Here is a 52,173-nt window from a genome sequence, read left to right on the forward strand (position 1 = left end):
GGTGCGGGCCGCCTTCCCCGGCACCGCCTTCCCCTGCACCGCCGGCCCGGCGTGCCTCACTCCGGCCGGCGCCGCTCCACGAGGAGATCGCCGATCACCTTGGCGACGGCGTCCGGCGAGGGCAGGGCGGGGTGATGGCTGACGGTGCCCGTGGACGGGTCGAAGCCGTCGTGCCACTCCGGCTCGTTGACGATCTGCCCGTCCTCGCGGATCTGCGCGATGTTGCGCTGGACGGCCGGCTTGTGCCACATCCGGGCGCCCATCACCGGGAAGTAGACGACGGGGTAGTCCACCGACAGCGCCACCGTCAGCAGACGGTTGGGCGCGGCGCCGGCGGCGGCCGAGGCGAGGGTGTGGGCGGTGGCCGGCAGGACGGCGAGGATGTCGTGGTCGGCGGCGAGCCGGGACGGCTTGTCGGTCGGCCAGTGGGCCGGGGACTCCCCGCTCACCACCCGCTCGGCGAAGAGCGCCAGGCTCTCGGGGGAGATGAACGAGGTCGCGGTGTGCGTCAGCAGGACCGTGAACGTGCTGCCCTCGATGTGCCGGCGCATCGCCTCGATGTACGACGGAAGCCGGGTCACCGCAATGGATCCGGTGGCACCGATGAGTATGCGTTTTCCAGCGGTGCGGGGAGAATTCTGAATTTCCATGGACCGATGATGTCGCCACCGTCCCGGCGCCGGTCAATCGCGGGCGCGGGAATGCCGGCGGGAGTCCACCGCCAGTCGAGCGGCGGTCCAGTTCGGGGAAAACTCTTCGGTCGTCCCTACGGTCGCACCGTATTGAGACGGTATGCCGCCGCTGCCTAACGTCCCGTTTCCGTAAAAGGATTCCTGGGCCCGCCAGGACACCTGACGAAAAGGGGCGGACATCTATGGAGGACCTGTTCGCTGAGCTGCGCGGCCGCGGTGGCCGCCCTCGCCCGGACGAGGACCGGCTGCCGGGGCTCGAGGCGCGGCCGGAGCGGCGTCACGAGCCGTTCCCGCTCACCGACATCCAGCAGGCGTATGTGATCGGCCGGCACAAGGGCCTGGAACTGGGCGGCATCTCCAGCCAGTACTACCTGGAGTGGGACTGTCCCGGTCTCGACGTGGACCGGCTGGCCGGGGCCCTGCGCAAGGTCGTCGCCCGGCACGAGGCGCTGCGCACGGTGGCCGGGACGGACCAGACGCAGCGGATCCTCACCGAGGACGAGGCCGAGCCGTGCCCGGTGCGCGTCACGGACCTGCGCGGCCGGCCCGCCGCGGAGCAGACGGCTCAAGTGGAGCGGATCCGCGCCGAGTTGACGGAGCAGGTGCTGCCGGTGGACCGGGCGCCGCTCCTCGACGTCCGTGCCACGCTGCTCGACGGCGGCCGCGTACGGCTCCACCTGGCCGTGGACCTGCTCTTCCTCGACATGCGCAGCCTCTTCCGGCTGCTGGAGGAGTGGCGCCGGTTCTACGACGACCCGGCGTGGCGGCCGGAGCCGCCGGCGCTGTCGTTCCGTGACTACGTGCTGGCGCAGGAGGAGTTGCGCGGCGACCGCGTGGGCCAGAAGGCCGCCGCGTACTGGGCGGACCGCCTGGATGCGCTGCCGCCCGCGCCGGAGCTGCCGCTGGCCGCGGCGCCCGAGCAGCTCGGCGTCCCGCGGTTCGTGCGGCACCGGGCGGTGCTCGCGCCCGAGCGCTGGAAAGCGCTGCGGGCGGCGGCCGACCGGCACGGGCTGACCCCGTCGGGGGTGCTGCTCGCGGCGTACGCGGAGGTGGTGCGGACCTGGTCGCGGCGGCAGGAGTTCACCCTGACCGTCACCCAGTTCCACCGGCTCGAGCTGCACCCGCAGGTCGAGGAGATCCTGGGCGACTTCCTCTCGCCGAGCCTGCTCGCCGTCGGCGGGCGGCCCGAGGAGACCTTCGAGCAGCGGGCGAAGGACCTGCAGCGGCGGCTCCTGGAGGACCTCGCGCACTCCGCGTACAGCGGCATCCGGGTGCTGCGCGACCTGGCCCGCCGCAGGGACGACGGCCGGGCGTCGGCGCCGGTGGTCTTCTCCAGCACGCTCGGCGGCGCGCAGGGCGTGCCCGGGGCCGGGGCGCTGGAGGCGTTCGGGGAGCTGGTGCACGACCACAGCCGGACGCCGCAGGTGTGGCTGGAGAACCAGATCCTGGAGGTGAACGGCCGCCTGCACGTCAACTGGAACGTGGTCGAGGGCCTGTTCCCCGAGGGGATGCCGGAGGCCATGTTCGACGCCTACCTGGCGTTGCTGGACCGGCTGGTGGACGACGAGCCGGTGTGGAGCGCGCCCCGCGGGATCGTGCCGTTGCCGGCCGCGCAGGCCGAGGAGCGGAGGCGGGCCAACGCCACGGCCGAGGACATCCCGCCGGCGCTGCTGCACGAGCTGGTCGCCGAGGCGGCCCGGCGCCGCCCCGACGCGCCGGCGGTGATCACGCCCGGCACGCAGACCACGTACCGTGAGCTGACCGAGACCGCGCACCGCGTCGCGCACCGGCTGCTGCGCGATCCCGGTGCCGGGCCGAACGAGATCGTCGCGGTGTCGATGCGTCCGGGCGCCGCCCAGATCTCCGCGCTGCTCGGGGTGCTGCACACCGGTGCCGCGTACGTGGCCGTCGACCCGGAGCTGCCCGAGGAGCGGCGGCTGAAGCTGCTGGCCCGCTGCGGCGCGCGGGCCGTGGTGACCGAGCCCGACCTGCGGGAGGCGCTGCGCTGGCCCGAGGACGTGGCGGTGGTGACCCCGTACGACGAGGCCACCCTGGAGTGTTCCGCCGAGGCGCCCGAGCGCCGGCAGGGGTACGACGACCTGGCGTACGTGATCTTCACCTCGGGCTCCACGGGCGAGCCGAAGGGCGTGATGATCAGCCACCGGAGCGCCGCCAACACCGTGCAGGACATCAACCGGCGCTTCGCGGTCGGCGAGAACGACCGGGTGCTGGCGCTCGCCCCCACCGGCTTCGACCTGTCGGTGTACGACATCTTCGGCGTCCTGGGCGCGGGCGGCACCGTCGTCGTGCCGGACCCGGCGCGCGGCAGCGACGTCGCGCACTGGTCGCAGCTCATCGGCCGCTACGGCGTGACCATCTGGAACAGCGTGCCCGCGCCGATGCGCATGTGGATCGACTCGCTCGGCGACGGGGGCGTCCCGCGCGGCTGCCGGCTGCGGCTGGCCCTGCTGAGCGGCGACTGGATCCCGGTGGACCTGCCCGGCCGGATCCGGGAGAAGATCCCCGCGATGCGGGTGATCAGCCTGGGCGGCGCCACGGAGGGCTCGATCTGGTCGATCCACTATCCGATCGGGACCGTGCGGCCGGAGTGGTCGAGCATCCCGTACGGCAAGCCGCTGGCCAACCAGACCATGCACGTGTACAACCAGTGGCTCGAGCCGTCCCCCGTCGGGGTCACCGGCGAGATCCACATCGGCGGCGTCGGCGTGGCCCAGGGGTACCTGGGCGACCCGGAGCGCACCGCCGAACGCTTCCTGGTCCACCCGGTCACCGGGGAGCGCATCTACCGCACCGGCGACCTCGGCCGGTACCTGCCCGGCGGCGACATCGAGATCCTGGGCCGCGAGGACTTCCAGGTGAAGATCAACGGCTACCGGGTCGAGCTGGGCGAGATCGAGGCCGCCCTCGTCCGCCGGCCCGGGGTGCGCACCGCGCTCGTCACCGCGCCCGCCCACGCCCGTACCGGGCAGCGGCAGATCGCGGCGTACGTGGTGCCCGAGCCCGGGGCGGACCCGGACCCGGCCGCGCTGCGCGAGGCGCTGGCGTCCCTGCTGCCCGGCTACATGGTGCCCAGCCGCTTCCTGACCCTGGACAGCCTGCCCCTGACGGCGAACGGGAAGATCGACCACAAGGCGCTTCCCACGCCGTGGAACGACGACTCCCCCGCCGGCGGCGGCCGGGTGGCGCCCCGCAGCAGGCTGGAGGAGCGGCTCTTCGCCCTGTGGTCGCAGCAGCTCGGCCACGACGACTTCGGCGTGGAGGAGGGCTTCTTCGACGTCGGCGGCGACTCCCTGCACGCCGTCGGCCTGCTCGCGCTGCTGCGCGCCGAGTTCCCCATCGGTGCCGACGCGGAGCAGGAGCTGGTCGAGGGGCTGTTCATGAACGCGTCGATCGCGTCGTTCGCCGAACTGATCGCGTCCGTCGAGGAGTCCGCAGCGTGACCACCACCCCTGATCCCGTCGCGGCGGTCCGCGCATGGGAGTACGTGATCGTCGGAGCGGGCTCGGCCGGAGCCGTCACCGCCGCCCGCCTCGCCGCCCGGGACTCCGGGAACGTCCTGCTGCTGGAAGCGGGCTGCGACCAGCCGCGCCCCCGGGACCGGGCCCACCCCCTGGCCGACGCGAGCCGGCTGGTGCTGGCCGGCTACAACTGGGACTACCGGGCCAACCTGCGCACCAGCGGCCGCCTGGAGGACCTCCTCGCCCGGGGCCGTGCCGGAGGGCCGGGCGCCGCGGGAGCCGCCGGGACCGGTGCGGGCGGCGGCCGGGCGGCGGCCCGGGCCCTGTGGGAACGCTTCCCCTACCAGCTCGGCAAGGTCGTCGGCGGCGGCTCCGCCGTCAACGGCGCCATCGCCCTGCGCGGACTGCCCCGCGACTTCGCCGCCTGGGAGGCGCACGGCAACCCGGACTGGTCGTGGGAGCGGGTGCTGCCGTTCTACAAGGACATCGAGAACGACGCCGACTTCCCCGGCCACCTCCACGGCGACAGCGGCCCGCTGCCGATCCGCCGCACCCCGCGCGAGAAGGTGCACGAGCTGGACGCGGCGTTCTGGGAGGAGTGCAACCGGCAGGGCGTCGCCGACCTGCCCGACCTCAACTCGGGCGAGGAGGCCGGAGTCGGCCCGATCCCCGGCAACTCGGTGGACGGCGAACGCGTGGACGCCGCCACCGCGTTCCTCGCCGACAGCCGCGGCCTGCCCAACCTCCGGCTGCGCACCGGGGCCCGGGTCACCCGGGTGCTGTTCGAGAAGAACCGGGCCGTCGGCGTGGAGGCCGAGCTGGACGGCCGGCTCACCACCATCCGGGCCCGGCACGTCGTGCTCAGCGCCGGGGCCGTCGGCACCCCCGTCGTCCTCCAGCGCTCCGGCGTCGGCGACGCCGGACTGCTGCGCGCGCTGGGCATCGCCCCCGTGGTGGACCTGCCCGGCGTGGGCCGGAACCTGGTGGACCACCCCTCGGTCGTCATCTGGTCCCGGCCGGCCGACGGCGTGTGCACGCCGGGCCTGCCCTGGCGGCAGGTCGCGGCCCGGATGAGCAGCGGCTACGACGGCGAGGTGGACGTGCAGGTGGGGCTGCTCAACAACGTGGAGAGCCACACCGTCCCCGGCTTCGTGGACCGCCTCGGCTGGCCGCTGGTGGTGGGCATCTCGGTGATGCTGATGCGCCCGCGCTCCCGGGGCCGGGTCTTCCTCGACAGCGCCGACCCGCACGCCGCACCCGTCATCGAACTGGGCCTGGGCACCGACGCCGAGGACGTGGAGCGGCTCTGCCACGGCGTGCGCCGGGCGTGGAGCTTCCTGCGCTCCCCCGGCCTGGCGAGCCGGCTGACCCGCACCCAGTTCTGGAGCGACCGGACGATCGCCAGCGAGGGAGTGGTGCGCAGCGGCGTGCGCCACATCATGAACCCCGGCTGGCACGCGGCCGGTTCGTGCCGGATGGGTCCGGGCACCGACCCGTGGGCGGTCGCCGACCAGGAGGGCCGGGTGCACGGCACGGAGAACCTGCGGATCGCCGACGCCTCGCTCTTCCCGGCGATCCCCAGCGCACCCACCAACCTGACCACCCTGATGCTGGCCGAGAAGCTGGCCCGGAGCATGAAGGAGTGACCGTGCAGCCTGCATCCGCACGCCCGGTGCTGCTCTACTGCTTTCCGCACGCCGGGGCGACCTCGCTGGTCTACCGGGGCTGGCAGCCGCTGGGCGAGCCGCACCTGCTGGTCCGGGGCGTGGACGCGCCGGGCCGCGGGACGCGCCGCCGGGAGCGGAAGGCCACCGGTTTCCACGCCCTGGTGCGGTCCATGGCCGAGCAGGTGGCGGCCGACCTGCTGGCCGAGCGGGAGCGGACACCCGGCCTGCGCTGGGCCACCTTCGGGCACAGCTTCGGCGCGACGACGAGCCTGGCGGTGGCCGCCGCGGTGGCCGACCGGGTGGGGGTGGCGCCGGTGCGGGCCGTGCTGTCCGGGGCGGTGCCGCCCCGGCTCCAGCCGCCCGGCGAGCGGCTCGCCTCCGTACCCGACGAGGAACTGCTCGCCCGGACCGCCGCCGACGGCGGGACACCGCCCGCGGTGCTGGCCGACCCGGCGATGAGCCGCCTGCTGCTGCGGATGCTCCGGGAGGACGACGCCGTGCGGGCCGAGTTCGCGCAGCAGGCCGCCGGACTGCGGGTGGACTTCCCGCTCACCCTGATCGCCGCCCGGCAGGACGTGCACGCCCCGCCGGAGAAGGTCTGGCTGTGGTCCGCGCACAGCTCGGCCCCCACCCGCCGGGTGGAGATCGAGGGCGGCCACTTCGCGGCCGTGCGGCACCCCAAGGAAACCCTGACGATCATCGCCGACGACACCGACCCCGGGGAGAGGTGACCGCATGGCGCGCAGAAGGTACGAGACGGCGCACGAGCAGTTCCGGGACGCGTGCCGGGAGTTCCTGACCCGGGAGGTGGTGCCCCACCACGCCCAGTGGGAGCGGGACGGCATCGTCGACCGCGAGGTGTGGCGCAAGGCCGGCAAGGCGGGGCTGCTCGGCATCGGCGTGGCCCCCGAGTACGGCGGGGGCGGCGAGCCCGACTTCCGCTACCCGGCGGTGTTCGCGCAGGAGATCATGTGGGCCCGGGCGACGGCACCGGGGTTCGTGGCGCACAACGACGTCATCGCCACCTACCTGGCCGAGCGGACCACCGAGGAGCAGCGCAGGCGGTGGCTGCCCGGGCTCTGCTCGGGCGAGCTGATCGCCGCGATCGCGATGAGCGAGCCCGACGCGGGCTCGAACGTCGCCGACATCCGCACCACCGCGGTCCGCGACGGGGACTGCTACGTCCTCAACGGGCAGAAGACGTTCATCACCAACGGCGAGAACGCCGACGTCGTCGTGGTCGCCGCCAAGACCGCCCCCGAGCGCGGCGCCCAGGGCATCAGCCTGCTGGTGGTGGAGCGCGGCACGCCGGGCTTCACCCGCGGTCCGCGGATGGAGAAGCTGGGCTGGCACGCCAGCGACACCTGCGAGCTGTTCTTCGACGACTGCCGGGTGCCGGCGGAGAACCTGATCGGCAAGGAGAACGCCGGGTTCGCCTACCTGATGGCCGCGCTGCCCCGGGAACGGCTGAGCATCGCGACCGTGGCGGTGGGCGCGGCCGAGCGGATGCTGGCGGACACCCTGGAGTACGCCCGGACCCGGGAGGCGTTCGGCCAAACCATCGGCAGCTTCCAGCACAACCGGTTCCAACTCGCGACCATGGACACCGAACTGACCGTCGCCCAGGTCTTCCTCGACCACTGCATCGCCGAACTCAACGCCGGGCGGCTGTCGGTGACGGACGCCGCGAAGGTGAAGTGGTGGACGACGGAGCTGCAGGTGGACATCGCCAACCGGTGTCTGCAGATCCACGGCGGCTACGGCTACCTGAAGGAGAGCCCGATCTCCCGGGAGTGGGCCAACAGCCGGGTGCAGACGATCTACGGCGGGACGACGGAGGTGATGAAGGAACTGATCGGCCGCTCTCTCGGCCTGTGATCCCCGGCCTGTGATCCCCGGCCTGTGATCCCCGGCCTGTGGCCCTGGCCTGTGCCCCCGGCCTGTGCCCCCGCAACCGCCCCGCCGGTGCGCGGCACCGCCCCGCCGCACCACGGCACCGCCCGCCGGTACCGCCCGCCGCGGACCGGCGGGCGGCGCCGGCGCGTGCGCGCCGGGGACGTCGCGCCCGGGCGCGGGCCGGTCCCGAACTCGGCACCCGCGGTTGCCGTTTCGGGAACCGCCCGGTGTAATGGCGCTGTGGAACGGTCCCCCACCATCGCCCAGGCCCTGTCCGAGGTCGGCCCCCGGCTCAGGAGGCTGCGCACCGCCCGCGGTGTCACCCTGGCCGCACTGTCGGAGGCCACCGGCATCTCCAAGAGCACGCTGTCACGCCTGGAGGCGGGCCAGCGCCGCCCCAGCCTGGAACTGCTGCTGCCCATCGCCCAGGCCCACCAGGTCCCCCTCGACGAGCTCGTCGGCGCGCCCGAGGTGGGCGATCCGCGCGTCCGGCTGAAACCGCACCGGGTGAACGGCAACACCGTGCTGCCGCTGACCCGCCAGCCCGGTCCGCTGCAGAGCTACAAGATGATCCTGCCCGCCAGCCGCGACACCCCGGAGCTGTGCACCCACGAGGGGTACGAGTGGCTGTACGTGCTCTCCGGGCGGCTGCGGCTGGTACTGGCCGACCACGACCTGGTGCTGGGGCCCGGCGAGGTGGCCGAGTTCGAGACCCGGCTGCCGCACTGGTTCGGCAGCACCGGCGAAGGCCCGGTCGAGGTCCTGAGCCTCTTCGGCCGCCAGGGCGAGCGGATGCACGTACGCGCCAGGCCGGCACGCCGCGCGCCCGCCTCCGGCAGCTGAGCCGGGGCGGGCGCGGAAAGCGAGGGCGGCGCGGGACGTGTCGTGTCTTCCCCCGCACCGGCGGACGGCCGTTGCGGTACCGCCCGTCGACGGCGGCCGGGCAGAGCCGCCGGAAGGACCGGCGGCACCATGGCCGCCCGGTGCTCCGCCGGCACGACACGGGGACGGCGACGGCACTGGCACGGCGACGACCGCGGAAGGCCGCGGCCACGACCGCGGCGCCGCGTCGGCGTGCCGGGCCCGGTGGCGGGGCGCCCCGGGCGTCCGCGGCCGCGACCGCGGCACCGCGCCGGCGTGCCGGACCCGGAGGGACACCCCGGGCGTCCGCGGCACCCAGCGGCGAGACGGTGTCGGGCGCCCGGGTCAGGACACGGGGGCGGGCGTCCCGGACGGGTTGCCGGCGGCGGCCCGGTGCGCGGCGAGATCCCGCTCGACCTCCTCGTCCACGAGGTCGTGGTTGAGGGCGAAGGCGGCCGCGGCCCCCATGCCCGCCGCGGTGACGGCCTGGGCCCGCGGGTCCACCACGTTGCCGACGGCCCACAGGCCGGGGCGGGTGGTGCGGCCGGCCCGGTCGGTGACGAGCCAGCCCTGCTCGTCCCGCTCGCAGCCGAGGCCGTCGAAGGCCGCGTCGTTGGGGGTCATCCGCGGGAAGAGGAACACCGCGGCGCACTCCAGCGTCCGCCCGCCGGCGAGTTCCACCGCGTGGAGCCGGCCGTCCTTGGTGAGCAGGGTGGACACGGGCCCCTCGGCCACCTTGATCCCGCGCGCGTCCAGGCGCTCCCGGTCCTCGTCGGTGAGCGGCAGGCTGTGCGGGACGTACACGATGTCGTGCGACCACTGGCGCAGCAGCAGCGCCTGTCCGGGGGAGGCCGGGTGGACGCCCAGCACGACGAGCGGCTGGTCGCGGACCTCGTATCCGTGGCAGTAGGGGCAGAAGAGCACGTCGTTGCCCCACAGCGCGCGCAGGCCCGGGATGTCGGGCAGCTCGTCGCGCAGCCCCGTCGCCAGGACGACGTGGCGGGCCCGAAGCGCCGCGCCGCCGGCCAGGTGGACGACGTATCCGCCCTTCTCGCCGGCCTCCACCTGGTCCACCCGTCCGTCGATCAGGACGGCGCCGTAGCGGGCGATCTCGGCGCGGCCGGTCTCCAGCACGGTGAGCGGGGGGACCCCGTCGCGGGAGAGGAAGCTGTGCATGTGGGCCGAGGGGGCGTTGCGGGGCTCCCCGGCGTCGACGACGGCGACGGTGCGACGGGCCCGGGCCAGGACGAGCGCGGCGTTCAGTCCGCCCGCTCCGCCGCCTATCACGACGACGTCGTACGAGGTTCGGTCGGTCGTGTCGTGGTATGCGCCGGTCATGGCGATCACCTCCGCGGCACAGGGTGCGGTGCGGGGTCCCCGCGGGCAATTTTTGTTGCCGTTTCCGGAACACGGGACCGCCGGGTCCGAGACGCCCTGCGTCGGCGGCGCCGGGGCGACGGAGAGGGGACCGGGGCCTTCGAAGGCACGCCGACCGGAGCGCCCCGCACGCCGGCGCCGCACGTCCGGCTCCGGCCGCGACTGCACCAGACGTGCCGAACCGGCCGGCATCCTGGCCGCCCTCGACGCGCTGACCGGCCCCGGTGCGGCGGAGGCGGAAGCGGGCTGACACGGGCCGCCGCGTGCGGTGCGGCGCGCACCGGGCGCGACAGGCGGTGGCGGGGGGCGGTGGCGGTGGCGTCCGGTCAGGGGCTTCGGCGGCCCACCTCCCGGGTGAGTTCCAGGCCGAGCACGCGGTCGAGGAGTGCGAACGTCTCGAACTTCGCCCCGTCCGGGAGCCCGTCCGCCGCCTCCACCTCGCTCAGCAGCCTCAGCACGCCGGGCGTGCCCAGATCGTCGGCGAGCGCGGCGTCCGCCCGCCGGGCGAGGTCGGCCGGCACCGGCTTCGACGGCGAGTCGGCCCAGTGCGCCACCCGCGCGCGCCACACCGCCAGGGTGCGTGCGGCGTCGGCGAGCACGTCCGTAGTCAACCCGACCGGGTCGCCGTAGGGCACCGCCAGCAGCGCCAGGCGGACGGCGAGCGGGTCCGTGCCACCCGCCGCCCCGGCCTCGGTGTCCCGCGGGGCCGGGATGTCGCGCCGTACGCGCCCCACCCGGAGCCATACGCCCGCGGTGGCGGCGTCGGGCGGCTCGGCGCACACGTGGGCGTCGGCCCCTGCGCCGGGTCCGGTCCCCTCGTCGAGGGGCGGGTGGATCCCGAGGTCGGCCATGGCCTGCCGCAGGGACGCGGCCCGGTCCGGGGGCGGCCCGGCGAGGGCGTGCAGCACCTGCACGCCCCACCGCTCCACGGTCCGCAGGAGCACGTCGCCGACGAGCAGGAGGCGCAGGTCCGTGGCGTCGGCCGGGTCCTGTGCGCAGGTCGGGTGGATCCGCAGGGTCAGCGTTCCGCGGCGGCCCCGGGCGGGGAGGTCGCTCGGACGGCCCGTCCGCCGGTCCATGACACGCAGCATGACCACGACGCTACCTGCCGGAAGGCACGCGAACACGTCGGGCGCGGCCCCGCTTCCGGGCCTGTGGCCGTCACGGCCGGCCCGGGGCCGTCCGATGCTCGCCCTCACCCCGGCCGAACGTGCGGCAAAAGGCCCGGTCGGCGCGCCTGTTGGCGTCCGGCCGCAACCACGGTGAGACATCCGCAGCCGGCACCGGCCGTCCGCCGCCCTCGGCGACGGCACCCCGACCAGGGCACGACGCCGCTTTGCGACCACCTCGCACCACACGTCGCCGCGCACGGTCGGGCACCCGTACGGCTCCCCCGGACCCCGGGCAGGCCGCTGCCCCACTACCGTTGCTCCGCATGACAGTCACCGGGGTGGACATCACAGAGGACCTGATCCGGGACCTGCTGCGCGAGCAGCACCCCGACCTGGCGGATCGCCCCCTGAAGCTCGGAGCGCTCGGCTGGGACAACCAGGTGTGGCGGCTCGGCGACGACCTCGCCGTCCGACTGCCCTGGGCGACGCAGTCCGCGGACGCGCTGCTGCGCAAGGAACACACCTGGCTGCCCCTCCTCGCCCCGCGCCTTCCTCTGCAGGTCCCCGTTCCGCAGCGTCTTGGTGAGCCCTCCGAACGGTTCCCGCGGCCCTGGCTCGTCACCACCTGGGTGCCGGGCGAGCCCGCCGACCGCGCCCCCGCGACGCGCCCCGCGGAGGCGGCCGCCGCCCTGGCCGCCTTCCTGACCGCGCTTCACCGCCCCGCCCCCGACGGGGCGCCGACCGGCCGGGACCGCGGGGGGCCGCTGGCCGACACCGCCGAACACTTCGCCCAAGCACTCGCCTCGGCCACCGAGTCGGGGCTGATTCGCGACCCGGACGCGGTCCGCGCGGTCTGGGAGGACGCCGCCGCCGCGCCGGAGTGGGCGGGCCCACGTCTCTGGCTCCACGGCGACCTGCATCCGGCCAACGTCCTGACCCGGAACGGCACCTTCTGCGGCGTGATCGACTTCGGCGACCTCTTCGCCGGCGACCCGGCCTGCGACCTCGCCGCCGCCTGGATCCTGCTGCCGGACGGCGCCGTCGACCGCTTCCACGAGGCCTGCCGGCCGAGCCCGGACACCGCGACCCTGCGCCGCGCCCGCGGCTGGGCGGTGCTGCGCGCCCTCGCCTGCCTCCACATCGGAGACGCCGGCGTCCACGGCCGCCCCGGCGGCAAGCCCACCTGGGGCCCACCCGCCCACGCCGCACTGCGACGCCTCACCGCATCGCTCCACCAGTGACCGAGCACCCCGGCGGGAGTCGGACAACAAGGAGCCGGACAACAAATCGAGAAGTCGCTTTCTCCCTATGGCTCATCCCGGAACAGGTGTGTGATCCCGTGATGTCGGGCGTCCGAGGGCGTCCGTGACGATGCGCCGCTCGCGGCCCACGATCTTCTGCGCCGCATCCGCGCCGTTGTCGCCGGGGCGGACGCCACCTGATCCCGCGTCAGGGGACCAGTGGCCCGGCCAGCACGCCCAACCCCGCCTCACGGTCACCGGTCCAGGTCACCGATCCGGCATCCCAGGGCTTGCGCCCCCACAGCGTCAGCAGCAGGTCCTCGGCGGTGCCCGAGACCTCCGCGACCGGCTCACCGGTCCCGTACGTCCAGCAACGGCCGGAGTCGGTGGCGGTGACCCGCACGGCCTGCTCGGGATGGGTGGCGGCCCCCTTGGAGATCATGCGGGGCGCCATGGTGTCGAAGACCTCGGCGACACCGTCGGCGGCGAGCGCCGGATCCATCGGCGTCGTCGAGCCGAGCGCGTGCTCGGCGTCCCACCGGTGCATCAGCGTCTCCTGGGTGCGGCGCCGACGCCAGAATCCGACCGTGTGAGGCGGGAAGAACGTCCACGCCCCGGTCGAGGGGTCGACCGACAGGGCCTGCACGAGCGCGTCCGCCGTCTCGGCGTACCAGGCCTTGAGGCCGGCCCGGTCGCGGGGTGCGGCATCCTCGTCGTAGCCGTCGCCGTGCCCCTCCTGCACCGCCGCGACGACCCACAGGTTCCCCGCTCCCATGTGTACGGCCAGATCCACCAGCCGCCAATCGCCGCAGTGCTCGACCGGAGCCGACACATCGCCGTCCAGCGCGGCGCCGAACGCGTCCAGTTCACGCCGGAGTTCGACCAGGTAATCCACGGCGCCAAGATACCGCCCGCCCATGACGCGGGACTTGTCGCACGAACCGGGCGAACGTTGCCTGATGCGGCAGTGGTTGCGGGGGTTGTGTTCGTGGCGTGGGCCGAGTCGGCGGCAGCCGGGCAGCCACGGCGTCGTGCGCTCGCTCACCCGCCTGCGGCGGCCCGACCGTTCGCCGGGCTCGACGCCTTCGCGGGCGATCCGGACTGCCCTGCGTCTGCCGCGTCGCCCTTTCCGCAGGCCCGGGCGGTCGTCAGCCTTGTCCGCGTGGAGACGCCGAGGCGTGAGGCAGCGGCCGCGGTGGGGATCGTGTTCCGTCCTTCGCATGGTCGTCCCGGGGCGCGGTCTCAGGCCAGCCACACCCGTACCGGGCCGCCCCGCGGGTCCACCCGGGCGGTCCAGTCGGCCGGGAGGCGCAGGGTGCGGTGCGGGACGGCGGTGCCCGGCCGCAGGCGCCGCCGGTGCAGGAGCCGGCCGTCCTGGGCGATGTGCAGGGCCGCGCGGCCGGTCACCGGGGACGCGGTGCGCAGCAGGTGGGGCAGGGTGTCGCCGGGGGCGACCCGGTTGGGCGTGATCCGGCGCAGGGGCGGCTCGACCGTGACGGGCACCCCGTCCGGCCATCCGGCCGCCCCGGCGAGCAGGTCCCGTACGGCCGCCGCCGCGTGCGCGCCCTCCCGGACGGCCGTGGCCGCGCTCTCCACGGCGTGCAGCACGCTGCCCACCGCGAACACCCCGGGGCGCGAGGTGCGCAGCCGGCCGTCCACGGCGGGGCCGCGGGTGGCGGCGTCGAGGGCGATGCCGCCGCGGCGGGCGAGTTCCGGCTCCGGCACGAAGTCTCCGGTGAACACGACGGTGTCGCACGGCAGGACGGCGGTGCGGCCGTCGTCGCGGCGGACGCGGACGCCGGTCGGCCGGCCGTGGCCGAGGAGTTCGGTGACCGTGGTGCGGGTCAGCAGCGGGATGCCGCGGCGCAGGCGGGCGTCGGCGGCGCGCAGCGGTGCCATCGGGGCGCGCGGCCGGTCGGTGACGAGGGCGACGACGTCGGTCCCGGCGGCGCGCAGGGTTTCGACGGCGGCGTGGGCGACGTCCTCGGCGCCGACGACGACCGCGCGGGCGCCGACCGGCTGCCGGTACAGGTGCACCGCCTGCTGGAGTTCGCCGGTGGTGTACACGCCGGCGGGCCGGGTGCCGGGCACGAGGCGGGCGGCGCGCGGGCGTTCGCGGGCGCCGGTGGCCAGGACGACGGCGCGGGCACGGAGCGTCTCGTGGCCGTGCGGGCCCACGGTGGCCAGGGCGAGCGGGCCCGCCCAGTCCAGGGCGGTCACCCCGGTCCGTACCGCGGCCCCGGCGCGCACGGCGGCGTCGGTGAGCAGACGGGCCAGGGCGGGACCGGTCAGCGGGCGGGCCGGGGTGGGACCGGTCAACGGGCGTGCCAGGGTGCCGAAGCCGCCGTGCGCGCAGTGCCGGGGCACTCCCCCGGCCCGCCGCTCCCGTTCCAGCACCTCGATCCGGCCCGCGCCGGCGGCGGCCAGCCGGGCGGCGGCCGCGAGCCCGGCGGGCCCGGCGCCGACGACGAGCACGTCCACGTCCCGTACGGCCGTCACGCCGTGGCCTCCCGCCGGTGCACGTTGGCCGGTTCGCGGGACGCGGCGGCCTCCTCGAACAGCGCCCGCACCGCCGCCCCGCAGTGGAAGCCCTGGCAGCGGCCCGCCCGGGCGCGGGTGCGGCGGCGCAGCCCGTCCGGGCTGCGCGGCGGGATCGTGGCGGCCAGCGCGTCGCGGATCTCGCCGCGCGAGACGCGTTCGCAGTGGCAGACCAGGGTGCCGTACTCGGGGTCGGCGGCGATCAGGTCGGGGCGCTGGTGGGGGCGGGGGAAGGCCTCGCCGAGGTTCGGCATCCGCACCGGCTCCACCTCCCGTACGGGGCCCGGCTCCAGGCCGATCTCCGCGAGCAGGCCGGTGACGTGCGCGGCGAGGGCGAGGGAGGCGGTCAGGCCGGTGGAGCGGATGCCGCCGACGGTGACGTACGCCTGCCCGGGGTGGGCCGTGACGCGGTAGTCGTCGTGCTCGGTGGCGGCGCGCAGCCCGGCGTAGACGGCGGTGACCTCCTCCTGGAGCAGCGCGGGCAGGATGCGGCGGCCCTGGGCGCGCAGCAGGGCCAGGCCCTCGGCGCTGGAGCCGGTGGCCCGCTTGTCGGGCAGGTCCTCGGCGGTGGGGCCGAGCAGCACGTTGCCGTACACGGTGGGCGCGACCAGGACGCCCTTGCCGAGGGCCGTCGGCACGGGCAGCAGGATGTGCCGCACCAGGTCGCGGGCGAACTTGTCGAAGACGATGAGCTGGCCGCGGCGCGGGGTGACGGTGAAGTCGCGGTGGCCCAGCTCGCGGTCGAGGGTGTCGGCGTGCAGGCCGGCCGCGTTGACCAGGAACCGGGCGCGCAGCTCCCCGCGGGTGGTGCCGAGGACGTGCTCGCCCTGCCCACCGTGCTCACCGCGCTCTCCGCCGTGCCGGCGGACGCGTGTGACGCGGCAGTCAAGGTGCAGGTCGACGCCGTTGCGGACCGCCTGGGTGGCGTAGGCGAGGGTGGTCGTCCAGGGGCAGACGATGCTCTCGCCGGGCACGTGCAGCGCGCCCAGGGCGCCGGGTCCCAGGTGGGGTTCACGCGCGTACAGCTCGCCGGGCCCGATCAGCCGGGTGTCGTGGCAGCCGTTGCGCCCGGCCTTCTTCGCGAGGCGGGGCAGGGCGGCGCGCTGTTCTTCGTTCCAGGCGACGAGCAGCGCGCCGACCGGTTCGACGGGGATGCCGGACTCGGCGGCGTACACGGCCAGCCGGCGCGCGCCCTCGCGGACGAGGCGGGCCTCCAGGGAGCCCGGCGCGGCGTCGAAACCGGTGTGCAGGATCGCGGTGTTGGCCTTGGAGGTGCCCTGCCCCACGTCGTCGGTCGCCTCGACGAGGGCGACGCGCAGGTCCGGGTGGCGGGCGAGTTCGCGGGCGACGGCGCAGCCGACGACGCCGGCGCCGACGACCGCCACGTCGTACGGCGCCCGCGGCAGCGGCCCCCGCGCGGTGACCGTCATGCGGGCGCCCGCTCCAGGAGGGCGGCCACGGCGGAGCGGAACGCGGCGCGGCGGGCGGCCGCCTCGTCGGGCGGGAGGCGAGGTTCGTAGACGGTGGCCGGCCGCCACCGCGGGAGGGCGTCGGCGAGGGTCAGGGCGGGGTCGGCGCCCAGGCGGGCGAGGGCGGCGGCGCCGAGGGCGGTCGCGTCGGGCAGGGCGGACACCTCCACGGGGCGCTGCAGCAGGTCGGCCTGGGTCTGCATAAGCAGGGCGGAGCGGGTCAGGCCGCCGTCGACGCGCAGCACCTCCAGGGGCGCGCCGAGGTCGCCGGCGGCGGCGTCGGCGAGTTCGGCGACCTGGGCGGCCAGTCCCTCGCACAGGGCGCGCACCACGTGGCCCGGGGTGGTGTCCAGGCCGAGTCCGGTGAGCGAGCCGCGCAGGTCGCCGCGCCACCAGGGGGCGGCGAGCCCGGCCAGCGCGGGCACGAAGGTGACGCCGCCGGTGCCGGACACGGTGCCGCCCACGGTGTCGAGGTCGGCGGCGCCCCGGATGACGCCGAGGCCGGTGAGCCAGTCGACGGCGGAGGCGGCCGTGTAGACCTGCCCGTCGAGGCAGTAGGCGGTGCGGCCGGCCAGTCGCCAGGCGACGCAGCCGGCCAGCCCCGAGGGGGAGCGCAGCGGCCGGTCGCCGGTGTGGGCGAGGAGGAACGCGCCGGTGCCGTAGGTGCACTTGGCGCCGCCGGGTGCGGTGACGTGCTGGGCGAGCAGGGCGGCCTGCTGGTCGACGATCAGCCCGGTGACCGGGATCTCGGGGCCGAACGCGCGGGTGGTGCCGACCGGTCGGGCGGTGTCGGTGACCTCGGGCAGGGCCTCGCCGGACAGGCCGTACAGCTCCAGGGCGCGCGGTGACCAGGCGGCCCGGTCGAGGTCGAGGAGCTGGGTGCGGCCGGCGGTCGCGGCGTCGGTGACGAAGGCGCCGGTGAGCCGGTGCAGCAGCCAGGCGTCGGAGGTGGTGACCACGCCGTCGCGGGTGAGGTGGCGGCGGATCCAGGCCATCTTGGGCGCGGCGAAGTACGGGTCGAGGGGCAGCCCGGTCAGTTGCCGCAACTCCTCTGCCTGTTCGGCGAGTTCGTCGCACACGGAGGCGGCGCGCCGGTCCTGCCAGACCAGGGCGTCGGTGAGCGGGCGGCCGGTGGCCGGGTCCCAGGCGAGTACGGTCTCGCCCTGGTTGGCCAGCCCCATCGCCACCACGCCGGTACCGGCGGCGGCCAGTGCCTGCCGGCCGGCGTCGACGACCGAGCCGTACAGCTCCCACGGGTCCGCCTCCACCCGGCCGCCGGGCAGGGCGCGGGGCCGCACGGCGGCGAACCCGGTACCGAGGACGCCGCGTTCGGGGCAGACGACCAGGGCCTTGGTGCCGGAGGTGCCCTGGTCGACGGCGAGCACCGCGCCCGTCGTCCCGTCGGGTGAGCCGATCACGGCCAGCAGCCTGCCGTCGCCGCGCACACCGCGTCAAGGGTATCTGACCAGCCATCATGACTGGTCTGCCATACGGGAGTTGGAGAAGATCGTGAATCGGGGGGTGGGGGGCGGGGTCCGCCTCTATAGTGTGCGCCGACTCGTGGGTTCCCCGGATCGCCGCCCGGAGGAGGGTTCTTGTTACTCCAGCCTGCCGTCCTCTCCCGCTCCCGGACCCCGGCGTGCGGCTGATGGCCAGGGAGGGCGCACGCCCCGTCCTCGACCCCGCCGGCCACGACGAGGAGCTGCGCCTGGCGCTGCAGGAGCTGCACACCGGCCGGTGGCTGGCGATGCGGGAGCTGCTGGCGCGGACGACGGCCCGGTGGCAGTGGACGCGGCGCACCCAGATCCTCGCGGCGGCCGCCGCCGGCACCGACGTGGTGCGGGCCTGGCTCGCCGAGGAGCCGGCCGGGCGGACGGCCCGGGTGATGCACGCCCGGGTGGCGGTGGAGCGCGCGCTGCGGGCCCGCCGCGGCCGGCACCGCCGTACCCACGAGCTGTGGATCGAGGCCTGGGACGCGAGCCGGACCGCCACGCGGGCCGCGCCCGCGGACCCGGTGCCGTGGATCTGCCTGCTCGCGCTGGCGCAGCTGGACACCGGGCAGCGCTGGGAGGAGCACCGGGCGCCCGCACCCGATCCGGCGCTGCCGCCCGGGCCGTGGGAGCTGCTGGCCGAGGCCACGGCGCGCGACCCGCACAACCGGGAGGCGCACCACCGGATGCTGCAGTTCCTGTACATGCGGGCCGACGCGGGCCGGCCCGTGGAGGCGGCCCGGTACGCGCGCCGGGTGGCCGAGGGCGCGCCGTCCGGTTCGCCGCTGCACCTGCTGCCGCTGTACGTGCGGGCCGAGCACCCCTGTCGTGACGCGGCCCGGCAGTGGGCGGAGCCGGAGGCGGTGGAGGAGGCGGAGCGGGCGTGGCGCGGCTGGTTCGTGCCCGGCCGGCCCGAGGAGCGATCGCTGCCGGACCTCAACCACCTGGCCCACGCCCTGTGGCGGACCGGGCGGCCCGGGCGGGCGGTCCGGGTCTTCGACGCGCTCGGCCCGTACTACACGCCCCGGCCGTGGGTGCACCGCGCCGCCGCCCCGGCCGGGCGGGCGCGGGCCGTGGAGGTGTTCCTGCGGGCCCGCGCCGACTGCCGGTCCGCCGGGCACGACGCCGACGCCGGCCGGTCCTGAACCCACCCGCCCCCACACATCGACCCGCCCGTCCTGCACGCCAACCCACTCGCCCCGCACGCCAACCCACCCGTCCCGCACGCCAACCCACCCGTCCCGTAAGCCGTTCCCCCCACCCCGCACACCGACCCGCCGGAGGTTCCCGCCATGTCCCCCGCCCCTCCCCCCTCGGCCGAAGAGCAGCGCGACGAGGAGCAGCGCCTGCGCGAACTCGGCTACCGGCCGGTGCTGGCCCGCCGCATGGGCGGTTTCGGCAACTTCGCGATCAGCTTCTCGGTCATCTCCATCCTGTCCGGCTGCATGACGCTGTACGGCTTCGGCCTGAACACCGGCGGCCCCGCCGTGATGCTGTGGGGCTGGGCGGGCGTCGGCCTGTTCGTGCTGTGCGTCGGCCTCGCGCTGGCGGAGGTCACCAGCGCCTACCCCACCTCCGGCGCCCTGTACTACATGGCCGACCGGCTCGGCGGCCGCCGCTGGGGCTGGTACACCGGCTGGCTCAACCTGCTCGGCCTGCTCGGCGCGATCGCCGGCATCGACTACGGCGCCGCCCTGTTCATCGGCGCGTTCGCCCATCTCCGGTGGGGTTTCGAGCCGACGCCCGGCACCACGATGCTCGTCTTCGTCGGGATCCTGCTGCTGCACGCCGTGCTCAACCTCTTCGGCGTCCGCCTGGTCGGCCTGCTCAACTCGGTGAGCGTGTGGTGGCACCTGGCCGGCGTCGCCCTCATCGTCGGCGCGCTCGCGATCGTGCCCGACCACCACGCGTCGCCGTCGTTCGTCTTCACCACGTTCGTCAACGACACCGGCTGGTCCAGCCCCGTCTACGTGGCCGCGATCGGGCTCCTGCTCGCCCAGTACACCTTCTCCGGCTACGACGCCTCCGCCCACCTGTCGGAGGAGACCGCCAACGCCTCGGTGTCGGCGGCGCGCGGCATCGTGCGTTCCATCTGGGTGTCGTGGATCGCGGGTTTCGTGCTGCTGACGGGCCTGACCTTCGCCATCCGGGACTACGACGCCACCCGCACCAGCGCGACCGGCGTGCCGCCCGCGCAGATCCTGCTCGACGGGCTGGGCACGGACGGGGCGAGCGCCCTGCTGCTGGTGGTGATCGTCGCCCAGTTGTTCTGCGGCAACGCCGAGGTCGCCGCCGCCAGCCGCATGGTGTTCGCCTTCAGCCGCGACCGCGCCCTGCCCTTCTCCGCCCTGTGGCGCCGTGTCGGCGTCCGCTCCCAGACGCCGGTGGCCGCGGTGTGGCTGTCGGTCGCGGTGGCGTGCCTGCTCGCGCTGCCCTCGCTGTGGTCGGCGACCGCCTACGGCGCCGTCACCGCCATCAACGTCATCGGCATCACCCCCGCTTACGCCATCCCCGTGCTGCTGCGGCTGCGGGCCGGCGACCGCTTCCGGCCGGGCCCCTGGAGCCTGGGCCGGTGGAGCAGGCCGGTGGGCTGGACCGCGGTGGTGTGGGTGGCCTGCGTCACGGTGCTGTTCTGCCTGCCGCAGTCCGCGCCGGTGACGGCCGCCACCATGAACTACGCCGCCCTCGCCCTGCTTGCGGTGCTGGTGCTGGCCAGTGTGTGGTGGTACGTCGCCCGCCGGTCGTACGGCACGCCCGGCACCGCGGCGTACGGCACCGGACGCGACCAGGCCGAACTCGCCGAGGGCATCGTGTGACGGTGGGCCCGGGCACGCCTCCCGGGTACGAACGGCCTTACGGATACGGCAGGATGGACGAGCGCGCCGACCGGCGTCCTTCGTCCCGGCCGGCGCGCTCGCACATCCCGGAACCGAGCAGGTGACAACGTGACACGACTTCACATCCGGCCGCCGGCGGCGCCGTACGCCGCCCCGTTCCTGACCGGAGGTGACCGGTGAACCGCGCGCTGACCCTGGACGACCTGATCCTGGCCGGCATCGCGCTGGCCGCGGGCCTGGCGACGGCCTTCTGCTCGCGGGCCCTGCTGCGCTGGCTGGCCAAGCACGCCAAGCGCACCCGGTGGAGCGGCGACGACGTCCTCGTGGACGCCCTGCGCGGCGTGGTGCCGTGGGCGGCGATCGCGGGCGGCGCGGCGGCGGCCGCGGCCGTGCTGCCGCTGACCCGGACGGTGCAGCGGACCGTCAACCAGTGCCTGACGGTGCTGCTCATCGTCGTGGTGACGCTGTCCGCGGCCCGGGTGATCGCCGGCCTGGTGCGCACGGTCACCCAGTCCCGCTCCGGCGTCGCCGGGTCCGCCACGATCTTCGTCAACATCACCCGGGCGCTGGTCTGGGCGATCGGCTTCCTGGTGGTGCTGCAGACCCTGGGCATCTCCATCGCGCCGCTGCTCACCGCCCTGGGCGTCGGCGGTCTGGCCGTCGCCCTCGCCCTGCAGGACACCCTGGCCAACCTGTTCGCCGGCGTGCACATCCTGGCCTCCAGGACCGTCCAGGTCGGCGACTACATCCGGCTCAGCAGCGGTGAGGAGGGGTACGTCGAGGACATCAACTGGCGCCAGACGACGGTGCGGGCGCTGTCCAACAACCTCGTCGTCATCCCCAACGGCCAGTTGGCGAAGACCAACATGACCAACTTCACCCGGCCCGAGCAGCAACTGACGATCCTGGTCCAGGTGGGCGTCGCCTACGACAGCGACCTCGACCACGTCGAGCGGGTCACCAACGAGGTGATCGCCGAGGTGATGACCGAGGTCACCGGCGCGCTGCCGGAGCATGAGCCGACGATCCGCTTCCACACCTTCGGCGACTCGCGCATCGACTTCACCGTCATCCTCGGCGTCGCCGAGTTCAGCGACCAGTACCGGATCAAGCACGAGTTCATCAAGCGCCTGCACCGCCGCTACCGCGAGGAGGGCATCCGCATTCCGGCGCCCACGCGGACGGTGGCGCTGCAGCCGGCGCCGCAGCACGACACGGTGCCCATCCCGCAGCAGCGGCGGCCCGAGAAGGCCGCCGGGGAGACCTCCGCCCGCTCCAGCTGACGCACGTCCCGCCCCGCCCCGGCCGACGGCGCTCCGGTGCCCGACGGCCGGGGCGGGGCGGGTGCCGGGGCGCCGGTGCGCACCGGAACGCGGACCCCTGTCGAGCCGGGGGCGATCACGAGATATCTTGATGTCGAGCAATGTTGCAGACGTGGAGCGGAGCACCCGGTGACTGACTCGACCATCATCTACACGCACACTGACGAGGCCCCGGCCCTGGCGACGTATTCCTTCCTGCCGGTCGTCCAGGCCTACGCCTCGAAGGCGGGTGTCGCTGTGGAGACCCGCGACATCTCGCTGGCCGGGCGCATCCTCGCGGTGTTCCCCGAGTACCTGACCGAGGAGCAGCGGATCAGCGACGACCTCGCCTACCTGGGCGAGCTCGCCAAGACCCCCGCCGCGAACATCATCAAGCTGCCGAACATCTCGGCCTCCGTGCCGCAGCTGAAGGCCGCCATCGCCGAGCTGCAGGAGAAGGGCTACGCGCTGCCGGACTACCCGGACGAGCCGAAGACCGACGAGGAGCGGGAGATCCGCGCCCGCTACGACAAGGTCAAGGGCTCCGCGGTCAACCCGGTGCTGCGCGAGGGCAACTCCGACCGCCGCGCCCCGGCCTCGGTGAAGAACTACGCCAAGACCCACCCGCACCGCATGGGCGCCTGGACCGCCGAGTCCAAGACCGACGTGGCGACCATGGGCGAGAACGACTTCCGCTCCACCGAGAAGTCCGTCGTCGTCGCCAAGGACGGCACGCTGCGCATCGAGCTGGTCGGCGACGACGGCTCCACCACCGTGCTGCGCGAGTCGGTGCCGGTCACCGAGGGCGAGGTCGTCGACGCCGCCGTCATGCGCGTCGCCGCGCTGCGCGAGTTCCTGGCCACCCAGGTCGCCCGCGCCAAGCAGGAGGGCGTGCTGTTCTCCGTGCACCTGAAGGCCACGATGATGAAGGTCTCCGACCCGATCATCTTCGGCCACGTGGTGCGCGCCTTCTTCCCGAAGACGTTCGCGAAGTACGGCGAGGTCCTCGCCAAGGCCGGCCTGACCCCGAACGACGGCCTCGGCGGCATCCTCAAGGGCCTGGAGAACCTGCCGGAGGGCGCCGAGATCAAGGCCTCCTTCGACGCCGAGCTCACCGAGGGCCCGGACCTGGCCATGGTCGACTCCGACAAGGGCATCACCAACCTGCACGTCCCCTCGGACGTCATCATCGACGCCTCCATGCCGGCCATGATCCGCACCTCCGGCCACATGTGGGGCCCGGACGGCCAGGAGCACGACACCCTCGCGGTGATCCCGGACTCCTCCTACGCCGGCGTCTACCGGGCCGTGATCGAGGACTGCAAGGCCCACGGCGCCTTCGACCCGGCCACCATGGGCTCGGTGCCCAACGTCGGCCTGATGGCGCAGAAGGCCGAGGAGTACGGCAGCCACGACAAGACCTTCGAGATCCCGACCACGGGCACGGTCCGCCTCGTCGACCAGGACGGCACCGTCCTGATCGAGCAGACCGTCTCCGCCGGCGACATCTTCCGCGCCTGCCAGACCAAGGACGCCGCGATCCGCGACTGGGTGAAGCTGGCCGTCACCCGCGCCCGCGCCACCGGCGACCCGGCCGTGTTCTGGCTGGACGCCACCCGCGCCCACGACGCCAACCTGATCGCCAAGGTCGAGCAGTACCTGCCCGAGCACGACACCGAGGGCCTGGACATCCGCATCCTGTCCCCGGTGGAGGCCACCAAGCTGTCCGTGGAGCGCATCCGCCGCGGCGAGAACACCATCTCCGTCACCGGCAACGTGCTGCGCGACTACCTCACCGACCTGTTCCCCATCCTGGAGCTGGGCACCAGCGCCAAGATGCTGTCGGTGGTGCCGCTGATGGCGGGCGGCGGCCTGTTCGAGACCGGCGCCGGCGGCTCCGCCCCGAAGCACGTGCAGCAGCTCGTCAAGGAGAACTACCTGCGCTGGGACTCCCTGGGTGAGTTCTTCGCCCTGGTGCCGTCCTTCGAGCAGTACGCCAAGGTCACCGGCAACCGGCGCGCCCAGGTCCTGGCCGACACCCTCGACCGGGCCACGGCGACCTTCCTCAACGAGGACAAGTCGCCGACCCGCCGCCTGGGCGGCATCGACAACCGCGGCAGCCACTTCTACCTGTCGCTGTACTGGGCGCAGGAGCTGGCCCGGCAGACCGACGACCCGGAGCTCGCCGAGGCGTTCGCCCCGCTCGCCGAGAAGCTCACCGCCAACGAGCAGAAGATCGTCGAGGAGCTGATCGCCGTCCAGGGCAAGCCCGCCGACATCGGCGGCTACTACCAGCCCGACCCCGCCAAGGCCGCCGCGGTCATGCGCCCCTCGGCCACCTGGAACGAGGCGCTGGCGTCCCTGAACAACTGACGCGAGCGGCCCGGAACCCCGTTCCGGGACCCGTCCCCCTTCCCTCCGCCCCGGCCGGCGCTCCGCCCGGCCGGGGCGGAGCCGTGTCCGGGGACGGCTCCGCTCCCCGCCCGTCGGCCCCCGGGGCCCGCCGGGACGCCGACAGCGGTACGGAGCGCGGCGACCGCCACGGCCGGAGACGGGCGGTCGACTCCCGGATGCGCGGCCGGCATCCGGGACGCGGGGTGGCTCGTACCGGACCGGGCCGGCGCTCCGCCGGTGCCGTGCCGGTGCCGCACGCGCTCGCCGGAAACGGTCGCGCCGTCGGACGTCCGCGCCGGGCCGTCCCGCCCAGCCGGGCCGTCCGGTGCCCGGCCGGCGGGACGGGCCACCGGCGGGGCGGCCGGCCGGGCCCGTCCGGGCGCCGGGCGGTGGTGCGCGGCCGCGTCGAACGCAGCGAACACGGCGAACGCGGCGAACGCCGCGGGTGGCTGCCGGGGCGGTACGGGGCCGGGAGCGTGCGGCCTCCGGCGGCGGTGTGGCACGGTGATCACCTGCCGCGTCCCCGACCCACGGAGCAGCCATGCCGTCCTTCGCGCCGCCGTCCTTCGCGCTCGTGCCGGGTGCCGCCGACTCGCCCGTGATCCTGCACGTGCCGCACTCGGCGCGGGAGGTGCCCGAGGACGTCCGCCGGGGCATCGTGCTGGACGACGCGGACCTGGCGCGGGAGCTGGACCACATCACCGACGCGCACACCGCGGAACTGGCCGAGGCGGCGGCCGCGTTGTGCGCCGTGCCGCCCTGGCGGTTCGTCAACCGGCTGTCGCGGCTGGTCGTCGACCCGGAGCGGTTCCCGGACGAGCGGGAGGAGATGACGGCCGTCGGCATGGGGGCGGTGTACACGCGCACCACGCACCGGGAGGTGCTGCGGCCCGCGGACACCGACCCCGAGCCGCTGCTCGCGCGCTACTTCCGGCCGTACGCGCAGGCGATGACGCGGGCGGTGGCCGACCGGCTCGCCGTCACCGGCCGGGCCGTGATCGTCGACGTGCACTCCTATCCCACCGCCCCGCTCCCCTACGAGCTGCACGGCCGGGGCCCGCGCCCGCCGGTGTGTCTGGGCACGGACGCCTTCCACACGCCGCCCGGGCTGGTGGCGGCGGCCCGCGAGGCGTTCGCCGGGATCGGGGAGGTGGGGCTGGACAGCCCGTTCAGCGGGACGTACGTACCGCTGGCGTACTACGGCGGCGAGCCGCGCGTGACCGCGCTGATGGTGGAGATCCGCCGGGACACGTACATGACCGAGCCGGGCGGTCCCGCGGGCCCCGGCCTGCCGCGGCTGGCGGCCGCGCTGGCGACCCTGGTGGACGCCGTGACGCGCTGACGCCGTGACGCGCTGAGGCGCTGAGGCGCTGATACCAGGGCGCGCTGACGCCGTGACGCACTGAGACCAGAGCGTGCTGACGCCGTGGCCTGCGGCCCGCACGGCACCGCGGGTCCGCCCGGAGCGCCTGCCGGTCGCCTGGTGGCGGGCCGCCGCCCGGCCCGCCGGTGGGGGCCGGGCGGCGGCTCACACCCGCAGCCACTCGGTGACGATCACCTCTCCGCCGGTGCGCAGCCGCAGCGCGAACGGCCCGGCGGGCGGCGTGTCGCCGGTGAACCGCCCCCGGTCGTCGGCGGTGAGCGCGGCCACCGCGTGCGGGCCGCCGAGCACCTCGATGCGCGCCGGGCGCGGCGGCAGCACCTGGCCGATCAGCCCCTGTTCCGTCACCTCCACGTCGACCGTCACCTCGCCCGCGCGGAAGGTCAGCATCCGCGGGGTGTCGTCCGCGCCGCGGACCGGGCTGGCGTCCTGCAGCGAGTCGAACGCCAGCTCGGCGAGGCGGGCGTCGAGGTCGTGCAGGGCGTAGGCCTCCACGGCGATCCGGCGCAGCTCGGCCGGCACCGGGTCCAGGATGGCGGCCGCCTGCCGCAGCTCCGCCTCCAGCACTCCGGTGCCGGAGGCGTCGTCCGTCTCCTCGCCCGTGCCGTCGCCGTCCCGGTCGTCCCCATCGCCTGGATCGCCCCGGTCGTCCCAGCCGCCTCGACCGTCCCGGTCGTCCCAGTCGTCGAAGGGGACGCCGTGCCCCTCGCATCCGCCGCTCACAGCACCTCCCGGGTGTCGAGCCGGGCGCGCAGCCGGCGCAGGCAGCGCTGCCGCGTGGGTCCGATGCTGCCCACGGCGATGCCGAGGGCGGCGGACACCTCCTGGTAGCTGGGCGGCGGGGAGGCCATCAGCACGCGCAGCAGCCGGCGGCAGCGGTCGCCGAGCTTCTCGAACTCCTGCCACAGCCGGCGCACCCGCTCGCCGTGCGCCGCGGCCTCCTCGGAGTCCAGCAGCGACTCCTCGGGGGTGCGGTCCTCGCTCACCCGGTCCAGTACGGCCGGGTCGGCCGTCGGCGTCAGCCGCCGCAGGGTCCGCAGCACCTTCAGGCACTCGTTGCGCGCGGTGCTCGCCAGCCACGCGCCCGCCTTGTCCGGTTCCCGGATCCGGCCCAGGTGCTGGGCGAAACGGAACCACACCGTCTGGTACACCTCGTGCGCGTCGGCCTCGGAGAGCCGGTGCGCGCGCACGACCGACCACACCAGCGGGCTCAGCCCCTCCACCAGCGCCTTCCAGGCCGCCGCGTCACCGTCGACGGCGGACTGGACGAGCGCGCCGACATCTGCACGGTCCACGGCCCCACCCCTCGTGTACGGCACGCCATCGTACGCCGTGGAGGGGGCGGTTCCGCACCTCATGCGGTGCCCGCCGAACGGATCGGGACCGGGCGCCAGGTGGGCGGCAGCAGCGCCGGGACGTGCGCGCCGCGCACCTCGGCCCACGCGTCGTGGGACGCCAGTAGCTGCCGGCGCGCGGCGCGCGGGTCGCTCTCCTTGTGCGCCGTCATGTGCGCCGCCACCAGGCCCGCGGCCACCGGCGTGGCGAAGGAGGTGCCGCTCCAGGTGGCCAGCCCCTCGAACACCACCTGGTCCGGCTTGCCGCCGGTGTTCTCCCGCGCCTCGCTGAGCACCCCGGTGTGCCGGGGGAAGCAGCAGGTGCAGGCGTAGGTGAAGCCGTAGCGGCAGGAGTCGTACGTGGAGTGCTGGTACACGTACGGCACCGGCGTGTCGAAGCCGGTGAGGGCGCTGGTGAGGCGCTCGCCGGGGGCGTAGACGTTCACCCAGGGGCCGTGGTTGGTGAAGCAGGCGCCGAACTCGCCGTCGCCGCGCAGCGCGCCGACCGACAGCACGCTGTTCTCGTAGCCGGGCAGGGTGGCGTAGGCGGCGGGCCAGAAGGGCGTGGCGCTCGCGTTGTTGCCGGCGGCGGCCACGAGCAGGGTGCGCCGCTCGCGCAGTTCCCGCATGAAGGCGTCGATGCCGAGCAGGCCGTCGCTGCGGCCGTTGGCGGTGCCGGCCGACAGGCTGAGCAGGTCGGGCCAGCCGTGCCGGTCGACCGCCTCGAACAGCTTCTCGCCGAACTCGGACTCCAGGACCGCGCCCGCGTCGTTGAGGGTGTTGAGGACGGTGACGTCGGTGTTGGGCGCGACGGCGGCGACGACGCCGGCGATGAACGTGCCGTGGCCGGCGTACTGCCGCAGCACGCCGTCACCGTCGGTCTCCTCGAGCTGCGGGTCGCCGGTGACGTGGGCGAGCGGGGCGAAGGAGCGGTGGTCGCGGGTGAGGCCGGTGTCGACGACGAGGACGTCCACGGCGGTGTCCGGATCGTGGGGGGAGGTGTCCGGGGCCGGGTTGGTGCCGGCGGCGAGCGGGGCGGGCACGGGCTCGTCGCCGGGGCAGGCGTTGACCGCGATGTGCACCACGTGGTTGCGGCTCACCAGCCGACGCCCGGCCCGCTCCTCGTGCGGCCGCAGGGCGCGCAGCGCGTGCGCCACGGTGCGGTCCGCGTCGGGCCGGCCCTCCCCCGGGTCGCCGACCCGGAGCCGGGTGACTCCGCTGCGGCCCGCCGCGGGCCCGTCGCGGCGCACGCGGTCCTGGTCCAGCTCGGGCACCGCCGTGAAGTGGGCCCGCACGGCGTCCTCCGCGATCCGCGCGTCCTCCCCGTCGCGGACCAGGACGACGCCCTTCTCGTACAGGAACTCGGCGGAGTCGTCCGGGCCCATCGCCAGCGGGACGTCCGGCAGCGAGCGCCGGATGTGTGCGAACTGTTCGTGGAATCGCTGTGGCGCCATGGTGTGTCCTCCCCCTCTGGGCGGCCGCGACGGGACGCGGCCGCACGGCTGTCGACGGTACGACCCGCCGGGGCACCCGGTGATACAGCGCCGGCCACGCCCGGGTGATGCGCCCACGCACCGGTGTGGTGGACGCCACTCGCCCGTTACCATCCGACAGGTGACCGCGGGAAACGACTCGGTTCTCCACCTCCTGCCGATGGTGTTCGCCGCGCCGGGCGAGGCGCTGGCCCGGGCCCGGGAGGTGCTCGACGGCCGCCCGTCGCCGCTGCACGCCTGCGTCGCCCACCAGGTGATCGGCATCTGGCAGCGGGACTTCGGGGACCTGCGGCTCGCCCTGCACCACCTGCGCCGCGCCCGCGACCTGGCGGCGCGCGCGGACTCGGCCGACCGGGAGGCCGACGTGCTGGCCACCCTGGGGGTGGCGCTGGTGCACGCGGGCCGCACCCGGCAGGGCCTGGCGGCGTTCGAGCGGGGCGTGGCGCGCGGCACCGGGCACACCCGGGCGCGCGTGCTGTACCGGCGGGCGTACGTGTGGTGGGTACTGGGCCGCCACCGGGAGGCGCTGGAGGACGTGCGCCGGGCGGTACCGGTGCTGCGGCAGGCGGGCGACGTGATCTGGACGGCGCGCGCGCTGACGCTGCGCGCCACCGTGCACCTGGCGCTCGGCGCGGTGGAGCGGGCCGACGCCGACTTCACCGCGGCGGAGGCGCTGTGGGACACCACCGGCCAGGAGCACGACAAGGCGGACGCGGTGGAGAGCCGCGGCCTGGCCGCGTTCCGCGCCGGGGACATCCCGGCAGCGCTGCGGCTGCTGGACGAGGCCGCCGAGCGGTACGCCAAGCTCGGCACCCCGACGATCATGCTGAGCATCCGGCGCTGCGAGGTGCTGATGGCCGCGGGGCTGGCCGCGGAGGCGCTCGCCGAGGCGGACGCCGCGATCGCCGTGCTCGACGGCATCGGCGGGCAGCCCACCCGCAAGGCGGAGCTGCTGCTGGCCGCCGCCCGCGCCGCCGGCTCGGCCGGCGACGCGCACACCGCGATCGCGCGGGCCGACGCCGCCGTACGGCTGTTCGCCGGGCAGCGGCGCGCCTGGTGGGAAACGCACGCCCGGATGGTGCTGCTCGAGGCGCGGGTGGCGGCCGGGCGGCGCTCCGGGCGGATGGTCGCCGACGCGGCGGCGCTCGCCGAGCGGCTCGCCCGGTTCGGTTCACCGGCCGCGCCGGAGGCGTCCCTGCTGGCGGGCCGGATCGCGCTGTGGCTGGGCTGGACCGCGGACGCCGAGCGGCACCTGCGCACCGCCGCGCGCAGCCGCCGCGCCGGCACCCCGCCGGCGCGGCTGACCGGCTGGGCGGCGCAGGCGCTGCGCGCGCAGGCGGCCGGCTCCACGCGGGGCGTGCTGGAGGCCTGCCGGCGCGGCCTGGACGTCCTGGACGAGCACCGGATGACGCTGGGCGCCTCGGAGCTGCGGGCCCGTGCCACCGCGCAGGGCGCGGAGCTCGCGGCGCTCGCCCAGCAGGTCTCGCTGCGCTCCGGCGGCGCGCGGCGGCTGCTGGTGTGGAGCGAGCGCTGGCGGGCCACCGTGCTGTCCGCGCCGCCCGCCCGGCCGCCCGCGGACCCGGCGCTGCTGAGTGCCCTGACCGCGTTCCGGGAGATCGCCGCCCGCGCGGAGGACGCGCGGCGCGACGGCCACCCGGTGCCCGCGCTGGAGCGCGAACAGCGGCGCCTGGAACGGGAGGTGCGCTCCCGCACCCTGCACATGCGCGGCGACGCGCCCGGCACCGGGCACCGGTTCGCGCCGGAGCGGCTGCTGGCCCGGCTGGGCGAGCAGCGGCTGGTGGAACTGGTGGTGCTGGACGGCCGCGTGCACGTGCTGCTGTGCGGTCAGGGGCGGGTACGGCGCTTCACGGCCGGGCCGCTCGCCGAGGCGCTGGTGGAGGCCGAGCACGTGCAGGCGGGGCTGCGGCGCCTGGCCCACCCCGGGGCACAGGCCCGGCTGCCGCTGGTGGAGGAGGCCGGGCACCGGCTGGAGGAACTGCTGCTCGGCCCGGCCGCCCGGCACCTGGGCTCCGGGCCGCTCGTGGTGGTGCCGCCGGGCAGCCTGCACCGGGTGCCGTGGGCGCTGCTGCCGTCCCTGCGCGAGCGGGTGGTGAGCGTGTCGCCGTCGGCGAGCAGCTGGCTGCGCGCCCGGGAGACCGAGCCGCCGCCCGGCGGCCGGCACGTGCTGGTGCGCGGCCCCGGCCTGGCCACGGGCGGCGCGGAGGTGCCCGAACTCGCCGACCGGTACGGCGCGCCGACCGTCCTGGAGGACGAGGAGGCGCGCACGGCGCGGGTGCTGCGGGAGCTGGACGGGGCCGCGCTGGCGCACATCGCCGCGCACGGCACGTTCCGCGCGGACAGCCCGCTGTTCTCCTCGCTGCGGATGGCGGACGGACCGCTGACCGTGCACGACTTCGAACGCCTGGACCGCAGCCCGTACCGGATCATCCTGTCCTGCTGCGACACCGCCCGGTTCGCCTCGGTCGGCGCCGACGAGCTGCTCGGCCTGGTCACCGCGCTGCTGCCGCTGGGCACGGCCGGGGTGGTGGCGTGCAGCGCGCCGGTCAACGACGAGGCGGTGGTGCCGCTGATGCTGGCGCTGCACAAAGGGCTGGGCGCCGGGCTGTCGCTGGCCGAGGCGCTGCGCGACGCGCGGGCCGCGCTGCCCGGCGACGCGGTGCACCAGGCCACGGGGTGGGCGTTCTCGGCGTTCGGGGCTGCCTGACCCGCCCCCCGCACGGGTCAGGCAGCCCCTGTTCGGGCGCGGCCGGCCGGGCCGTCCGCGCGTCCGGGAGGCCGCGCCGGCCGGACGGGCCGGACGGGCCGGACGGGTGGAGCCGGTCGGGCGGGCCGGCGTCGTGCGGCCCGGGGCGTTCCGTTCGGGGTCCGGCACGTCCAACAGGCCCATCGCCTCCGCGTCCGTCACAACGACAAGAGCCCGCATGCTCCTTCCTGATACAGGGGACTTGCTTCTCCCTGATACAGGGGGATTTGAGCAGCCCTCGATGCACGCGCCCCGGGTGCCGCGCGGCAGGCGGGGCCAGGACGGCCCGCTCCTGCTTGCCACCGCAGCAGCAGACGGCCCCCGACCCGGCTTCGGAGCCGGCCGCCGGGTGCGGGTCGACGGAACGGTGCCGCACTCCTGCCTGTTCGACAGGGCCGCGGACGGTGCCTCCACGATCCCGGCGCCGGGGAAGGGCCGGGGACGCCATGTCCGGGGGTGGTGGCGTCCCGGCCGCGCCGTCCTTCCGGGGCGCGGCCGGGGAGGGCGGGGAGGGCGGGGCGCGGCCTGGATCAGTGGACGCGGCCCGGATCAGGGCTCCAGGTCGCGGGTGAACACCACCCTGGGCCGGCCGGGGCCGTTGTCGTCCTCCTCGACGCGCACGGCGAAGCCGAGGCTGCGGTGGAAGGCGACCGAGCCCTCGTTGCCGACCGACGTGATCGCCTTCAGGCGGACCGCGCCCTGGCCGCGGGCGGCCCTCGCGAACGCCTCGTACAGACGGCGGCCCAGGCCGGTGCCGCGGGCGTCGTCGCGGGTGGCGGCCAGGTGGACGTAGCCGGTGCCGTCCGGGGTGACGCAGCCCAGGACGTAGCCGCGGATGCCGTCCGCGGCGCGGGCGACGAGGCAGGTGGCGCTGAACTCGTGGACCAGGAAGGGCTGGTGGAGTGCGCGCAGGTCGCGCTCGCCCCAGTAGCGGGAGTGGTCCCGCAGCACCTGGTGGAGGTCGGTGATCCGGGCGGGGACGATGTCGGCCGGCATGCCGTCGATCCTCGCAGAGGCACGCGGCGGGCCGCCGCGCGGTCTCGTCGGCGCCCCGCGCGCGGAGTCGTTCGCGCGCGGAGCCGTTCGACGGCGGTGACGACGGCCTCGGCTGCCTCGGCGGCCTCGGGTGCGGCGACGGGCGGCCGTCGCCGAAGGGCCGGCCGGGGTCGCGCACGGTGTCCGGGGTGCGGGTGTTGACGACGCGTCCGGACCGGTCGTCGTCGAGCACCGGCGCGGGGACGAGGCGGGGGACGAGGTGAGGGCGGGGTGACCGGCCGGAGGCGTCCGCCGGACGGGCGCCGGGGCGTCCGCGCTGCGTCGTCCGTCACACCGCGCGGCCCCGCCGCCCTCCTTCCGTCGACGAAAGCGCACGTCAGCCGCGATCATGCCGCTGACGCATGGATCATGTGATTCCCAGGCATTGGACGCATACGTCGAGGGCCGCGGAGGCTGGTGGCACGGAAAGCGAACCTTCCCCACCCGGCACGCGAAAGGACACGGCCGTATGGCTTCCGCAGGCATCCGCTCGGGGCGCGCGCCCCGCACGGCCCTGCCGTCGGGGCTGCGCCCCGCCGCCCGCGCCCTGCCCGCCCGGCTCCCCCTCGCCGCGGCGGCCCGGGGCGCGCTCGCCCTCGCCCTGCCGCTGCTCGTCGGTCTGCGCACCGGATGGGTGGTGCCGTCGGTGGTCGCGGCGATCGGCGCCCTGTGGGGCATCAGCCAGGACGGCACGGACCCCTACCGGCTGCGCGTGCGGCGGCTGGCCTGCATGGGCGCCGCCAGTGCGGTCGGCCTGCTGGCCGGTGAACTCGCCCTGCGCAGCGGGCGGCCGGGCGCCATCACGCTGTGCCTGGCCGTGGCCGCCGCCGTCGCCGGCGCGATCGGCCTGCGCGGCCGGGTCGCGTCCGTGTCCGGCATGCACCTGCTGCTCGGCGTCACCCTCGGCGGCGGCATCCCGATGCCGGGCCCCTGGTGGCTGCCGCCGCTGGAACTGCTCGCCGGGGTGGCGCTGGTCCTGGTGCTGTCCACCGTCCCGTGGCTGTGGCGGCGGCACCACATCGAGCGGGCCGCCGTGCTCGCCGCGTACCGCGCCGCCGCCGGGGCGCTGGCCGCGGCGGGCACCGCACGGGCGGAGGAGGCGCGCCGGCGCATGACGCTGGCCCTCGACCACGCCCACGAGGTGCTCGGCCGGTCGCGGCGGCGGGAGCGGCCGGAGGTCCGCCGGCTGGTGCGGGCCTTCCACGTCGCGGTGCGGCTGGGCGAGGCCGTCACCACCCTGCTGTGGGAAGGCCGACGGCTACCCGCCGAGGTGGCCGGCCTGCCGCTGCACCTGGCCGCCCGCCTGCTGCCGGGCCGGGTCCCCGACGCGCCCGCGCACCCGGCCGCCCCGCCGGCCGGCGCCGGCTCCCCCGGCCTGCGCGCCCTCGCCGACCTGTGCGCGGACACCGGCCCGCACCCCGCCGCCGCGGACACCGGCCCGCACCCCGCCGCCGACGACGAGCTGCCGCGCCTGCCGGACCGGCCGGTGCCGCAGCGGGCCGCGCGGCTGCGCTACACCACGCTGCTGACGGTGTGCGTGCTGGCCGCCCACCTGCTCGCCGTGGTGCTGCACGGGCCGCGCGGCTACTGGCTGCCGATGACCGTGGCATTCGTCTACAAGCCCGACTTCGGCCCGGTGTTCGGGCGGGCCCTGCACCGCTGCCTCGGCACCGTCGCCGGCGTGGCCGCCATCGGCGCGGTGTCGCTGCTCGTGCCCGGCACCCCCGCCGTGATCGGCGCGGTCGTGGTGTTCGGCGCGCTGATGGCGGTGGGCGTACGGCACCACTACGCGCTGGCCACGCTGGGCCTGACCGCGGTCGTGTTCGTCCTGCTCGACCTGCTGGGCGACCACCGCCCGCTGTACGGCACGCGGATCGTGGACACCGCCGTCGCCTCGGCGATCGTGCTCGCCGCGCACTTCGCGGTGTGGCCCGACTCCGCGGCCGGCCGGGCCGCCGCCCACACCGAGGCCGCGCTCGCCGCCGCCCGCCGCTACCGCGACCTCGCCCCCGGCGTGAGCCCCGCGCACCGCCAGTTCCTGCGCCGCGCCGCCTACCACCAGCTCGCCGAGGCCCGCCGCGCCGTCGCCCACGCCCGCGCCGAGCCCGTCCGCCCCGGCCGCCCCCTGCCCGACTGGGAGAGCGCCATCAGCGAGGCCGAACGCCTCTGCGACACCGTCACGGCCCGGGCCGTCGCGGGCCGGCACCACGCCGCGGCCCGGCCCGGCGCCGCTTTCTCCACCGCTCCTGCCACCCCTCCTTCCACCGCCCCCTCTTCCGCCGTTCCTTCCGCCGCCCCCTCCGCCGTGTCCTGCCCGGAGGCCCGCCCCGCCCGCTGAGCGGCCTCCGCCCTTTCGCCACCGGCCACAATGGCGGCATGGATCTGCAGGTGCTGCGCTCCTTCCAGGCCGTGGCCGACGGGGCGACCGTGACCGAGGCGGCGGCGCGGGCGCGGCTCACGCAGCCGGCGTTGTCGCGGGCGCTGAACCGGCTGGAGGAGGAGGTCGGCGCGGAGCTGTTCCAGCGGGTGGGCCGGGTGCTGCGGCTGACACCGGCGGGGCGGGTGTTCAAGGAGCACGTGGACACGCTGCTGGACCACTACGACCGGGGCCGCCGCGCGGTGGCCGAGGTCGTCGACCCGGACGCCGGAGTGGTGTCGCTGGCGTTCCTGCACACGATGGGCACCTGGCTGGTGCCGCGGCTGGTCACCGGGTTCCGGCAGGCGTTCCCGCAGGTGCGGTTCGAGCTGCACCAGGACGGTGAGGCGGGCCTGACCCGGCATCTCCTGGACGCCACCGCGGACCTGATCATCACCAGCGACGACCCGGGCCACCCGCTGATCACCTGGCGCCGGCTGCTGGTGGAGCCGCTGTGGCTGGCCGTGCCGGCCCGGCACCGGCTGAGCGGGCGCCGCCGGGTGCGGCTGGCGGAGGCCGCCGAGGAGCCGTTCATCGTGCTGAAACCGGGCTACGGGCTGCGCGGCCTGACCGAGCACCTGTGCCACGAGGCCGGTTTCGCCCCGCGCGTCGGCTTCGAGGGCGAGGAGGTGCAGACACTGCGCGGCCTGGTCGCCGCCGGGCTCGGCGTGTCCCTGCTGCCGGCCTCGCCCGACGCCGCCCCGACGCCCGACTTCCCCATCCGCTACCTGGAGCTCACCGACGTGCGCGGCGCCCGCGACATCGGTGTGGCCTGGCTGCGGGGGCGCACCCTGCCACCGGTCACCCACCGGTTCCTCGACCACGCCCTGAGGACCGCCGCCGACGCCGCCCGGGTCGTCGTGGGGCCGGAGCCGGAGTGAGGGCACGGGCGCCGGCCGCCGAGAACGGCACCGGCCGGGTGGCACGGCCCCCGGCGGCGCGCGGGAAGCGGTGTCACCGGGCGGACGGCACGCCCGTCCCGTCCGCGTCCGTGTCCGCTCCTGTGTCCGCGTCGGCGCCGGGCCGCGCCGGGGTGGCGCCGGCGTAGCGGCGGGCGGACTCGTGCTCCTGGGCCATGCGGCGCAGCGCCAGCAGGGCCGGTTCCAGCAGCACCGTCAGCAGCACGGCCCGCTCGGCGAGTTCGAGCGGGTCCTCGGCGCCGTCGAGCCGGTCGAGGTCGAGGACGGCGGTGCGCTCGGCCAGCTCCGCGTACGGCAGCAGCGCCCGCCAGTCCGGCAGCGCGCCGAGCCGCAGCAGCGGGGCCAGGGTGCCGGCCAGGTCGGCCCGGGCCGGCGCGTCCCGGTGCACCTGCCAGCCCATCTCCGCCACCAGGGCGTCGACCTCGGCCTGTCCCGCGGAGTCCGGGGGCGGCTCGTCCCGCAGCCGGATGGCGCCCAGGGCGAGGCCGAGGACGCGGTGGACGTCCTCCGGGTGCTCGGACAGGGCGCCCAGCACCTCCCGCGTCGCGCCGACCGACAGGCCCCGTACGCCGATGAGGGCGCGGATCAGGCGCAGCCGGCGCAGGTGCTGCTCGTCGTACTCGGCCTGGGTGGCGGCGACCAGGCGGCCGGGGGGCAGCAGACCCTCGCGGATGTAGTACTTGATGCTGGCCACGGACACGCCGCTGCGGCGGCTCAGCTCTGCCAGACGCATCGGTGGGGCTCCCTCGGTCGCTTGCCGCCCGTCATGGGACGGCACCACTGTCCATTACAGGCGGCGCCGCTGCCAAAACCGGCGGCGGACGGCGACCGGGGACGTACGGGCCGGGCACGTGTGGATTCGCGTGGACAGGGGGCATGGGCCGGGGCGTGTGGATAGGGGACATGGGCCGGCGTGTGTGGCCGGCGTGTGTGGTCAGGGAGCATGGGCCGGAGCGCATGGTCAGGGGGCACGGGTCGGGGGCGCGTGGCCAGAGGGCACGGGTTGGGGGCGCGTGGCCAGAGGGCACGCGCGGGTCGGGGGCGCGTGGTCTCCGCCCCGCCCGCTCAGGACACCGTCGGCACCGATCCGGCCGTGGCGCTCACCCGCGCCCGCTGCCCGTGCCGGCAGTGCACCAGCCGCTCGGCGAGCCCGGCCTCCCCGGCCGCGGCGAGGAACGCCTCGAGGGGGGACTTCATCACCGTGTAGTCGCCGTAGTGGACGGGCAGCACGAACCGCGGGTCGAGGCGGCGGGCCAGTTCCGCGCCCTGCGCGCCGTCCATGGTCACCACGAAGCCGCCGGGCAGGCGGGTGCCGCCGAGGTGGAGGACGGCCAGGTCGGCGGCCGGGAACCGGCGGGCGACCTCGTCGAGCCCGTCGTGGAGGAGCGTGTCGCCCGAGACGTAGAGCCGCAGTCTGGTGAGCCCGCCCGCGGGGCCGAACTCCAGCATGCTGCCCATCACCGGCGGCAGCAGGGCGCGCAGCGCCGGCTGCCCGGCGTGCCGGCCCGGCATGGCCATGATCCGCACCTGCGACCGGCCCCGGCGGAAGGTGAACCCGCGCCAGGTGCGCAGTCCCGCCGTGCGGCGGAAGCCGTGCACCACGCGCAGGCGGCGCGCGGCGTGCGGGGTGGTGAGGATCGGCACGGTGCGGTCCAGGTGCCGGCGGGTCCGGCGGTCCCAGTGGTCGCCGTGCAGGTGGGACAGGACCACCGCGTCCAGCCGCGGCAGCTCGCAGACGTCCAGGGCCGGCTCGGTCAGCCGGCGGCTGACCAGCCCGTGCCCGAGGTAGGCATACTGGCCGCGGTGCAGGAAGTTGGGGTCGGTGAGCAGGGTGAGTTCGCCGTAGCGCAGCAGCACGGTCGCGTTGCCGATGAAGTGCAGGTCCACCGTGTCGTCCACGGTGTCGCCGGCGGTCGGTGACATGGCGGCGCCCCGTCCGACGAGGCCGGAGGCTCCCCGTCTTGCGACTGGCGTGTTCCTCGTCCTCCGGGAGGGCGGAGTACCCGCGGCGGGGGTGATCACTACAGACGAGGGATGATCACCACAGACGGACGGGACCGGGCCGGCACACCGCCGCCGGGCTGCCCTCACCCCGAGGTTTCCTCGCCCGGCGGTGGGCAACCGCGCCCGCAACCGGCTCCCGCGCCGCGTCCGCGTCCGCATCCGCATCCGCATCCGCATCCGCATCCGCATCCGCCGGAAACGCAGGGCCGGCTTCCACGAATTCCTCCTTTCCTCCTCGAACTCGCCTGCCGTCCGATCATCCCGCGTCAACTACGCTCATTGCGCGAGCATTTCTTACCGAAAACGGACGGGCGGGTCGCAGCACGCCGATCTTGGCCGGAATTCGGCAGCCGTGCCGGCCTGCCATTGCACGCGCCGAACCCCTTATCTAATCTGGGCGGACTTTTCGGCACACTGCGTACGGCCTGACGCGGCGGAGACCGGTCGTGCGGCCCGATTGAGGGGGAGCGAGCATGTCCCGTGTTCCGCTGGTGCATGCCAGGGCAGGCGCCCCGCCCGAATACGCCCTTCCCGAAGTCGCCGCCGCGGCCACCTCCTGCGTGCTCTGCGTGACGCCTCTGCCGGCCACCGCCCGCCGTCGCCGAAACCTGCCGCGAAACCGTCAAGGGCGCCTTCTGGTCCCGCTGGCGCGAACGCGACCGGATCATGCGCGAGGCCGCCGTCCTGCAGACCTCCGAAAGCTGACATGGACCACTCCCCCCGCCGGCTCGCCGGCCGCAGCCGATCTGCCCGTCACCCGCCTGCTCACCGCCCGCGGCATCGCCTTCACGGCCCACCGGCACGGCCGGATCCGCACGGTGGACGACATCCACGCCCGCACCAGGTTCAGCCTCCCCCACTCGGTGAAGACCATGGCGTTCACCGCGGGCGGGCACGTCCTGCTCGCGGCGGTCCCCGGTCCGGCGCGGATCCGCTACGGCCGGCTGGCCGCCGCCGTGCGGGTGCGCCGCGGCGACCTCGCCCCCGCCGACGAGGCGGTGCTGCGCGGGCTCGGCATGGAACCGGGCGGTGTCACTCCCCTGTGCCCGGATCCCGCGGTCACCGTGGCCTTCGACCAGGCCGTGCCGCACCTGGGCCGCGTCTTCTGCGGCAGCGGCCGCGCCGACCACACCCTGCAGCTGAGCGCCTCGGACCTGGTCCGTTTCCCCGCCCGTGCGGTGGTCGCGGCGATCGCCTCCGAGGAGTGACTCCCGGCGCGCCGCGCCGCAGGACGCCGCAGGAGGTTGTACCCCCGCCTCCGGGCGCCGGGCCGCGTCCGTGACGGTGACGGCCCAAGGCATGGATCAGGGGCGTCGTCGTCGCCCTGCGGGAACTCCCTTCCGGAAACGATCGGGGGCCCCGTCTCCCCGGAGGGGAACAAGGCCCTGACCCGGACTGCCGGCAGTCCTGCGATGTCGGGACGACAGGATTTGAACCTGCGACCCCCTGAGCCCCAGAAACCGACGTCCGGTCCGCACCGTCCTTCCAGTCCATACAGTCGGGTAAATGTCCAGATCAGGGTGTCGTGCTCCTGGGCACATGCTGGTGTGTGACACACCGAGTTGAGGGACTTCGGGTCTACGAGCTTGTTCCAGTCAAGAGTGGTCCGGAATGAAGCTCTCCTCTGAGCTGCAAGAATCCCCGTCTCCTCACCTCGACAGCATGTCTCCAGGACATTCCCACGCTTGCCGAGCACACTGTGCGCTATGTGGAACATCTTCTTCACCACGCTTGGAAGCCTGGTCGCTCTGGGACTTGGCGCCGCGATCGGCGCATTTTTCGAGCGTTCCCGTGCCCGGGTCGGCTACCTCTCCAAGCAGTACCTAGACCACGTCAGCCGGTTGTTGCAGTTGGCCCACGCGGCGCCCAGCAGTGATCACCCCAACGAAGGCGCGTGTGCAACCACAGAATTTGAGAAGATCCGCAAAGAGGTACTCGACAACCGTGCGTCAGTCGAGGCCGATGCTCGACTCTTCGGCCACAAGGCGTCGACGAAACTCCTCTGTGCCCTGCACAGCGACATCGAGGAGTCGGTCACCAAGCCTCTCACCAAGGATCACCTCAGTAAGCAGGTCAAAGAGCTCGCCCAGCAGCTTCGAGGGCCGTGGCACCGCAGGCTCACCCCCCAGAATCGTTGGTTCAAGCACTGACCACTTTCTCCTTTCCTCCCTTAATTGACGTGCTCTTACTTGTCTCTCTCGGGTCAAGTGCCAGCGGAGGTATGGAGTCGGCATGCGAAGCTTTTGACGCACAGGGAGACCGCGGCAGCATGACGGCAAAAGGAAGGAAGGGAAAGCCCATAAGGCTCAAGGGCTGTGCAAGCCCATGTCGCACAAGAATTGTTTCTCGACCACCTATCGGGGCTAGCGGCGCCCCACCGGACCGCAGTCGTCCTGTAGTTGAGGTGCCCGAAGCGCTCCAGCCTCAGCGCCGCCGGCGAGCGCGTCTCATACGGCTCGTTGTCAGCTACCTTACTGAAGCAGCTTATAACCCCGGCCATTCAGCGGAATGGGATGAACTGACGCCCTGACAGCAGAAAGGTGTCGCTGACTTGTGAGGATGCGAGTATCTGGCCTCGATCTTGCATGACCGGATCTTCGGGGTCATGCTCCTCACGCTCATCGCCGAGCATCCCGCCGAGGTCTGTGGCGCCCGGTGGAATGAGGACGTCGATTTGATCGGCTCGGGCACAGTCGCCGTTGGCAATACCCGCACCATCGTCTACGACCGGCGACAGCCGAAGGGGTTTCGCAACACCGTCGTTGAAAAGGAGCCCAAGACCCACAACGGCCGGCGCGTCCGTCTCTACGACACTCGTCACGCTTGCCTGTCCTGGATGGCCAACAACGGCGTGCCCGACACGGTCGTCCCGGCCTGGGCCGGACACAGCGACCTGTCTTTCACCAAGCGGGTCTACGTCCTTTCACCAAGCGGGTCTACGTCCACCCTGATCCTCAGAGCCTCAGGGCTGGCTCGGACAAGCTGGGTGAACTTCTCGGCTGATGGGACGTGACCCTGACGTGGGTGGTGTCGGTTATCAGTCAGTCTCGGCCTATCTGGTACCGAGCCACGCTCTGGGCTGCGACACTCTGTGACTGCGGCGGGCAGTCCGTCGTACGGATACACTCGGGGGTGTACGGGTGGCAGGGCGTCCCGGTCAGTACTACCGGGCCGGTCACTGGGTGAACCGGTCCACGGGCAAGGGGAAGTCGGCGAAGAAATCGGCCACGGGCATCATCGTGGTCGGACTGCTCATAGTGGGTGCCTGGCTGGGATTCTTCTCGCAAGGTTCGAACGCCCAGGGGACGACGCCGCATCCGTCGACGGTCTCGCCTTCTCCGAGTCGCTGACCCAGGTCATCTCACCGACTGTCTCGTTTCCTCCTGATCAATCTCGCTGGCCAGCTGCGGCGTGGGGAGGGAACGGGTGCTGGGTTTGGAGTGACAGACTGAGCTTGTTCGAGCGTTCGCAGTCGCTGCCAGGCGGCTTCCCACGCATCGACCTGCTCCTCAGGGAGGCCGCAGGCTCGCAGATAGAGGCTTATCGTCTTCCATGATCGGGGCATGGTCGTCCGATTGAGCAGCGCACTGATAGTCCCGGGTGAAACGGGTGCGGCGGCTCGCCGACTCACCTCCGGGATCGTCCAGCCGTTGACCGCCCTGACACGGGCCAGCGCTTCGATGAAGGCTCGAGGCGTATGGCAGTTGGCTGGCTCGGGCCACACTGCCTCGGTGGCGCGCTGGGCCCGGGCGGCAGCAGCAGGATCGAAGGCAATGTTGTCCGCCAAGATGATCCGCCCTGCGGTGTTGCGCGCACGTCGTTGCGGAATGGGCCGGCCTTGCGCGGCAAGTTCGCGCTTGAGGTGCTGGTAGACGGCGTCCAGGTCCAACTCACGAGCTGGACCAGGGATGCCTTCATTGACGAGGCGCAGCAGTTCTCCGGTGAAGGCTGTATGGGGTTCGCCCGGTGGGGCTAGGGCCAAGCCATTCTCCGGCGAGGCTGCCAGCAGGTAGCTCCCGTCGACCTCCGCCTGGTCGGCCAGGAGATCCTGCCCGCCCATCATTCCGAGGGCTCGTCCACTCATGCAGCAGTCGAGGATGATCACATGCCGTTGGGCACGAGAGTCCATGAGGATCTCGCGGAGTGCCTGGTACGGGACCCCTGTGTGGCTACGACCCTGGATCGAGCCCGGCAACCCTAAGAACAGTTCGCCTCGCCCATCGAGAAGGCCATGCCCCGCGAAGTACACCAGGAGTGTGTCCTCAGCCTCCTCGGCTGCGCTGCTTATCGGGTCGAGCAGGTCATGGGAGGTATCCGGTTCGGCCACGACCGTGCAGTGCTCGGCGGGCAACTCCCACGAGAGCGGGCTCATCAGGACAGTTGCAAGATCCGCGAGGTTGTTGGCGACAGCTGGCAGGGATTCAAGCTTCGAATAGCAGCTGACGCCTGCAAGCACAGCCCGTGAGAGAGCCGGGTCGGGCAGGGCGCTCATGACGGGGAGGAGGTCTCGTCCGCTTGCTCCAATGCGTCCACCAGCCGACGGACTTCTTCCTCGGTCGCGTCCGTCAGGCGGATCTCTACGTCGCCACGTCTAATAATGATCTTCGGAGGCCGTGGGCGGGTCTGCCGCCAGGTCACGAGGGAGAGAGCGAAAGACGCCGCACTCCACCCGTTACTGGTGATCAGGCCAAGGCTGTCGATGAGACCACCCATGGATCCGGGTGCCGCAGCCCGGGTGTGCAGCGAAACCGTAGCCGCTCGTCGAACAGTCGGCTCCTGACGCAACCACCCGTCCAGCGACCGGAGGTCTTCCTCCTGACGCTCGCTCTCGATCCGAACCACAACGTGCATTCGCCCCCCCGGCCGTGGTCGCGATGAACCTGACACAATGGCATCCTGCCCTCCGAGCGGCGCAGGCCACCTGCGCAATCGGACACTTTGGCTGACGCCTTACGGTGATGGCTGATCGCCATCAGGGCTTGTGACGAAATGTGACACGACAGGGCTCGGAAACGATCAAGGGCCCTGCCTCACCGTAGTGAAACAGGGCCCTCCTCTGCGGCTTCGGAGCGATGTTCCCGTCGGGACGACAGGATTTGAACCTGCGACCCCTTGACCCCCAGTCAAGTGCGCTACCAAGCTGCGCCACGTCCCGTTGCGTGCACCGCGGCGGGCCGCGGTGATCACGCGGATCAAGCCTACCGTACGGGTGCGGATGCCGGCGCCGGGCCCGGTGCGCGGTCGGTGTCGTCGTCGGCGGCGTAGGCGAGGAAGTCGTCGACCATGCGGTGGAAGAGGGTGGCGAGCTGCCGCAGGTCCTCGGGAGACCAGTGGGCCAGCGCCGCCTGCATGCCGCGGACGCCGGCGGCGCGGATGCGGCCGATGGCGTCCCGGCCGAGGTCGGTGAGCCGGATGCGCTGGGCGCGGCGGTCGTCGGGGTCGGGGACGCGGACGACGTGCCCGGTCCGCTCGAGCTGCTGCACGGTGCGGGTGACGTGGGAGGCCTCCACGCCGAGCCGGTGGGCCAGTTCGCCGGGGCGCAGCGGCTCGGAGTCGGCGATGTGCCGCAGCAGCGCCACCGCCGCCCGGTCCAGGGGCACGCCGGCCAGTTGCATCAGGCGTTCGTGCCGCCGGGCGCGGGTGCTGAGATACGTGATGCGCGTCAGCGCGCGCTCGATCTCGGCGATCTCCGGCGCGACGGGGGCGTCGGGTGCGCCGTCGGGCGGCTCGGGTGTCGGCATGTCGACGAGTCTAGCGCATAGTTGACTTACGCAAGCATTTCGGGCGGCGGCGATCCTGTCGCCGTCCAGGCGGATCCGCCCGGTGGGCCGGGCGCCGAGGACGTGCTGCTGGAAGTCGGCGTCGGCGGCGACGTCGGCCGCGAGGAAGTGGACGTGGTCCAGGCGGCGGACGCCCACGCCGTGGCCGGGTTCGTCCTCATAGCGCGGCAGTGCCGCGCCCCCGACACGACTGCATATGTCCACGTATGACTGCATACGGCCGCATGCGAGTGCCCACGAGTCCACACGGGTCCACGCGAGTGCGCGGCGGGGTGCGGCCGCCCCGCGGGCGGCGAAGGGTGCGGGTCAGTCGCCGGGCGGCGGCGCCGTCGTCCCCCGGACCTCCAGCGCGGGAGCGGCCAGGTGGACGCGGCCGGGTCCGCCGCGGCCGTCCAGGCGGTCCAGCAGGCAGCGGGCGGCCCGCCGCCCGACCTCCTGCGGGGCGGTGTCGACGGTGGTCAGCCACAGGTGGCGCAGCCGGGAGACGCCGGTGTTGTCGTAGCCGGCCACGGACACGTCGTGCGGGACGCGCAGGCCGAGCTCCTCGGCGGCGGACATCACGCCGACGGCGGCGATGTCGTTGACCGCGAGGACGGCGGTGGGCCGCTCGGGGCGGGCGAGCAGCCGTACGGCGGCGCGGTGGCCGCCCTCCTCGGTCAGGTCGCCGGGTTCGACCCGCGCGAGGTCCGCCAGGCCGTGGGCGCGCAGGGCCGCCTCGAAGCCGCGCCGGCGCAGCTCGCCGACGGCGCCGGTGCCGGCGACGTGCGCGATGCGGCGGTGGCCGAGGCCGACGAGGTGCTCGGTGGCCAGCCGGGCGCCGCGCTCGTCGTCGCCGCAGACCACGTCCACGCCGGGCAGCACCGGTTCGCGGGCGCCCGCGACGACGACCGGCAGGCGGGCGGCGACCGGGGCGAGCGCGGTCGGGTCGGGGAGGGTGCCGACGACCACCAGGCCGTCCGCGCCGAGGTCGAGGAAGGGGCCGGCCGGGTCCTGGCCGGTGCGGCGGCCGAGCCGGGCGTCGGCCAGGAGCATGTGCACACCGCTTGCGTGCAGCAGCGAGTTGAGGCCGTCGAGCAGGTCGACGAACCAGGGGTTGCGCAGGTCGTCGAGGACCACGCCGACCAGGGGGGTCCGCCCTGCTCGAGTGGATGCGAGGGCTCGGGGGAGGCTGCGCCGCTCGCTCAGGCTGCGGGCGGCCGCGTTGGGCCGGTAGCCCAGCTCCCGCATCGCCCGCAGCACGGCCTGCCGTTTCTCCGGCCGCACCCGGCCGGAGCCGCGCAGCACGAGCGAGACCAGCGACTTGGACACGCCGGCGCGTTCGGCGACGTCGCGGATGGTGGGCGGTTTCGCCGGGGACGCGGCCATGGTGTGGACCGTTCCACACGCTCGGCCGGGTTGTCAAAGGGTTGACATGCGTGGGCAGGGGCCCGGAGGGTGGCGTGGACGTGGACAGAGTGGGACCGGTCCAAAAGAGGGGCTGTCATGGTGCGTGCGCTGGGCGTCGCGGTCGTCGGGTTCGGATGGATGGGCCGGGTGCACACCCAGGTGTACGCCCGCCTCCCGCACCACTACCCGGACCTGCCGCTGCGTCCGCGGCTGGTGGCGGTCGCCGAGGAGGTGCCGGGCCGGGCCGAGGAGGCGGCCGCGCAGTTCGGGTTCGCCTCCACCACCCGCGACTGGCGCGAGGTGGCCGCCGATGCGCGGGTGCAGGCGGTCAGCATCACCGCCCCCAACTTCCTGCACCGCGAGATCGGCGTGGCGATGGCCCGGGCCGGCAAACACATCTGGATCGAGAAGCCGGTGGGGCTGGGCGTCGACGACGCCCGCGCCGTCGCGGACGCGGTCGCCGAGGCGGGCGTGCAGGGCGCGGTCGGCTTCAACTACCGCAACGCACCCGCCGTCGAGTACGCCCGCGACCTGATCGCCACGGGCGAGATCGGCACCGTCACGCACGTGCGCATCCGCCTCTTCAGCGACTACGCCGCCCATCCCGAGGGTGCGTTGACCTGGCGCTACGAGCGCGCACGCGGAGGCAGCGGGGTGCTGGGCGACCTCGCCTCGCACGGTGCCGACCTGGCCCGCTTCCTGCTCGGCGACATCGCCTCCCTCACCGCCGACACGGCCGTCTTCGTCCCCCAGCGGGCCCGCCCCACCGGCGCCACGGCCGGCCACGCCCGCGCATCCGGCGGCGAGCTCGGGCCGGTGGAGAACGAGGACTACGTCTCCTGCCTGCTGCGCTTCGCCTCCGGCGCCCGCGGCGTGCTGGAGGCCTGCCGGGTGTCGGTGGGCGAGCAGAACAACTACGGCTTCGAGGTGCACGGCACCAAGGGCGCGGTCTTCTGGGACTTCCGCCGCATGAACGAGCTGGGGGTCAGCCGCGGCACCGCCTACCAGGACCAGCCCGTCACCACCGTCTTCGCCGGTCCCGGCCACGGCGAGTTCGCCGCGTTCCAGCCGGGCGCGGCCAACGCCATGGGCTACGACGACCTGAAGGTGATCGAGGCCCACCGCTTCCTGCGCTCCGTCGCCGAGGGCAGGCCGTACGGCGCCACGCTGCCGGACGCGGTGCGCAGCGCCGCCGTGCTGGACGCGATGGCGCGCTCCGCGCGGAGCGGCGCGTGGGTCACCGTAGCGGTGCCGTAGGCAGGTGGGCAGGCATGTTGTAGGGCGTGACGACCTGGATCGCGGACGGCAGCGTGGGGCCGGCGGGCGGCAGGGCGCCGTGGGCGCGCATCACGAGGTGGCAGGCCTCCCGCACGTCCTGGCGCAGGTCGTGGTGGAGCACCGCGGACAGGCGGTGCTCGCGCAGCAGCCGCGTGTTGTCCTGGTCCAGGTCGTGCGCGACGAACACGGCGCACTCGCGGCCGAGGTCCTCGAAGGCCCGCAGGGTGGCGATGTTGCCGCCGCCGATCGAGTAGACCGCGCGGATGTCCGGGTCGCGCTCCAGGGCGGAGCGGACCAGGTCGTACTGGGTGGCGTCCAGGCCCTGCCCCTCGGCGATCTCCACCAGCGCGCGCTGCGGGTGGCGGGCCCGCATCAGGCTGCGGAAGCCCATCTCGCGCTCCTCCTCGTTGCGGAAGAAGCCGCTGCTGAGGCTGGTGAGGACGTTGCCGGGCCGGTCGCCGAGCCATTGGCCCATCAGGTAGGCGGCCGTGGCGCCCGCGGCGCGGTTGTCGATGCCGACGTAGGCCAGGCGGGCGCTGGCGGGCAGGTCGGTGACCAGGGTGATCACCGGGATGCCGGCGGCGTCCAGCCGGCCGACGGCCTCGGTGACCTCGGGGACGTCGGGCGCCTTGAGGATGACGCCCTGCGAACCGCGCCGGGCGATCCGGTCCAGGATTCCGACCAGTTCCGCCACCGGGCCGGTCTGCCGGAAGTGGAAGCGGGAGCGCAGCACCGCCGGGTGCAGGGCGGGCAGTTCCGCCTCCAGCGCCGTGCGCACCGCGGTGGTGAACCGCTCCGGCGCCTGCATCACGATGTCGACCATGAAGGTGCGGCCCACCAGCCGCACCTGGGTGCGCTGCCGGTCCAGGTCGGCGATGGCCCGGTACACCTCCTGCGCGGTGCTCTCCCGCACTCCGCCCCGCCCGTTGAGCACGCGGTCCACGGTGGCCTCGCTCAGACCGGCCTGACGTGCGATCTCACGAATCGGGAAAGGGTGGCCCACACCAGGCTCCTTGAGGGGTTTTTGATGGCTTCCTGCTGATTGTTCGAGGGGTTTGTACGGACAAGAATGACAGAGCCGTGCCGACCCGTTGCCCAAGGGGACGACGATGTCCATCCCTTCCGCCCACCGCCGCGCCTGGCTGTCCGCACAGGACTGCGACCTGGCCGCGTTCCGCGCGCTGGTCGAGCAGGCGACGGATCCCGCCGACCACCCGCACGCCCGCGCCGTGGAGCACAACGTGCCGGTCTACGACGCCCGCCGGCTCGAGGCCGGCCGCCCGCTCGAGGCCGAGCTGGTGCGGGCGCTCACCGACGGCCCGGGCATCGTCGTCTTCCGGGGCGCCTTCCCCGACCCGGCGGTCGTCGACCGGGCCACGGCCGTCTTCGACGCGCTGATCGCCGAGCAGCGCGCCGCGGGCGTGAGCGCCGGGGACCACTTCGCCCGGCCCGGCGCCAACGACCGGGTGTGGAACGCGCTGGAGAAGCTGGCGCTGCGCGACCCGGAGACGTTCGCCGCCTATTACGCCAACGACGTGCTCGCCCTGGTGTCGCGGGCCTGGCTCGGGCCCGGCTACCAGGTCACCTCCCAGGTCAACGTGGTCAACCCGGGCGGCGCGGCGCAGCGCCCGCACCGCGACTACCACCTCGGCTTCCTCTCCGAGAAGGACGCGGCCGCCTACCCGGCGCACGTGCACCGCCTCTCCCCCGTGCTCACCCTGCAGGGCGCCGTCGCCCACTGCGACATGCCGGTGGAGTCCGGGCCGACGATGTACCTGCCGTTCTCACAGACCTACGAGCCCGGGTACCTGGCCTGGCGGCGGCCGGAGTTCCGCGCCTACTTCGACGCGCACCACGTGCAATTGCCGCTCGCCAAGGGCGACGCGGTCTTCTTCAACCCGGCGCTCTTCCACGCCGCCGGCACCAACCGCTCGGCGGACGTCCGGCGCACGGCCAACCTGCTGCAGGTCTCCTCCGCCTTCGGGCGCGCGATGGAGACGGTGGACCGGGAGGCGGTGGTGAACGCCGTCTACCCGGTGCTGCTGCGGCGCAGGGCCGAGGGCGCCCCCGCCGCGTGGCTGGAGCACGTGATCGCCGCGAGCGCCGAGGGCTACCCCTTCCCCACCAACCTCGACCGCGACCCCCCGGTCGACGGCCTGGCCCCGCCCGCGCAGGCCGACCTGGTGCGGCGCGCGCTGGCCGAGGAGTGGCCGCCCGAGCGGCTGCGGGACGCGGTGCGCCGTGCCGCCGCGCGGCGCGCGAGCTGACCGCGACGGCCCGAGCGACCCGAACGACCCGAGCGACCCGAACGACCCGAGCGACCCGAACGACTCGAGCGACCTGAGCGACTCGAGCGACTTGAGCGACCCGAGTGAAAGGACAACCGGGGCATGGGACTTCTGGACGACAAGGTCGTCCTCGTCAACGGCGGCACACAGGGCGTGGGTGCCGCGATCGCGCGGGCGGCGGTGCGCGAGGGCGCCGCCGTCACCGTCAGCGGACGGCGGCCGGAGCCCGGCGAGGCGCTCGTCGCGGAGCTGACCGCCGCCGGCGGCGAGGCGGCGTTCGTCCGCGCCGACCTGGCCGACGCCCAGCAGGCCAAGGCGTGTGTCGCCGAAGTGGTGGCGGCGCACGGCCGGATCGACTGCCTGGTGAACTCGGCGGGGCTGACCTCGCGCGGCACGCTGCTGAACACCACGCCGGAGCTGTTCGACGCGCACATCGCGGTCAACCTCAAGGGGCCGTTCTTCGCCATGCAGGCCGCCGTCGCCGACATGGTGGCGCGGCAGGCGCCCGGCACGATCGTCAACATCATCACGTCCTCCGCGCACGGCGGCCAGCCGTACCTGGCGCCGTACGTCGCCGCCAAGGCGGGCCTGGCCGGGCTGACCCGCAACGCGGCGCACGCCCACCGCTGGGACCGCGTCCGCATCAACGGCCTCAACATCGGCTGGACCGCCACGGAGGGCGAGGACGCCACCCAGCGCGCCTTCCACGGCGCCGGGGACGACTGGCAGGAGCGGGCCGCCGCGCGGCTGCCGATGGGCCGGCTCGGCCGGCCGGACGAGATCGCCGACTTCGTGGTCCTGCTGCTGTCGGACCGCTCCGGCGTGGTCACCGGCTCGGTGATCGACTGGGACCAGAACGTCCTCGGCGGCCTCGACTGAGCCGCCGCCCCCGTACAACCCCGTACGACCCCCGTACGACCCCCGCACCCAAGGAGCACCACCTCATGCGCATCGGAATCCTCGGCCTGGGCCGGATCGGCGCCTTCCACGCCGAGACCCTCTCCGGGCTCGACGCGGTCGACTCGCTCGTCGTCTCCGACCCGTTCACGGACGCCGCCAAGGCGGCCGCCGAGCGGTTCGGGGCCGAGGTCGCCGACTCGCCGGAAGCCGTCCTGGCCGCCGGTGTGGACGGCGTCGTCGTGGCGGCCGCGACCGACGCCCACCCCGCCCTGATCCTGGCCTGCGCCGAGGCGGGCGTCCCCGTCTTCTGCGAGAAGCCCGTCGCCCGCACCATGCGGGAGGGCGTGCAGGTCCTCAAGGCCCTGCGCGGCACGGACGTGCCCGTGCAGATCGGCTACAACCGGCGCTTCGACGCCGGTTTCACCGCCGCCCGCGAGGCCGTGCGCGCCGGCGAGCTGGGGCCGCTGCACACCGTGCGGTCCACCACGCTGGACCCGGCGCCGCCGCCGGCCGCGTACATCGCCGCCTCCGGCGGCATCTTCCGCGACTGCTCCGTGCACGACTTCGACATCATCCGCTGGGTGACCGGCCGCGAGGTCGCCGAGGTGTACGCCGCCGGCGGCAACAAGGGCGCCGACTACATCCGGCGGGCCGGCGACGCCGACACCACCGGCGCCCTGCTCACCCTCGACGACGGCACCCTCGCCGTCGTCTCCAACAGCCGCCACAACGGCCGCGGTTACGACGTGCGCATGGAACTGCACGGCTTCCGGGACTCCATCGCCGTCGGCCTCGACGACAAGCTGCCGCTGCGTTCCGTGGAACCCGGGGCGACCTTCCCCGCGGGCACCCCGCACGACTTCTTCATGGACCGCTTCGCCGACGCCTACCGCGCCGAACTCACCGCGTTCACCGAGGTGGTGGCCGGTGCCCGGCCCTCCCCGTGCACCGTCGAGGACGCCCTGGAGGCGGGCTGGATCGCCGAGGCGTGCACCCTGTCGCTGAAGGAGCGCCGCCCGGTGACCCTCGACGAGGTCCGCACCGTCTGACACCGTCCGACACCGTCCGGCTCCGTCCGACACCGTCCGGCTCCGTCCGACACGGTCCGACGCGGCTCACCGCGGGGCGGGTCGCAGGACCCCGCCCCGCGACGGGCCGTGCGCTGCGGTGGGCCGTGCGCCTCGGTGGGCCCGGCCGGGCGGGTACGCCCGCTACGCGCCGCGCCAGATATTGGCGAACGCGGCGTCCTCGATGGCGCGGCGCCGGCGTACGGCGTCCAGTTCCGTCGTGGCGTCGACCACGGCGGCGAACACGGTCTGGGCCGCCTCGTCGAGCACCGGGACGTCCTCGGGCACGTCCTCCCGTACCCCGGCAGCCGCCGCAAGGGTGACGAGCACCGGTTCGTCGGCCTCCCAGCGGTGTACGGCCCGCCGCCGGGCCGAGGAGTCGGCCGGCACCGGCCGGGCGCGGCGGAAGGGGAGCCAGGAGCCGCGTGCCCGGGAGACGACCCCTTCCTCGCGGAGGGCGGTCACGTATTCCCGAGCCAGTCCGCGGCCCCGGCGCCACAGCCAGTCCTCGACCGACTCGTACGGCTCGTCCCTGAGGAGAAAGGCCGCGGCCCGCTCCAGCAGCGGGTCCTCGAGAGGAGGTGTCAGGCGCGGCACGATGCGGTCGCCGGCGAGCGCCACCGCCTCGGCGCGCAGGAGGTCGATCAGCTCGGCCCCGGCGAGCGCGAGCGACAGATCCCCCTGCGTCACGGTCCGGCTCGGTGTGACGTCCATCGCGACGATCACCAGGTCTCGTGCGGTGCTCATGAGTGCTCCCCTCGACGTCACAAGCGACGTTACGCCGATGCCGGCCGGACGGTGACCGGGAACCGCGGAGCGTGATCACGCCCACCGGCCGCCGCCCGGGGCCGCCGGTCCGTCCCGGCACCGCCGAAGGCCCCGGATCACGGTCGGGGAGATACGGCGGGCGGGTACAGTGACGGCCTCTCCACCAAGTCGACCTCCACCCGGACGCCGTCCCGCAGCGCCCGGACGCCCGCCTCGCACACCGCGGCCGCCGCGTAGCCGTCCCAGGTGCTCGGGCCGGTGGTCCCGCCGCGGCGGGCGGCGTCGACCCAGGCCTGGACCTCGCGGTCGTAGGCCTCGGCGAAGCGTTCGGTGCAGTCCTGGGCGACGGTGCCGCCCCAGCGGCCGGCCAGGTGGGTGAGCATGCCGTGGCAGTCGCCGATGCGGGCGGTGCCGCGTTCGCACACGATCTCCGCCTGCACCTGGTAGCCGAAGCCGCAGTGGACGAAGATCTCGGCGTCGGCGAGGACCCCGCCGTCGGTCTCCAGGAGGAGGAACTGCGGGTCCTGGACGCCGTCCGGCGCGTACGCGGACGCGGCCGGCCGCAACACCGTCACCGCGGTGATCTCCTGGCCGAGCAGCCAGCGGGTGGCGTCCGCCTCGTGCGCCGCGGAGTCGGTGACGAGCAGGGCGCTGGTCCAGCCGGGCGGGGCGGTGACGTTGCGGTGCCGGTGGTGCAGCAGCAGCGGCCGGCCGAGCCGTCCCGTCTCCAGCAACGCCTTGAGCCGGGCGTACTCCGGGTCGTAGCGCCGCATGAAACCGACCTGAACGCGGCGCCGGCCGAGCCGCTGCTCGGCCTCCATGACGCGCAGGGCGGACGCCGCGTCCGGGGTGAGGGGCTTCTCGCACAGCACCGGCAGGTCGTGCGCGAGCGCGGCGAGCAGCGCGTCCTCGTGGGCGGGGCCCGGGGAGGCGATCAGTACGGCGTCCACGTCGGGGGCGGCCAGTGCGGCGGCCGGGTCGGCGTACGCGGTGCAGCCGTCGACG

Annotated in this window: 41 protein-coding genes and 1 tRNA gene; 21 read left to right on the forward strand and 21 right to left on the reverse strand. The window is 74.5% G+C overall.

What is annotated here, in order from left to right:
- Nucleotides 1-56 precede the first annotated feature (56 nt).
- Nucleotides 57-650: a flavoprotein gene (locus IE225_RS25805; protein WP_190060011.1), complete on the reverse strand. Its 594-nt coding sequence runs from the start codon at nt 648-650 to the stop codon at nt 57-59.
- Nucleotides 651-874: 224 nt separating this feature from the next.
- Between IE225_RS25805 and IE225_RS25810 the strand changes: the two genes are divergently transcribed.
- From IE225_RS25810 to IE225_RS25830, 5 genes are all read left to right on the forward strand, one after another.
- Entirely contained in the window at nt 875-4,153 is a 3,279-nt protein-coding gene (locus tag IE225_RS25810) for a non-ribosomal peptide synthetase (protein ID WP_190060012.1), read from the forward strand.
- The gene (locus IE225_RS25815) at nt 4,150-5,817 is read left to right on the forward strand and encodes a GMC family oxidoreductase (protein WP_190060013.1); all 1,668 of its coding nucleotides are present in this window, start codon (nt 4,150-4,152) and stop codon (nt 5,815-5,817) included. Before IE225_RS25810 ends, IE225_RS25815 begins: the two co-directional genes overlap by 4 nt.
- Nucleotides 5,818-5,819: 2 nt before the next feature.
- Nucleotides 5,820-6,569 carry a thioesterase II family protein gene (locus IE225_RS25820; RefSeq protein WP_229880037.1) on the forward strand — a complete coding sequence of 250 codons (750 nt, stop codon included), beginning with the start codon at nt 5,820-5,822 and terminating at the stop codon, nt 6,567-6,569.
- 4 nt (nt 6,570-6,573) lie between these two features.
- Nucleotides 6,574-7,716, forward strand: a complete 1,143-nt coding sequence (locus IE225_RS25825) for an acyl-CoA dehydrogenase family protein (RefSeq protein WP_190060014.1) — start codon at nt 6,574-6,576, stop codon at nt 7,714-7,716.
- A 258-nt stretch (nt 7,717-7,974) separates the two neighbouring features.
- Nucleotides 7,975-8,577, forward strand: coding sequence for a helix-turn-helix domain-containing protein (locus IE225_RS25830; protein WP_190060015.1), 603 nt, complete (start codon nt 7,975-7,977; stop codon nt 8,575-8,577).
- Nucleotides 8,578-8,940: 363 nt separating this feature from the next.
- Here IE225_RS25830 and IE225_RS25835 read toward each other — a convergent pair whose 3' ends face one another.
- Nucleotides 8,941-9,933, reverse strand: a complete 993-nt coding sequence (locus tag IE225_RS25835; protein ID WP_190060016.1) for an NAD(P)/FAD-dependent oxidoreductase — start codon at nt 9,931-9,933, stop codon at nt 8,941-8,943.
- Between the two features lie 365 nt (nt 9,934-10,298).
- Nucleotides 10,299-11,063: a hypothetical protein gene (locus tag IE225_RS25840; protein ID WP_190060017.1), complete on the reverse strand. Its 765-nt coding sequence runs from the start codon at nt 11,061-11,063 to the stop codon at nt 10,299-10,301.
- Nucleotides 11,064-11,407: 344 nt separating this feature from the next.
- On the opposite strand from IE225_RS25840, the gene IE225_RS25845 reads away from it, so the two are divergent.
- Nucleotides 11,408-12,325: an aminoglycoside phosphotransferase family protein gene (locus tag IE225_RS25845; RefSeq protein WP_190060018.1), complete on the forward strand. Its 918-nt coding sequence runs from the start codon at nt 11,408-11,410 to the stop codon at nt 12,323-12,325.
- A 208-nt stretch (nt 12,326-12,533) separates the two neighbouring features.
- Here IE225_RS25845 and IE225_RS25850 read toward each other — a convergent pair whose 3' ends face one another.
- The 4 genes from IE225_RS25850 to IE225_RS25865 all read right to left on the reverse strand — a co-directional run bounded on the left by IE225_RS25850 (nt 12,534) and on the right by IE225_RS25865 (nt 17,777).
- The gene (locus IE225_RS25850; RefSeq protein ID WP_190060019.1) at nt 12,534-13,220 is read right to left on the reverse strand and encodes a maleylpyruvate isomerase family mycothiol-dependent enzyme; all 687 of its coding nucleotides are present in this window, start codon (nt 13,218-13,220) and stop codon (nt 12,534-12,536) included.
- 347 nt (nt 13,221-13,567) lie between these two features.
- Nucleotides 13,568-14,824, reverse strand: a complete 1,257-nt coding sequence (locus IE225_RS25855; protein ID WP_190060020.1) for an NAD(P)/FAD-dependent oxidoreductase — start codon at nt 14,822-14,824, stop codon at nt 13,568-13,570.
- Entirely contained in the window at nt 14,821-16,293 is a 1,473-nt protein-coding gene (locus IE225_RS25860; RefSeq protein ID WP_190060021.1) for an FAD-dependent oxidoreductase, read from the reverse strand. The genes IE225_RS25855 and IE225_RS25860 overlap by 4 nt, the downstream gene beginning before the upstream one ends.
- Nucleotides 16,290-17,777: an FGGY family carbohydrate kinase gene (locus IE225_RS25865; protein WP_229880038.1), complete on the reverse strand. Its 1,488-nt coding sequence runs from the start codon at nt 17,775-17,777 to the stop codon at nt 16,290-16,292. Before IE225_RS25865 ends, IE225_RS25860 begins: the two co-directional genes overlap by 4 nt.
- Before the next feature lie 203 nt (nt 17,778-17,980).
- Between IE225_RS25865 and IE225_RS25870 the strand changes: the two genes are divergently transcribed.
- The 5 genes from IE225_RS25870 to IE225_RS25890 all read left to right on the forward strand — a co-directional run bounded on the left by IE225_RS25870 (nt 17,981) and on the right by IE225_RS25890 (nt 25,696).
- On the forward strand, nt 17,981-18,967 hold the full coding sequence (locus tag IE225_RS25870) for a hypothetical protein (RefSeq protein WP_190060022.1): 987 nt from the start codon (nt 17,981-17,983) through the stop codon (nt 18,965-18,967).
- A 147-nt stretch (nt 18,968-19,114) separates the two neighbouring features.
- Nucleotides 19,115-20,638: an amino acid permease gene (locus IE225_RS25875; protein ID WP_190060023.1), complete on the forward strand. Its 1,524-nt coding sequence runs from the start codon at nt 19,115-19,117 to the stop codon at nt 20,636-20,638.
- A gap of 197 nt (nt 20,639-20,835) precedes the next feature.
- Entirely contained in the window at nt 20,836-21,942 is a 1,107-nt protein-coding gene (locus IE225_RS25880; RefSeq protein ID WP_190060024.1) for a mechanosensitive ion channel family protein, read from the forward strand.
- Between the two features lie 168 nt (nt 21,943-22,110).
- Nucleotides 22,111-24,333, forward strand: coding sequence for an NADP-dependent isocitrate dehydrogenase (locus tag IE225_RS25885; RefSeq protein WP_190060025.1), 2,223 nt, complete (start codon nt 22,111-22,113; stop codon nt 24,331-24,333).
- Nucleotides 24,334-24,895: 562 nt separating this feature from the next.
- Nucleotides 24,896-25,696: an N-formylglutamate amidohydrolase gene (locus tag IE225_RS25890; RefSeq protein WP_190060026.1), complete on the forward strand. Its 801-nt coding sequence runs from the start codon at nt 24,896-24,898 to the stop codon at nt 25,694-25,696.
- A gap of 186 nt (nt 25,697-25,882) precedes the next feature.
- Here IE225_RS25890 and IE225_RS25895 read toward each other — a convergent pair whose 3' ends face one another.
- The 3 genes from IE225_RS25895 to IE225_RS25905 are packed head-to-tail and all read right to left on the reverse strand — an operon-like array spanning nt 25,883 to nt 28,523.
- Nucleotides 25,883-26,458, reverse strand: a complete 576-nt coding sequence (locus IE225_RS25895) for a hypothetical protein (protein ID WP_190060027.1) — start codon at nt 26,456-26,458, stop codon at nt 25,883-25,885.
- On the reverse strand, nt 26,455-27,093 hold the full coding sequence (locus tag IE225_RS25900; protein WP_190060028.1) for an RNA polymerase sigma factor: 639 nt from the start codon (nt 27,091-27,093) through the stop codon (nt 26,455-26,457). The genes IE225_RS25895 and IE225_RS25900 overlap by 4 nt, the downstream gene beginning before the upstream one ends.
- Complete coding sequence (locus IE225_RS25905) at nt 27,090-28,523, reverse strand: S8/S53 family peptidase (protein WP_190060029.1); 1,434 nt, start codon at nt 28,521-28,523, stop codon at nt 27,090-27,092. Before IE225_RS25905 ends, IE225_RS25900 begins: the two co-directional genes overlap by 4 nt.
- 199 nt (nt 28,524-28,722) lie before the next feature.
- Here IE225_RS25905 and IE225_RS25910 point away from each other — a divergent pair, with 199 nt between their 5' ends.
- On the forward strand, nt 28,723-31,287 hold the full coding sequence (locus IE225_RS25910) for a CHAT domain-containing protein (RefSeq protein WP_190060094.1): 2,565 nt from the start codon (nt 28,723-28,725) through the stop codon (nt 31,285-31,287).
- 588 nt (nt 31,288-31,875) lie between these two features.
- On the opposite strand, the gene IE225_RS25915 is transcribed toward IE225_RS25910, so the two are convergent.
- Entirely contained in the window at nt 31,876-32,322 is a 447-nt protein-coding gene (locus tag IE225_RS25915) for a GNAT family N-acetyltransferase (protein ID WP_190060030.1), read from the reverse strand.
- 508 nt (nt 32,323-32,830) lie between these two features.
- Between IE225_RS25915 and IE225_RS25920 the strand changes: the two genes are divergently transcribed.
- Together IE225_RS25920 and IE225_RS25925 are read left to right on the forward strand one after the other, a co-directional pair.
- A complete protein-coding gene (locus IE225_RS25920; protein ID WP_190060031.1) occupies nt 32,831-34,699 on the forward strand; it encodes an FUSC family protein in 1,869 nt (622 codons plus the stop codon).
- Between the two features lie 38 nt (nt 34,700-34,737).
- Nucleotides 34,738-35,658: a LysR family transcriptional regulator gene (locus IE225_RS25925; RefSeq protein ID WP_190060032.1), complete on the forward strand. Its 921-nt coding sequence runs from the start codon at nt 34,738-34,740 to the stop codon at nt 35,656-35,658.
- Nucleotides 35,659-35,731: 73 nt separating this feature from the next.
- Here IE225_RS25925 and IE225_RS25930 read toward each other — a convergent pair whose 3' ends face one another.
- Together IE225_RS25930 and IE225_RS25935 are read right to left on the reverse strand one after the other, a co-directional pair.
- Nucleotides 35,732-36,430: a MerR family transcriptional regulator gene (locus tag IE225_RS25930; protein WP_190060033.1), complete on the reverse strand. Its 699-nt coding sequence runs from the start codon at nt 36,428-36,430 to the stop codon at nt 35,732-35,734.
- 332 nt (nt 36,431-36,762) lie between these two features.
- On the reverse strand, nt 36,763-37,620 hold the full coding sequence (locus IE225_RS25935; protein ID WP_190060034.1) for an MBL fold metallo-hydrolase: 858 nt from the start codon (nt 37,618-37,620) through the stop codon (nt 36,763-36,765).
- Nucleotides 37,621-38,174: 554 nt separating this feature from the next.
- Between IE225_RS25935 and IE225_RS34165 the strand changes: the two genes are divergently transcribed.
- The 3 genes from IE225_RS34165 (at nt 38,175) to IE225_RS25950 (ending at nt 40,714) form a co-directional block, all read left to right on the forward strand.
- Nucleotides 38,175-38,909 carry an aminoacyl-tRNA deacylase gene (locus IE225_RS34165; RefSeq protein ID WP_190060035.1) on the forward strand — a complete coding sequence of 245 codons (735 nt, stop codon included), beginning with the start codon at nt 38,175-38,177 and terminating at the stop codon, nt 38,907-38,909.
- A gap of 498 nt (nt 38,910-39,407) precedes the next feature.
- On the forward strand, nt 39,408-39,851 hold the full coding sequence (locus tag IE225_RS25945; RefSeq protein ID WP_190060036.1) for a hypothetical protein: 444 nt from the start codon (nt 39,408-39,410) through the stop codon (nt 39,849-39,851).
- Between the two features lie 455 nt (nt 39,852-40,306).
- On the forward strand, nt 40,307-40,714 hold the full coding sequence (locus tag IE225_RS25950; protein ID WP_190060037.1) for a tyrosine-type recombinase/integrase: 408 nt from the start codon (nt 40,307-40,309) through the stop codon (nt 40,712-40,714).
- Nucleotides 40,715-41,062: 348 nt separating this feature from the next.
- Here the strand turns inward: IE225_RS25950 and IE225_RS25955 are convergent, their stop codons facing one another.
- From IE225_RS25955 to IE225_RS25970, 5 genes are all read right to left on the reverse strand, one after another.
- Nucleotides 41,063-42,193, reverse strand: coding sequence for a caspase family protein (locus tag IE225_RS25955; RefSeq protein WP_190060038.1), 1,131 nt, complete (start codon nt 42,191-42,193; stop codon nt 41,063-41,065).
- Entirely contained in the window at nt 42,190-42,552 is a 363-nt protein-coding gene (locus IE225_RS33505; RefSeq protein WP_229880040.1) for an effector-associated constant component EACC1, read from the reverse strand. Before IE225_RS33505 ends, IE225_RS25955 begins: the two co-directional genes overlap by 4 nt.
- 230 nt (nt 42,553-42,782) lie before the next feature.
- Nucleotides 42,783-42,856: transfer RNA gene (locus tag IE225_RS25960), tRNA-Pro, on the reverse strand.
- A 43-nt stretch (nt 42,857-42,899) separates the two neighbouring features.
- Nucleotides 42,900-43,442 carry a MarR family winged helix-turn-helix transcriptional regulator gene (locus tag IE225_RS25965; RefSeq protein ID WP_190060095.1) on the reverse strand — a complete coding sequence of 181 codons (543 nt, stop codon included), beginning with the start codon at nt 43,440-43,442 and terminating at the stop codon, nt 42,900-42,902.
- Nucleotides 43,443-43,787: 345 nt separating this feature from the next.
- Nucleotides 43,788-44,846 carry a LacI family DNA-binding transcriptional regulator gene (locus tag IE225_RS25970; protein WP_190060039.1) on the reverse strand — a complete coding sequence of 353 codons (1,059 nt, stop codon included), beginning with the start codon at nt 44,844-44,846 and terminating at the stop codon, nt 43,788-43,790.
- Between the two features lie 117 nt (nt 44,847-44,963).
- Between IE225_RS25970 and IE225_RS25975 the strand changes: the two genes are divergently transcribed.
- Nucleotides 44,964-46,124: a Gfo/Idh/MocA family protein gene (locus tag IE225_RS25975; RefSeq protein ID WP_190060040.1), complete on the forward strand. Its 1,161-nt coding sequence runs from the start codon at nt 44,964-44,966 to the stop codon at nt 46,122-46,124.
- Here the strand turns inward: IE225_RS25975 and IE225_RS25980 are convergent.
- Entirely contained in the window at nt 46,105-47,148 is a 1,044-nt protein-coding gene (locus IE225_RS25980) for a LacI family DNA-binding transcriptional regulator (RefSeq protein ID WP_190060041.1), read from the reverse strand. The two genes, IE225_RS25975 and IE225_RS25980, sit on opposite strands and share 20 nt — an antisense overlap.
- Before the next feature lie 106 nt (nt 47,149-47,254).
- Between IE225_RS25980 and IE225_RS25985 the strand changes: the two genes are divergently transcribed.
- The 3 genes from IE225_RS25985 to IE225_RS25995 all read left to right on the forward strand — a co-directional run bounded on the left by IE225_RS25985 (nt 47,255) and on the right by IE225_RS25995 (nt 50,382).
- A complete protein-coding gene (locus IE225_RS25985) occupies nt 47,255-48,412 on the forward strand; it encodes a phytanoyl-CoA dioxygenase family protein (RefSeq protein WP_190060042.1) in 1,158 nt (385 codons plus the stop codon).
- Nucleotides 48,413-48,535: 123 nt separating this feature from the next.
- Nucleotides 48,536-49,312: an SDR family oxidoreductase gene (locus IE225_RS25990; protein ID WP_190060043.1), complete on the forward strand. Its 777-nt coding sequence runs from the start codon at nt 48,536-48,538 to the stop codon at nt 49,310-49,312.
- Nucleotides 49,313-49,377: 65 nt separating this feature from the next.
- Nucleotides 49,378-50,382 carry a Gfo/Idh/MocA family protein gene (locus tag IE225_RS25995; protein WP_190060044.1) on the forward strand — a complete coding sequence of 335 codons (1,005 nt, stop codon included), beginning with the start codon at nt 49,378-49,380 and terminating at the stop codon, nt 50,380-50,382.
- Between the two features lie 162 nt (nt 50,383-50,544).
- On the opposite strand, the gene IE225_RS26000 is transcribed toward IE225_RS25995, so the two are convergent.
- A complete protein-coding gene (locus IE225_RS26000) occupies nt 50,545-51,147 on the reverse strand; it encodes a GOLPH3/VPS74 family protein (RefSeq protein WP_190060045.1) in 603 nt (200 codons plus the stop codon).
- Between the two features lie 137 nt (nt 51,148-51,284).
- Nucleotides 51,285-52,173, reverse strand: an 889-nt coding sequence (locus IE225_RS26005; protein WP_229880041.1) for a Gfo/Idh/MocA family protein, incomplete at its 5' end; no start/stop codon positions are given.

Origin of the sequence: Streptomyces echinoruber (assembly GCF_014651135.1) — a bacterium.
GTDB lineage: Bacteria > Actinomycetota > Actinomycetes > Streptomycetales > Streptomycetaceae > Streptomyces > Streptomyces echinoruber.

Coding starts and splice junctions, on each gene's coding strand:
- IE225_RS25805 (WP_190060011.1), bottom strand. CDS start 650: ATGGAAATTCAGAATTCTCCCCGCACCGCTGGAAAACGCATACTCATC.
- IE225_RS25810 (WP_190060012.1), top strand. CDS start 875: ATGGAGGACCTGTTCGCTGAGCTGCGCGGCCGCGGTGGCCGCCCTCGC.
- IE225_RS25825 (WP_190060014.1), top strand. CDS start 6,574: ATGGCGCGCAGAAGGTACGAGACGGCGCACGAGCAGTTCCGGGACGCG.
- IE225_RS25835 (WP_190060016.1), bottom strand. CDS start 9,933: ATGACCGGCGCATACCACGACACGACCGACCGAACCTCGTACGACGTC.
- IE225_RS25840 (WP_190060017.1), bottom strand. CDS start 11,063: ATGCTGCGTGTCATGGACCGGCGGACGGGCCGTCCGAGCGACCTCCCC.
- IE225_RS25845 (WP_190060018.1), top strand. CDS start 11,408: ATGACAGTCACCGGGGTGGACATCACAGAGGACCTGATCCGGGACCTG.
- IE225_RS25860 (WP_190060021.1), bottom strand. CDS start 16,293: ATGACGGTCACCGCGCGGGGGCCGCTGCCGCGGGCGCCGTACGACGTG.
- IE225_RS25870 (WP_190060022.1), top strand. CDS start 17,981: ATGGCCAGGGAGGGCGCACGCCCCGTCCTCGACCCCGCCGGCCACGAC.
- IE225_RS25875 (WP_190060023.1), top strand. CDS start 19,115: ATGTCCCCCGCCCCTCCCCCCTCGGCCGAAGAGCAGCGCGACGAGGAG.
- IE225_RS25890 (WP_190060026.1), top strand. CDS start 24,896: ATGCCGTCCTTCGCGCCGCCGTCCTTCGCGCTCGTGCCGGGTGCCGCC.
- IE225_RS25900 (WP_190060028.1), bottom strand. CDS start 27,093: ATGAGGTGCGGAACCGCCCCCTCCACGGCGTACGATGGCGTGCCGTAC.
- IE225_RS25905 (WP_190060029.1), bottom strand. CDS start 28,523: ATGGCGCCACAGCGATTCCACGAACAGTTCGCACACATCCGGCGCTCG.
- IE225_RS25910 (WP_190060094.1), top strand. CDS start 28,723: ATGGTGTTCGCCGCGCCGGGCGAGGCGCTGGCCCGGGCCCGGGAGGTG.
- IE225_RS25915 (WP_190060030.1), bottom strand. CDS start 32,322: ATGCCGGCCGACATCGTCCCCGCCCGGATCACCGACCTCCACCAGGTG.
- IE225_RS25920 (WP_190060031.1), top strand. CDS start 32,831: ATGGCTTCCGCAGGCATCCGCTCGGGGCGCGCGCCCCGCACGGCCCTG.
- IE225_RS25925 (WP_190060032.1), top strand. CDS start 34,738: ATGGATCTGCAGGTGCTGCGCTCCTTCCAGGCCGTGGCCGACGGGGCG.
- IE225_RS25930 (WP_190060033.1), bottom strand. CDS start 36,430: ATGCGTCTGGCAGAGCTGAGCCGCCGCAGCGGCGTGTCCGTGGCCAGC.
- IE225_RS25935 (WP_190060034.1), bottom strand. CDS start 37,620: ATGTCACCGACCGCCGGCGACACCGTGGACGACACGGTGGACCTGCAC.
- IE225_RS34165 (WP_190060035.1), top strand. CDS start 38,175: ATGTCCCGTGTTCCGCTGGTGCATGCCAGGGCAGGCGCCCCGCCCGAA.
- IE225_RS25945 (WP_190060036.1), top strand. CDS start 39,408: ATGTGGAACATCTTCTTCACCACGCTTGGAAGCCTGGTCGCTCTGGGA.
- IE225_RS25950 (WP_190060037.1), top strand. CDS start 40,307: ATGCTCCTCACGCTCATCGCCGAGCATCCCGCCGAGGTCTGTGGCGCC.
- IE225_RS25955 (WP_190060038.1), bottom strand. CDS start 42,193: ATGAGCGCCCTGCCCGACCCGGCTCTCTCACGGGCTGTGCTTGCAGGC.
- IE225_RS33505 (WP_229880040.1), bottom strand. CDS start 42,552: ATGCACGTTGTGGTTCGGATCGAGAGCGAGCGTCAGGAGGAAGACCTC.
- IE225_RS25965 (WP_190060095.1), bottom strand. CDS start 43,442: ATGCCGACACCCGAGCCGCCCGACGGCGCACCCGACGCCCCCGTCGCG.
- IE225_RS25970 (WP_190060039.1), bottom strand. CDS start 44,846: ATGGCCGCGTCCCCGGCGAAACCGCCCACCATCCGCGACGTCGCCGAA.
- IE225_RS25975 (WP_190060040.1), top strand. CDS start 44,964: ATGGTGCGTGCGCTGGGCGTCGCGGTCGTCGGGTTCGGATGGATGGGC.
- IE225_RS25985 (WP_190060042.1), top strand. CDS start 47,255: ATGTCCATCCCTTCCGCCCACCGCCGCGCCTGGCTGTCCGCACAGGAC.
- IE225_RS25990 (WP_190060043.1), top strand. CDS start 48,536: ATGGGACTTCTGGACGACAAGGTCGTCCTCGTCAACGGCGGCACACAG.
- IE225_RS25995 (WP_190060044.1), top strand. CDS start 49,378: ATGCGCATCGGAATCCTCGGCCTGGGCCGGATCGGCGCCTTCCACGCC.
- IE225_RS26000 (WP_190060045.1), bottom strand. CDS start 51,147: ATGAGCACCGCACGAGACCTGGTGATCGTCGCGATGGACGTCACACCG.